This window comes from Acinetobacter sp. 24-47-39, assembly GCF_056783825.1.
Genome location: NZ_JBWYIP010000019.1, coordinates 1 through 47,876 on the forward strand (window position 1 = coordinate 1; position 47,876 = coordinate 47,876).

Genomic DNA, 47,876 nt, shown 5'->3' on the forward strand with positions numbered 1-47,876 from the left:
GTTGTTTTACCATGGTCAACGTGACCGATTGTGCCCACGTTAACGTGTGGCTTATTACGTTCAAACTTAGCCTTAGCCATGAGATCTTCCTTTTTAAACTACTCATGGAGGATCACTCCATGAGCACTTGGTTTTAAACTATGAATTAGTTGGGCTTATAGTAATCGAAAGATTACTCGTCGTCACCTTTTTTACCACCAGCTTGGAACTTAGCAATGATGCCTTCAGCCACGTTACGTGGAGTTTCAGCATATTTAGCAAATTCCATAGAGTAAGTCGCACGACCTTGAGACATAGAACGCATGTGTGTTGCGTAACCGAACATCTCAGAAAGTGGAACTTCAGCACGGATTGCTTTAGTACCGCCAGGTAAATCGTCCATACCTTGAACCATACCACGACGACGGTTTAAGTCACCCATGATATCGCCCATGTAGTCTTCTGGAGTTTCTACTTCAACTTTCATGATAGGTTCAAGAAGAACAGGATCTGCTTTCATGAAACCATCACGGAATGCGTAAGAACCCGCCATTTTGAACGATAATTCGTCAGAGTCGACATCATGGTAAGAACCATCGAACAATGTCGCTTTGATGCCAACAACTGGGTAACCAGCTAGGACACCATTCTTCATACGTTCTTGAATACCTTTGTCTACAGCACCAAAGAATTCTTTAGGTACAACACCACCAACAACTTCTTCAGCGAACTCGTAGTCTTTACCAGCTTCAGGATCCATTGGCTCTAAACGTACATATACGTGACCGAATTTACCTTTACCACCAGTTTGACGAACAAACTTACCTTCTTGCTCAACAGATTTTTTAATCGTTTCGCGGTAAGCAACCATTGGTTTACCAATGTTCGCTTCAACACCGAATTCACGCTTCATACGGTCAACGATGATGTCAAGGTGAAGCTCACCCATACCAGCAATAATAGTCTGACCAGATTCTTCATCAGTACGAACGCGGAATGATGGATCTTCTTTCGCCAAGCGGCCCAAAGCAACTGACATTTTTTCTTGGTCAGCTTTAGTTTTAGGTTCAACTGCAAGTGCAATTACTGGCTCTGGGAATTCCATACGCTCCAATGTGATCACGTTGTTTTCATCACAAAGTGTATCACCTGTAGTCGTATCTTTAAGACCTACACATGCCGCGATATCGCCCGCACGAATTTCTTCGATGTCATGACGGTCATTAGCGTGCATCTGTACAATACGACCAACACGTTCACGTTTAGATTTAACAGGGTTATAAACTGCACTACCAGCTTTTAGAACACCTGAGTAAACACGAACGAATGTCAAGTTACCAACGAATTTGTCGTTCATAATTTTGAACGCAAGCGCAGCAAACGGTGCTTCATCAGACGCTTCACGAGAACCTTCTGTCTCATCTTTGTCGTCTAAGATACCTTTAATTGCTTCAACGTCAGTAGGTGCTGGTAAGAATTCAATAACAGCATCCAACATACGTTGAACACCTTTGTTTTTGAACGCTGAACCACAAAGCATTGGTTGAATTTCATTCAACAATGTACGTGCACGAAGACCACCGATGATTTCTTCTTTAGTCAAATCACCTTCTTCTAGGTACTTATCCATGAGTTCTTCTGATGCTTCTGCAGCAGCTTCAACCATGTTCGTACGCCATTCTTGAGCAAGCTCAACAAGGTCAGCAGGAATTTCACCGTATTCAAACTTCATACCTTGAGATGCTTCATCCCAGATAATCGCTTTCATTTCGATAAGGTCTACTACACCTTGGAAGTTTTCTTCTGCGCCAACAGGAATCACGATTGGCACTGGATTACCACCAAGACGTGTTTTTACTTGTTCAACAGCACGGAAGAAGTTTGCACCAGTACGGTCCATTTTGTTAACGAACGCAATACGAGGTACTTTATATTTATTTGCTTGACGCCATACAGTTTCTGACTGAGGTTGTACACCACCTACAGCACAGTAAACCATGCACGCGCCGTCAAGAACACGCATAGAACGCTCAACTTCGATCGTGAAGTCAACGTGTCCCGGTGTGTCAATTACGTTAATACGGTGTTGTTCGAACTGGTTACCCATACCTTTCCAGAAGCAAGTTACTGCTGCTGAAGTAATAGTAATACCACGTTCTTGCTCTTGTTCCATCCAGTCAGTTGTTGCTGAACCTTCGTGAGTTTCACCTAGTTTGTGGCTCTCACCTGTGTAGAACAAAATACGTTCAGAAGTCGTTGTTTTACCAGCATCAATGTGTGCTGAGATACCAATGTTACGGTAACGAGAAATTGGGGTTTGACGAGCCATGATTTCTTGCATTCCTAAATTTTGTTGTTTAAAACAGGACGCTTTAAGCTGCTGAGCAGCTTAAAGCGATTCGATGACAAATCAGTGAAACCCGACTTACCACCCTCCTGAATAGGGGCTGTTTTATCCGCTTAGAAACGGTAGTGAGAGAAGGCTTTGTTGGCTTCAGCCATACGATGCACATCTTCACGTTTCTTGATCGCTGAACCTTTACCTTCAGCTGCGTCAAGCAACTCACCAGCAAGGCGTAACGCCATAGTTTTTTCAGAACGCTTAGCAGCAGCATCTACTAACCAACGCATCGCTAAAGCAGTACGACGGGATGGGCGTACTTCCATAGGAACTTGGTATGTAGCACCACCAACACGGCGTGCTTTTACTTCGACCATAGGACGAACTTTTTCAAGAGTAGTCTCGAAAAATTCAACTGGGTCTACTTTAGATTTTTCTTGAACGCGGTCTAAAGCACCGTAAACGATACTTTCAGCAATAGATTTTTTACCATCTTGCATTACGTGGTTCATGAACTTAGCGATTGTTTGGCTGCCGAACTTAGGATCCGGAAGGATTTCACGAGCAGCGACTACGCGACGTCTTGGCATTTTAATACTACCTATAAATATGACACTTCAGGTTTATCCAGCAGCAGTACAAAGTGTCATGTACTATTCGCTGGCCTTACTACACGTCGCTTGAATTTCACAAAATTAAATGCAGAAATCAGACAAGCGAGACGATAAAGGATTGCAGTTCTATACGTTTAAGAAAATGATCTAGTTAGATTATTTCTTAGGACGCTTAGTACCGTATTTAGAACGAGACTGGTTACGATCTTTAACACCAGCACAGTCTAAAGAACCACGAACGGTATGGTAACGTACACCTGGTAAGTCTTTAACACGACCACCACGGATAAGAACAACACTGTGCTCTTGTAGGTTATGGCCTTCACCACCGATATAGCTAGATACTTCAAAACCTGAAGTTAAGCGAACACGGCAAACTTTACGCATTGCTGAGTTAGGTTTTTTAGGTGTAGTTGTGTAAACACGTGTACAAACACCACGACGTTGTGGACAAGCCTTCAACGCAGGAACTTTTGATTTTTCAATCAAAGTCGTACGACCCTTACGGATCAACTGATTTGTTGTTGCCATGTGGCAATTCTCCCGTTAATAAAAAGCCCCAAAAAATACTACTTTTTGAGGGCATGCAATTGTAAGCCAAGAAGTAAAAATGGTCAACATTCAACATGACATCAAATATTGACCATTGTGTGCTTACAACGAAATTTTCAGAATGATTTGATCAACCATTCATAACTAAATTTATTGTTTTTTCTGTGAAGTAGGTAGTGAGTTTGCTGCTTCGTCTTTCTTTTTTGAATTACGACGCTTAGGGGGCACTTTTACCTGCACAATAGGTTCGCCTTGAGGCTGGTCTTTATCAGCGTCTTGAACACTTTCATTAGAAGCCGATTCCACATGTTTTTCAGCTAAGGCCTTAAGACCATCCTCAACACTGACCACTTCTTCTTTTTCAGACTCGGTAGATTTTGCTTCAATTTTAATTGCTGAAATTGAATCATTATGAACTGCAGACTCATCAACTTGAATAGACTCTTCTCCTTCAAGTTTTTTTACAAACTCTTCAACCTCAACCACTAACTCATTATTGATTGACACTGCGGAATTCAATGCGAGTGAAGATTGCTTTAATAATTCTGTACCGCGCTCAAAGGCCTCCTGAACAGATACCTGCTCATCTGGATGTTGGAGAATGTACTTCTGTGCTCCTGAAAAAACAGCTCTAGCTTTAGTATGAGCCTCTTCCACCAAACGCCAGCTATATACTGCACCAATACCAGCACCAGCCACAGGTGCTAATTTAGATAAAATTGAAATTTGAGGAATCTGATTCAACCAATTCCATTTATAACCACCTTCAGGATTACTCAGCCAATTTTTTAAAGCCGTGAAGTCGTTACTAGAGCCCAATAGGGTTTGTAGCTGATGAGTATCTTGTGTTTCCAATAAATTTGCGACTGTTCTTAATGCCACTAAAAGTGTTTGCTTTTCCGCAATAACACCTAAATCGACTTGTTTGAATACATACTCAACGATCTCTTGCTCTTGACGATGATTAAGTTCAAAACCGTGCGCGCGCCCTTCTTGGTAAATACTACGCAACGTAAATGCCAACGAGAAAGGAATATCGATGGCCGTACCAACTACGCCTGTCGCACCAGACACTGCCCCCTGAACCGCTGCAATCAACTTATTTTGATTGGCTAATGCTTCACCGATACGATTCGCACGATCAGGGCTTGATTTAAGTTCATCCAAGCTTTTTGCACCAACTTCCTTTAATACATGCTCAACTGAACTTAACTCAGAAACAAAATCATTCAATTTATCAAAAAAATAATCTGCAACTTTGTTGTTTAAGTCCGGAGAGATAAAAGAAGCAACATTATTTAATTTACTGTAATGACGACCAAAAATTTTTTGAGAAACTTGAGGGACATGATCACGAAATAATTGTTGAGGGGTTTCGTACTTTTTTTGTTCAGTCATTTTTCTCTCATCTGAAGTTATGTCAATAATTTTTTGTGGATCAGGTTGTTGCGTCAATTTCGCAATTGATCCTGGTGCAACATGTTGTGCCAGTTCAAATCCAGTAGCACTGAGCTTTTTAGCCACTCCAAATGCTTTTAATACCAGTCCGCTAGATTGCTTATTATTAGAATTTGCCATTTACAACCCTCCTTCGCATTTATCACTTATGTTTAAAATTCTATGCGCAGTCAAGAGTTATCTCAACTTTATCGTGTTTTATTCGGTTGCAATATAGTGAACATATCTGCCAATAAGCGTTTTAACGCTGCGATATTGATTTGCCATAAGAATTTAAAATAGATTCTGATATCATGATACGAATTTTTGACAAGATCTTATGGATTTTTACATCCAATCAAATCATCGATGTGAATTTTTCCATAAAATGACTTCACCATAATAGGGAATTGTAAATGAAACGTGTTGTAATCACTGGTATGGGCATTAACTCATGCATTGGTAATACATTAGAAGATGTAAATCATGCCTTACAAAATGGTATTTCAGGCACACGTTTTAACCCAACTTATGCTGAACTTAATTTTAAAAGTCATGTTAGTGCTGCAGCAGAACAAAATTTTGACGGTATTGACCGTAAACTGAAACGCTTTATGGGTGTATGTGCGATGTATGCCTATAACGCTGCAGTCGCTGCGGTTGAAAATGCGGGTCTAACCGCTGAAGATCTTGCGGGCAATCCTCGTTATGGTATTGCGGGTGGTTCAGGCGGCAACTCTACAGCTTCTGTCGCTGAAATGATTGAACTTCTTGAAGAGAAAGGCGCACGTAAAATTGGCCCTTTCTTTGTTCCACGCAATATGTCAAATACTATTACAGCTAACGTTGGTGTGGCATTCAAATTACAAGGTATCGCTCACTCTATTACAAGTGCTTGTGCAACCTCAGCTGATGCCATTGGTTACGCATACAACCTGATTCAACTTGGCAAACAGGATCTAATGCTCGCTGGTGGTGGTGAAGAAGACCATTGGTCACAAAGTCTATTATTTGATGCAATGGGTGCTTTATGCTCAAAATATAATGACTCACCAGAAACCGCTTCTCGCCCTTACTCTGCTGATCGTGATGGTTTTGTCATTGCTGGCGGCGGTGGTTTCGTGGTACTTGAATCTCTTGAGCATGCTCAAGCGCGCGGTGCAAATATTCTTGCTGAAGTCGTTGCATATGCAGCCAACTCTGATGGTGCTGATATGGTCGCACCATCAGGTGAAGGTGCAACACGTTGCATCTTGATGGCACTTGATGAAGCAAAACAGCATGGTGTTGAAAAAATTGATTATGTAAATACACACGGCACATCTACACCAGCTGGTGATGTGACTGAATTGAAAGCAATGGAACGCGCATTCGGTGAAGGTCAAGTACCACCTTTAAGTTCAACAAAATCTATGACAGGTCATAGCTTAGGCGCTGCAGGTGTACAAGAAGCGATTTACTCTATTCTCATGATGCAGAATGACTTTATTGCACCAAATATCAACGTTACTGAGCTTGATGAAGGTGCAAAACCATTTGATATCGTACTTGAAAAACGCGATACAAAACTGAATACTGTAATGAGTAACAGTTTTGGTTTCGGCGGCGTAAATGCCTGCCTCATTTTCAAGAAATGGGAAGGCTAATTTAATTCCGCCCATAATGGGTGATTAGATGGATGCTCCTTCAGATGCTTTCCTATGGGTAAAAGCATTACATATTATTGCTGTGGTATGTTGGTTCGCTGCTTTGTTCTATCTACCACGGCTTTATGTTTATCATGCGATGAGTGACGATGCCATAAGTCATCAACGCTTTGAAGTCATGGAACGTAAGCTTTATCGTGGCATTATGTGGCCTGCGATGATCGCAACATTGATCACTGCACATTTTTTAGTGGACTGGGGTGATGCAACTCGACATTATCATGAAGCTTTATGGTTTTATTTAAAAGTTGGTTTAGTCGGATTACTGGTCATATACCACCTAGTGTGTGGATATTACCGTAAAAAACTCATTGATAATGCACACTATAAAAGTCATAAGTTCTGGCGCTATTTCAACGAAATGCCCACATTGATCTTATTCGCAGTTGTAATTTTAGTTGTGGTCAAACCTACATTCTAACTAAAGAATATAAAAAAACCTCCATTCGTGGAGGTTTTTTCTTTCTCTAAAAATTAATTATGGTTACGCTTACGCATACGTGGTTTATAAAGAACACGGTATGTTACAGCCAACAGAATTAACCAGATTGGGCTAATCATCAAAGCTTTAAGCGTGTCTGGCTCTAAACTTAAAATGATTAATGCAAATAGCAAAAATGCCAATACAACGTATGACATTGCCACTCCACCCGGCATTTTAAAATTCGACTTTTCATGTAGCTCAGGTCGCAATTTACGGTAGCGTATATAGCACACCATGATAATCGCCCAAATACTAATGAAAAGAATCACACACAGCGAACTTGCTAATGTAAAAGCTTCCATCGTATTTGGCACAAAATACTGAAATGCTGCACCGGCCATAATAAATGTACATGAAAAGATTAATCCCTTAGCAGGTACGGCACGACTTGAAAGTTCTGCTAGCTTTTGAGGGGCTTGGCCGTCACGGGCCAATCCAAATAACATTCGACTGGTAGAAAAGACACCACTGTTCATGGAAGACATCACAGAAGACAAAACCACTAGGTTCATAATCACAGCAGCTGAACCAATACCCGCAAATAAGAATAATGTGACAAATGGACTTTGATCTGCTGGGATATTGATCCAAGGTGTCACAGACATAATCATGATCAACGAAAGCACATAGAAAATAATAATACGTGTCGGAATAGCATTAACCGCTTTTGGTAAATTTTTTTCAGGATCTTTGGTTTCCGCAGCCATCGTCCCGAGTAACTCTACACCAACAAAGGCAAACATTGCGATTTGAAAGCCTGCCAAAAAGCCCATGGATCCTTTCGGGAACATTCCACCATGAGACCAAATGTTACTGAAGCTTGCAACAGCACCACTTGGTGACTGAAAACTCGTAAACACCATGAAGGCACCAACCAAGATCAATCCAATAATGGCTAAAATTTTGATTAATGCAAACCAAAACTCAATTTCACCAAAAAGTTTTACAGTGACTAAGTTAATTGCGAGTATGAATAAGACACATCCTGCACTAATCACTGCTTGACCCATTGGGGTAAACATTTGATCTGGAGGTAACCAAAAACTGAAATAATTGATAATTGCTGCTAAATCAGCAATACCGACCAAAATCCATCCCAGCCAATATGACCAACCAATATAATACCCTGCACCTGGTCCAATGAGATCATGTGCCATATCAATAAATGATTTGTAGTGCAGATTAGATAAAAGAATTTCACCAAGGGCACGCATCAAGAAAAAAAACATAGCACCAATAATCATATAAATGATGATGATTGAAGGTCCTGCAAGTGAAATCGTTTTTCCTGAGCCCATAAACAACCCTGTACCAATCGCTCCACCGATGGCGATGAGTTGTAAATGTCGATTTGAAAGCTTACGCTGTAATTCATTGGGAGATGATTGTTCATCAATATTTGTGGTTGTCATTATTCAACATCCTTTTACACCATCTAATCTAATCGATCAGCCTAAATTCCGCTTCAAACTGAGATTCGAGAGATTTTGTTATTATGAGAGGAGCCATAAATGACTCTTCCTCGTGAAGTCTTACTTATATTCAGTTATTTCAATGCAGCAATCACTGCGATTTCAATTAACCATTCTGGATTAACGAGGTCAGCCTGAATGGTTGCTCGTGATGGTGGTATTGAATCCTCCATCCATTCAATCCAAATTTGATTGACGATTTGAAAATCTTCCAAATTCTTCACAAAAACTTGTGCTGACAATAAACGAGATTTATCTGTGCCTACTTGAGCCAAGAGAGCGTCTATCGTATTAAGCACATCTTTTGTTTGTAAGGCGATATCAGGCGTCGTAATCTTAGGTACTTGACCAGAAAGATAAGCCACTTGATTAAAGACTGTAACTGCACTCATCACGCCATTACTATTGAATTTTTGAATATCCTGATTTTGCATATTAATTCCTTGATTACTCAGTATCGATCCTAGTGTTGATCGTTGAATTTTTAACATTAAATTTCTAGAACAAATGGAACCCGCGTCGTTACGCCACACATTAACTCATATCCCACAGTACTCGCTCCTGCAGCGACCTCATCAATCGGTAACAAACTTCCATACTTTGAGATGCCCCACAGTACGACTTCACTGCCAATTTTTGCATCTTCAATATGCGTGATATCAACAGCTAGCATGTCCATACTTACACGACCAATTAAAGAAGTTTTTTGCCCATTCACAAGCACTGCTGTGCCAGATTGAGTAATCCGTTGATATCCATCTGCATATCCACAAGCGACAATGCCAATTTTCATAGCTTTTTCTGCAAAAAATGTCGATCCATAGCCAATACTTTGCTGCGGATTGACTTCTTGAATTGCAATCAATTCACTTCTTAAAGACATTGTTGGTTTTAAATTCCAATCTTGAATAGTATGGCTTGGATAATCCGGTGAACTCCCATACAACATAATGCCACTGCGTACAATGTTGGAGTGGACATGATTGGCATGTCTAAGGATGGCTGCACTATTACTTACTGAGCAAGGACCACCTAAAGCACTGACGATTTGATTGAATACTGAAATTTGATAGTCAACGCCAACCTGATTCAAGCGCTCGCCATCAGCATCAGAAAAATGTGTCATGTGGGTAATTGATGACACTTGCGGCAATTCAGTTAACAGACTCCAAATTTCAGAGTAACGTTGAGGTTGGAATCCTAGGCGATTCATGCCACTGTTCATTTTCAGAAAAATATTAAAATGAGCATCTAAACCGCACCGCTTAATCCATTCGACTTGAATCTCATTATGAACGGTAAATTGAAGATCCAAATCATGACACAACTGTAAATCCGCTTCTTGAAAGATACCTTCCAAAAGCAAAATTGGGCCTTTCCAACCTAAATCTCGAACTCGTTGTGCTTCACTCAGCTCTAGAAGTGCAATTCCATCTGCATCCACTAAGGCTGAATAAATGCGCTCGATCCCATGACCATAAGCATTAGCTTTAACAACAGCAAAAACTTGTGCATTCGGTACATGTTGCTTAGCAACTTTCAAATTATGCTTGATCGCGTTTAAGTGAATAACAGCCTGTATTGGGCGAGACATATTCCTTGTCCTATTATTTATTTTTTAATAGCAAACCACGCAGCCTTTATGCTGCGTGGTTATAACGTTGAATTGAAAGTCCATCGGTACTAATCTCTGGAGTCCGATTCAGCACTAAATCACTAATCAGCTTTCCAGAACCACATGCCATGGTCCAGCCGAGCGTGCCATGTCCAGTATTTAAAAATAGATTCTTATATTTCGTCGCACCGATAATAGGCGTACTGTCTGGTGTCATCGGTCGTAGTCCCGTCCAGAAACTGGCTTGTGCCATATCTCCACCTGGGAACAAATCACGCGTTACCATCTCCAAAGTACCACGGCGATCCTCATTCAATTCCTTATTGAAACCACTTAACTCAGCCATCCCACCGACACGAATTCGTTGATCAAAACGAGTTATTGCTATCTTGTAAGTTTCATCCAATACGGTTGATTGAGGCGCATATTGCGCATCCACGATAGGTATAGTTAATGAATATCCCTTTACTGGATAAATGGGCAAATCTAGACCTAATGGTTTAATAAAATCTCGTGAATAGCTACCGAAGGCAAGTACATAACGATCTGCTGTAAGTACCTGACCGTCGACAACAACGCCTTTGATTTCGTCACCTTCAACTACGAGTTTTTCAACATTTTGATTAAATTTAAACTCAACACCAATACCTTTTGCATATTCAGCAAGCGCGTTGGTAAAGATATAGCAATCCCCAGTCTCATCATTTGGAAGATGTAAACCACCGACTAATTTGTCTTTAACTTCCGCTAATGCAGGTTCAACTCGACCTAGACCTTCACGATCTAATAACTCAAATTCGACACCTGTTTCTTTTAAAACTTCAATGTCTCGTTGAACTGCGTCTAATTGCGCATCCTTACGAAAAATTTGTAATGTTCCTTTTGAACGATTCTCATAAGATATGCCAATATTTTCGCGTAGTTCTCTTAAACAATCTCGACTGTATTCAGCAACACGTACCATACGCTCTTTATTGATGGCGTAATGTGCCGCATTGCAGTTCTTCAACATTTGAGCCATCCATTTCAGCTGCCACAAGCTTCCATCAACGTTAATTGCTAATGGTGCATGATGTTGAAACATCCATTTAACCGCTTTAAATGGAATTCCTGGTGCAGCCCATGGTGTAGAATATCCAGGAGAAATCTGTCCTGCATTGCCAAAACTCGTTTCTTCGGCAGGACCTGATTGACGATCTAATACAGTGACGCTTGCTCCTTGTTGCGCTAGGTAATACGCACTTGCAACACCAATGACACCACTACCTAATACAATAACGCGCATGAACTATCCCTCAGCACTGTGTAGTTTATTTCACTAGTATATTTTTGCTTTAATAGTTTTTTTCACTCTTTTAAACGTTATAATTTAGGTAATTTAAGGGTTTTATCCTAAAAAAATTAAAAAATAAGGAAATTATTCATGCGGAAATTAGATCGCACTGATCGTATGATTTTAGATATTCTACAAAAGGACGGTCGTATCGCCATTAGTGAACTGGCTGCTAAAGTCAATCTTTCTACAACCCCTTGCTCGGAAAGAGTCAAAAGACTAGAACGAGATGGCATTATTATGGGCTATTACGCCCGCTTAAATCCGGAGTTATTGGAGCGTAATTTACTCGTCTTTCTAGAAATTAAATTATCGGCGAAATCTGGAGATGTTTTTGATCAAGTCGCCAAGAATTTAGTTGAGATACCTGAGGTATTAGAGTGTCATTTAATTTCAGGTGAATTCGATTACTTGGTGAAAGCGAGACTAAAAGAAATGAGTGCTTATCGCCAACTACTGGGTGACCTGCTTAAAATGCTTCCCTCCTCTGCATCCTCCCATAGTTACATCGTGATGGAAGAGGTCAAAGAATCCTTGTATTTGGATCTAAGCTAAGCTACGAAGAGCAATCTCTTGAGAGTTGCTCTTGAGCCCAAATTTCGGCTTAGATTAATCAACGTAATTTAAAATTTGATGGAAAGCTTGAATTCTGGCTTTGGGTGCAGCAGCGGCTAACTCTGCATCACTGCCATAACCGTATTCCACTGCAATCGTTTCAATTCCATTTTTTCGAGCACCGATAATGTCATGCTCTCGGTCCCCTACCATCAAACAGGTTTCTGGCTTAATTTTTTCTTGCTCTAAAATATATGCAATAAGTTCAGCTTTATTGGTGCGGTCACCATTTAACTCACTGCCATAGGCATAATCAAAATACGGTGTGAGATTGAAATGTTCAAGAATTTGCTGAGCATACACTTCAGGCTTCGCAGTAGCTAAAAACAATCTGTAACCTTTATTCTTAAGTGTTGCCAATGTCTCCGCTACATCTTCAAATAATAAATTTTCAAATAAACCTTTTACAGCAAAGCGCTCACGATAACCAAGTAAAGCCTGTTCCGCCAAATCATCATTCACATCAACCTTCAAAATTTTGGCCAACGAGGCTTTTAAAGGTGGTCCAATAATCCAATCAATATTCTCATCCTCCGCGATAAGATGACCTACTTTTTCTAAACCATAGCGTGCAGAAGTCGTAATACCCACTTTAGGATCAGTTAGCGTTCCATCTAAATCAATGAGAATATTTTTAATCATGCTGTACCTTTTTTAGAAATGCTATCGAGACTTCTCAGAAACTTGCCTATACTACTCCAAATTGATCGATGAAGGACATTGTTGTGCGCCCTACTGTATTGTGCTTTTCTGGTTTAGATCCATCTGGTGGTGCTGGCTTACAAGCAGATATTGAAGCAATCGGCCAAAGTGGTGCTCATGCAGCAATCGCATGTACAGCGTTAACCATTCAAAACTCTCAACAAGTTTTTGGATTTGAAGCAACCTCAAAAGATTTACTGCTGGCTCAAGCGAATGCTGTAGTGAACGATCTTCCTATCAAAGTAGTGAAATCTGGCATGCTCGGCACTACCGACAATATCGCCGCTTTGGCAGAATTCCTAAGAGCACATCCTGATTTCCAATACGTACTCGATCCAGTTTTGGTTGCCAATAGTGGTGGCTCATTAGGAAATCAAGCAACATTGGTCAAGGCTTTTGTTGAATTGATTCCTCTTGCTACGATTCTTACACCGAATACCGTTGAACTTCGCGCATTAACAGGCTGTGAAGATTTAGATCAAGCTACACAGAAGTTATTTGAAATGGGTGCTAAAGCTGTATTAGTCAAAGGTGGTCACGAAGACACACCGACTTATATTAGAAATGCACTCTACATCAACGGTGATATGGTCTCTGAAACAAAATGTCCTCGTCTTGAAGGTGAGTATCATGGTTCAGGCTGTTCTCTTGCTAGTTTTATTGCAGGGAGGTTGGCACAAGGTGATCAAATTAAAAATGCAGTTCACCATGCGGAAACATGGCTATTTGGTGTATTAAAACGTGCTGAAATCCCAGTTGAAGGTGGCCAAAGAATTCCAAAACGCTTCTAAATAAAAAGCCCACTGACTGTGGGTTTTTTTTTATTAATCTTTTAGTCTTTCTTTGACTGATCGGATATGTTCTCTATTGGTTTTCCACGATTTTTGAAGCGCTGCTTTTTCAATACGATATTTAATTCTCTGTAGTCTACGATCATCAATCACTTTCATTTGGTAGCTTTTAACTTCTTCAATCCAACTTTTACCCCAATGAACATGTACAGGAATTGGTGTTTTAAACTCACAATTAGGCACGAAAACTATTAACCCATGTATCGACAGATTTGAATCGATTAAATCTTTTAACAATCCCTCTAAAACCTTTATATGCTTGTAGTTTTGGTGCAATGGATTTTGAAATTTATGGCTAGATTTATAAATTTTTTGAGTCCACATTTTTTGATGTGATGAGCCAAAAATCCAACCTTTATAGTTTTTGGTCTCAATCACAAATATTCCATAAGGACTCAATAAAATATGGTCAATCTGTGTGGTCTGATTGTCCTGATCCAAAAATGTTAGATCATTCAGTAAAATATAGTCCTCATTCAAAAATTTTTTTGCATGATATTGGACAATGTATTCACCCAATTTTCCTTTGATATAAGGTACAAACATTTTGAATACAGGGATGATTGCTAGAATGAAGATCAACCACCATAACTGCGATATGAGATTAAAAACAATTGTAATTATAGGATTTTCATTAGACATAATTTTTGTATTTCATATGTTTATGCTGTTATAACATCACCACTTATCATCTTCAAGCTGCAGCAGCTTAAGCTTATTTTCCACACCTCCTGAAAATCCGACCAGCTTGCCATTGACACCTATTACACGATGACAAGGTACAATGATCGCGATAGGATTTTTCCCATTGGCCAAGCCTACCGCTCGAACCGCTTTTACATTCCCAACATCCTCAGCAATTTGCTTATACGTTCTAGACTCTCCAAAAGGAATTTTTAACAGCGCATTCCATACCGAGCGTTGGAATTCTGTCCCATAAAGTTCTATAGGCAAATCAAATACCTGACGTTGTTTTAAAAAATATTCGCGAAGCTGTGTTTCGGCAATGCATAAAATCTCGTGATCATCCCGCTGAATTACGATTTGATTTCGGATAAACTGAGGAAGTGCATTCTCCCAAGCGACAACAATCAATGCTCGATCATGAGCAACCAATTGAAGTTCACCGACAGGTGTCATTATTTTTTTTAAATAAAATTGAGTCATTTTTTAATCGCCTGAAAGTTGAATCATCTAACTATGTTGATGATAACTTCATCAAGACCAAACCCGAAATAATCAATACTGCAGCGATCATTCTCATTGCATTTGCAGGTTCTCCAAGAATAAAAATCCCAACCACAAATGAACCTACAGCGCCTATGCCTGTCCATACGGTATAAGCTGTCCCGAGTGGCAAAGTTTTCATCGCATAGGAAAGTAAAGCAAAACTTGCGATCATGAAAACGATCGTCAAAATACTGGGTGTCAATTTGGTGAATCCATCTGAAACTTTCATAAAATAGGCCCAGACCACTTCCAACAACCCTGCAACAATCAAGACTAACCAAGCCAAAATAAACCCTCTCTCAATTAAAAAAAGCAGCGTATGGATACGCTGCCTTAAATCTTACGCTGAAGCTAATTTCATCATGACTAAACCTGAAATAATCAGAATAGCCGCAATCATCCGCATTGCTGTCGCAGGCTCACCCAGAATAAAAATGCCGACTAAAAAAGACCCTACTGCACCAATCCCCGTCCAAATCGTATAGGCAGTTCCCAGAGGGAATGTTTTCATGGCATGTGCCAACAACCCAAAACTGAGAACCATAAAAAATAGAGTAATTGCAGTCGGTGTGAATTTAGTAAATCCTTCAGACATTTTCATACTATATGCCCAAACGATCTCAAATAAACCCGCGAGAATAAGAATAAACCAAGCCATGATGCCTGCTCCCAATTAAAATAATTTAAGAGTCAGGCCGTCCTGACGATTTTTCTCAGAGAAATGAGGGAGGTCGTTCCTCCAAATGATGGTTGAATTATATCAACACACGCACAAAATAGGCGCAATTTTACAATTTTTGACCCAAAATACACCTACAAAAAATAGGTCATTATCGGACTAGCTTTTCTAGATTATTTCTGCATTTTTAGGCTATTGCATTACAAAGGCGATCGCTATTGGCAGATAGAAGACTAAATCCGCACTAAATTAAAACACTTTACTGCACTATAGAATCACTGGTCTGGGATGTTTAAATTGATTTTTTATCTCGCTCTTTTAAGACTTATTCACGAAGATAAGCCAAATAATGAGCAACGAAAATTTCTCCCCCAAACAATACAACAGAAAAGATAAGAAGATCCATTTTTTGTAAAAAAGGACTCAAATGAGTCCTTTTTATACATTTATTGTCTAATAAACAAACCATTGAACTAAATATGATTATAATCTAATCAAATTATCCAGACTGTTATCAACATAGATATCCACCACGTTATCCATAGACTTATCCACAGATGTGTGTAGTGTTATACATGTTTCGGATCAAACGTTAATTGAACCTACTTTCGCCAACTCTGCACGCATTTCATCAATTACAGCTTTATAATCTGGCTTTCCAAAAATGGCAGAACCAGCTACAAACATATCTGCACCAGCTTCAGCGATTTCACGAATATTTGCTGGACCAACACCACCATCAACTTCTAAGCGAATATCTTTACCAGATGCATCAATAATTTTGCGTGCTTTACGAAGTTTATCTAGCGTCATTGGGATAAATTTTTGTCCACCGAAGCCAGGGTTGACGCTCATTAATAAGACTTGATCCACTTTATCCAGTACATAATCAAGGTAATGTAAAGGCGTTGCAGGGTTAAAAACTAAACCTGCTTTAGCACCACCAGCTTTAATCAGCTGCAATGAACGGTCGATATGGTCTGATGCTTCTGGATGAAAAGTGATGATATCTGCACCCGCATCTAAGAAATCTCCGATCATACGATCGACTGGTTTCACCATAAGATGAACGTCAATTGGGGCCTGAATACCATATTTTTTAAGTGCCTTACATACACCAGCACCAAAAGTTAAATTTGGTACATAATGATTATCCATTACATCGAAATGGACCACATCTGCACCTGCTTCAAGTACGTTTTCGACTTCTTCACCTAAGCGAGCGAAATCAGCAGATAAAATCGATGGAGCAATTAAGAATGGCTTGGACATGTCAGGACCTGGCGGGAAATTAGAATTCAAAAGTTGATTATAGCAAAACTTCGTTTATTCATTCCTTCGAAATTACTGCTATTTAAATTTCAACTCAAAATGCTAATCGTTGATAAAAAAATCTTCAAGGACGGAATATGACTTATGCAAAGCTATGTTGCATATTCGGAACAACCTTATGGTGAGATGAATGTTAAGATACAATAAATTTCAAGCATTACGGTAAATAATGAAAACAACCACAACGATAGACAGCTCCGAAGCATTACGTATCGCTAAACGATTAAGCAATCATTGGAAACATAAATTTGATGTCGCCAATACCGATGACCAATATCAAATTTTTATGCCAAAAGTGACAGTTGAATTATCAATACAACCTGATCAACTTCATGTCAGTATTGTGAATAAAGAAGAAATATCTTTAGAAGAATTAATACGACTAGAAAATGTCGTGCTTGATCATATCAATCGCATGGTTCAAGCTGACTATCAAGTTATATGGTCTAGAGAAAGTTAAAGAAAAACCGACATAAAGTCGGCTTTTCATTATTGTTGCTGTTTAAATTCAGTAACACGGCGAATTCGTTCTTCAGTGGCAGGATGACTTGCAAAGAGATCAAGAATTTTTGATTGATCTTCGTCTTCTCCCATATCATCACTCATACGTTTTAAAAAGTTTGCAAAATGCACTGTATCCATTTCATGTTTATGCATGAGTTCTAGCGCATACTGATCTGATTCTAACTCAAACTTCCGTGAATATCCTGCACCAATCATGGCAACTGGCAAAGTCGCAATTAAATCCGATCCATCACCAGTGATAGCAATATAAAGTACGCTGAATCCTAGGCTCGAAAGACCTTGTTGTAAGCTGTGACGTTTTAATAAATGTGCTTGTTCATGTGCCAAAACGCCGATAATTTCCTGATCATTCTTGGCAAGCTTCACTAATTCATCGGTGAGATAAATTGTATTGTTTGGCAATGCGAGTGCATTGGCTCCAAGCGAGGTACCTTCCCTAAATTTCAACTGAGCGGGACGACCCTCAGCAACATATTTCAGATAATCCGCGAGAATCCGATCCTGTCTTTGCTGTGATAACTGAGAAGGTTTAGTGTATTCGGCTAAATAAACTTCTGCCTGACCACCCAAACGATTCAGCGTATTTTCTGGCAGCTGGAAAGCAACAATGTGCGATGCCGTCGGTATTCCCCATTTAATGACGGAGAAACCAAGTGCGACCACGAAAATAACACTAAAAATAATCAACGATGGTGTACGTTCAAGTTTCCATACTTTTTGATGAAAATTTTTATGCTCAACAGGCAACCATTCAGGAAGCTGACGCTCATGAAATTCAATCCTAGCGTCATGTGTTAACTCTAAAGCTGGATTACGTCGACCAATTTTACCAAGCAATACCATTTCATCTGCATGATAGTAGACTGTTTTCACTTCGCCTTTATCTGTATAACTGACAGCGATACTGTCTTGATTAGCAGGGCGAATCTGTGCTGTAAAAGGCTTAGAAAGAACACCATCATAATATGTCACTGTGAGAGGTTGATTCATTGAATTAACTCCTAAAGTGAAATATCAATATCAAAAATATCACTAATTTCTTCCGCGATGGCACTATGATCACTTTGCGCAATATTCATCATCAGGTTTGGATCATCATTTAATTCTAAGCTCATCGATTCAACTTGGTATCGATAAATGCGAATAGCAGCCCATGCTGACAATAATCCTAAACTTAAGATTCTAGCGATCCAATTACTCGCAACAATCCATGCATAGCGCCATTGATTACAACTGGTCTTAAACTGACTGCTGTTGAGTGTTGTGCTATTCCACGTAGTAATAAAAATTCGTGCCTGTATTAACGGACCAATAAACAACATTCCAATCGCATAAACGGCAAAGATCATCATCAGCATCATATCCATTCCATGACCACTGAGTATTGATAATGTCGAACCACCAAATCCGATGAGCATAAGAATCAATACAAAGAGAATCATGGGAACATATACTGCTCGCATATAACTAGGCCAGTCATTGTTTAATTGAAATTTGAGTTGTCCAACGTACAAATGATTAAGCGTATATTTTTTATAAATCCAAATTGCGACAGGGCTAAATATTCCTAATGTAAAAATGGTGATAGCAAGCGCAATTAAAAATTGTTTATAGGCTTCTTTATTCGTGCCAGAAAAATAAAAACGGCTGTTCCCAAATTTACTGTTGCGCGCATTAAATCGAATTGTGGCTCGTACCAACCATGGAAGAGCAATATAAATAATCAGTCCACCAAATGCTGCTATCGTCATATCCATATATGAGGCAATCGCAAATATTGCCCAAATGCCAATGGCTATCAGTCGACCAATCAAAATTTTAGTCGGTAAACCAGTAAAATCAAAAAAGCGATGAAAAAATTCGGTATTGTTATAAAAATATCTTAAACGACGTACTTTCGCCCATGGCGCATATAGGCTCAATGTCGCAATCGTCAATAAAATATTGACGATCCATATGCCAAAGTACTCCATCGCATTGCCATGAAATTTAAATTTAAATACTTTCCCCATATAAATCGGTCGATTTTCATCTGCATCAGATAATGGAAATGGATCGTTGATGAATGGTAAGGGTGCTTGTTCAGCGGAGTGTTCTGATGAATTCATTATTATTTTCTCTGATTATAAAAATGACATCCCGAGAGATGTCATCATTCAACATGGTTTAAATGTGATATCGCACACATTATAACGAACTTAAGTATGAATATCTTAAAATTCAAATGAGATTAATTTTGCAATTGTAAAGCATGGAATTGCAGATGATCATCAATAAAACTTTGGATAAAGAAGTATCCATGATCATAACCCTCATGCTCCCGCAATGTGAGCTTTTGACCTACGGTTTTACATGATTCAGCAAATAGCGCTGGATTAAGTTGAGCATAAAACTGATCTGCAACCCCCTGATCAATTAAAACTTCGTGATATAGAGCACCCTTTTCTTTCACGAGTTCATTCGCATCATGTGCTTTCCATAACTCACGTTCTTCTCCGAGGTAAGCTGAAAATGCCTTTTCACCCCATGGACAAATTGATGGCGCACAAATCGGTGCAAATGCTGAGACTGACTTAAATAAGTCTGGATACTTCCAAGCAAGCGTGAGTGCACCGTGTCCTCCCATGCTGTGACCAAAAATACCAATCCCCTCATCCTGTACAGGAAACGATGTAAGAACTAGAGAATACAGCTCCTGTATAAGATACGACTCCATCTGATAATGCTCAGCCCAAGGTGCTTGAGTTGCGTTTAAATAGAATCCAGCCCCTTGCCCTATATCCCAAGAATCCCCGACCGCCACGTCGTCACCACGAGGTGATGTATCTGGAGCAATCAATATAATTCCCAATTGTGCAGCTAAACGTTGTGCGTGTGCTTTGATGACAAAAGTTTCTTCAGTACAAGTCAAACCTGCAAGATAGTACAACGCAATACATTTTTGACCTTCGAGTGCCTGTGAAGGTAAAAATACAGAAAATTTAGTCGGATTTTTCAAAAACTTTGAATTGATCTGATAAACACGTTGTTCACCATCAAAACATTTATTCTTTTGAACCAATTCCATTGCACTGCCTCACACATTTAATTTTTAAAACATCATCGCATATTCGTAAACTGAGCACTATCACTCTGGTGTTCACTACTTACGGTTGATAATCCAACCTGAGGAAATAATCTCTTTTCAAGTTGCGGCAACATAATTTCCATATTCTTACCAATGACCCATTGTGGCTCTGATGGCATAAACCCTTGTGCATTTTCCCAATGCGCAATATTGACTGATGCATCTTCAAAGGCTTCACGTAAGCTATTTTTTTCACGCATCGCTAAATCAAAGAAAGCACGTCCAAAATAAGTCGAGTCTGCATCATTTGAACAACCAAAAGACTCTCGATCTGCTGCAGCTGCAGTAATGACTAATGTATCTGGCGATTGCAACGCTGGAATAAAACTACCAGAGAAACATGATGAAATCACAATGACTCTCCACCTGATCCCTGATTTATCAAGCGTTTGGCGCAACCATTTTGGATCTATGTCTTCCAAATCAATTGGCGTATTCTCCATTTGAAATTGGTTACTCAATCCATGGGAAGTCATATAAAGAAACAGGACATCACTTTCACGATTCATCTGAGCGCCAATACGTTGCAATGCCAAATCAATACTGGTCTTTGACGCAATTGGATATTCTTCGCGAGTCGCAGGATTATTAATTAACGCAATTGAACGACCAAAGGTTCCGAAACGCGTATCAAATTGATCTTTAAATCTTTGAATTTCCAATTTGAATACATCTTGATAACTTGCACCAGCTACGCCCATAAAATACCAATGCGAGTTCGCAAACTCTCCAAATTGAATCTGTTCAAGCGCCTGATTTAATAATCTGCTTTGCGCGTAAAATGATTGTTCTGAAATACTTGGAGGCGCCTCATCTACCTTCCAAATTGGTTGACTTTGTGACGAAATCTGCCACACAAAAAGTGTAAAAAATGTGGCGATCATGATGAGCAATCGCTCCCACCAAGGCCATTTTAATTCACGCGAAAAAACCCAAACAACAGCTAAACTTTGCCAAACAAACAATAAAGAAAATATGTGCTGCAAATGATCAACAAGGAAATTAGGTTGATAGTCAAAGTTATTAAAATAATATTGGATAAGACACTGAATCAAAACAATATGTGTGTCTAGTACTAACCAAAGTAATGCTGGCACCAACATCAAACGTGGATTATTAGTACGCTGTGAAAGGAAAATCCCAACAATTAAAGCAATAAATGGCCAGAGCGCATAACTCACTAATCCTTGAGAGTTAAATTCTCCAGCACCATTCGATAACAACCAGCTAAATAAAGAGCTCGCTGAACCTCCAAGAATTCCCCAAAAAATAAGTTGAAGAATTGATGGCCTTACAATCTGTAGTGATTTCCTCGAACCTAAAAATAACCAAATCCCTGCAAGCTGGTTACTTTTTAAATCATGCCAAAAGTTAATTGAAGGTTTAAGGTCTATCATAAGATTACTGTGTAGGTGCTTGGATCAGCTTTTTTAAGTTTATGCTCGGTTAAATAATTATCAATGCTACTTTTAACTATATAACAATTTTTCGATTATTTTTGAGTCATTTACCAAACTACTCAGAAACAATCGTTTGAAAATAGGCATCAAATCGACATGCATCACCTAACCATTGATGATCAGGTTTTTGCGCATTGAGATAAACAGCATGCCTTGGTCGCTTTACAATAACTCGCTTAGCAACGCTTTGAGCCAATGCCAACAATTCTTCACCTAAATCCATCTCTCCATCTTCAGGCAACAGAAGATGTAACAGCTGCATTTGTTTTTTAACTTGCGCTTGTTTTTTATTGGCATTTTGATTTTGGTCGCGCTGTGGAAACATTGGATCTAAATACACCACATCGGCATTGACGAATTGGTTCGCACATTGCTTAAGATAATCAGCGGAATCTGAAAAAACTAGCTGAATACGCGCAACAACACTCTTTAAAAATGGGTCAAAACTCGCTTGTTGATGAGTAGATTCTAACAAAGTATATAAAATTGGATGTCGTTCAACTAATGTAACATTTGCCCCTAAATGTGCCATCAGTAAACTGTCATGTCCAAGCCCTGCGGTGGCATCAATGAGCTGGGGTTTTTCAGATAACTGGCATGCCCTTGCAATCATTTCAGATTTCAAGCTAGCACGTTTTAAGCGACCGACTTCGGCTTTCCAATCAGGTTGCATACGCATGCCCTGTGCGCACAGCCACAACCCATCTTGATCAACACAAAGCGCAAGTTCAGGATGATGTCTGAAAAATCGAGCATTCAATTTTTCAACCTCTTCGATTGTTGACTGTACCCCACGAGAAGAAAGCACAGCATTAAAATGCTGTGCTTTCTCAAGAAAATCTCGTTCAGCAAATAAGCGTATTTCGCTTACCATAATTTCCAACCTGTAAATGCAAAGAGAAGGATCACTAAACCTGAAGCAATTCGATACCAAGCAAAAATCATAAAATCACGTTTTGCGACATAGGCAACCAAAGCTCGAATGAGTAATAAAGCTGAGACAAATGAAACAATCAACCCAGTTGTCAACACTGCCCAATCTTCAGCAGTCTGGAATACATCATAGCTTTGATATAAATCTAATAATCCAGCACCAATAATGACTGGAATTCCAAGAAAGAATGAAAATTCGGTCGCTGCTTTGCGGGAAACGCCTAAAAACATTGCCCCGATGATCGTAGCACCAGAACGTGATGTACCTGGGATCAAAGAGAGCACTTGAATTAAACCAATCCAAATTGCATCTTTATAACTGAGCTCTTCAACTTCTTTGACACGTATTCTTGGGGGATTTTTTTCTACCCAAATGATAATTAAACCACCGACAATCAGGCCAATTGCAATCGCGTAGTTATTAAATAATAGCTCTTTTACTGTTTGCCCAAAGGTCAACCCTATTGCAACAATTGGGATTGAAGCCAAGATTAAACCAAATCCGAGTCTTCTTCCTTTTGCTTCGCCAGTGACCATACCCGTTGCAGCACCCCATAAGCGCGACCAATATTCATAAATAACCGCTGCGATTGCCCCCATTTGAATGGCAATCACAAAGACATCACTTTTTTCCTTGGTCCAGAAATTCATGAGTTCAGCGGCTAAAATTAAATGGCCTGTACTAGAAATGGGTAAAAACTCAGTAATACCTTCAACGATACCCATAATTGCCGCTTTAAGCAACAGTAAAAGATCCATAGAAATTCCTAATTATGCTTTGCCTTGTTCTGGAATTTTTTTCCACGCATTGTCACGTAAATAAACGGGTAGTGCGAGATCGGCACTTAGCCATTGTTCTTTTAAAGCATGTTCACGTGCAATAGTCGCTATATCCTCAGCAGTTGCTTGGACATTTGAATAATCATTTAATTCGGGATGAATACATTTTGTTCCCGAACCAATCATTTGAAACTTTTGATAGGCTGCAGCATTTTCATAATTTAATAATTGCTCTTCATCCACCAACTGCATTAAACCTTGAGCATTTAACTGAAAACTTGCGATGTAGACCTCATTCATTCTTGCATCAAGTACAGCCGTAACTTCTGTCAGTTGATACATTCGATAAGCAGCCTGTGCCAGAGCTTGAAGGGATGAAACAGGAATCACAGGCACGTCATGTGACCATGCAAGCGCCTGAGTGACCGCTGCATTAATACGCACACCGCTGAATGAGCCAGGACCACGACTAAAAGCGATCGCATCCAAATCTGAAACGTGTACTTCAGCTTGCTGAAAAGCTGCTTCAATCATTGGGAGGATAGATTGGGTCTGCGCTTTTGCACGATCATCTAGTTGATAAAAAAGTACTTGATTCTCATCAATTAACGAAACTGAGCACTGCTCATTGGCAGTTTCTAATGCAAGCAATTTCATGCATGCCCCTATAAATCGTTAAAAATGGTGCTAATCATACTCCACTCGAATTATTCCTGCGAGAGCAGATCTGTTCAGATTTAGTGATTATTGAACGCTCGTATCAATCTCAACACTTATATTTAAAATTCAAATTTTTCAAGCTGAGTGAAATTTTTGAAATGATGCGCATAATGCATCGCACTCATTTTGAGTTTAGCTTCTGCAAACTCATCTAATGTTTTAATTACTTTGCCAGGAGAGCCCATCACCAATGAATTATCTGGGATGATTTTACCTTCTGGAATCAACGCATTCGCGCCAATAATGCAATTTTTACCGATTACAGCATTATTTAATATGACGGCGTTGATACCAATCAAACTATTATCTCCAATCGTACAACCATGTAACATTGCTTGATGACCAATGGTGACATATTGCCCAACATTCAATTCAATGCCCGGATCCGTGTGTAAGACGGCATTTTCTTGAATATTACTGAAATCACCAATACGAATTTTGCAGTTATCCCCGCGTATTACCGCACCAAACCAAACACTCACCTCTTGTCCAAGTTCAACATCGCCAATCACAGTGGCATTTTCTGCAATCCATCCATTCCATGGTTGAATCGTCGTTGAAGGGGTTTTGTCTTGAAATTTGTACATCATATGCAGCAATCCTATGCATTTAATATTTTAATGTTGTTTGAAAATTGAAGATTTAAAACTTGGGGAATTGAGCAAAAAGGGCCAGTTTTTTTTATAATTTAAGCCATACTGAAACAACGAAATCAGGATCCTTGCTGTAAGACCCCATATCACCTCATTCTCAACTCTTAAACTAGGAAAATAGATTGATTGCTTAGCCAATCGAACTTCATAAGGTGTTGGGCGAGCATCCATCATTTCACGTATTGAAGCAAAAAAAATACGATCGATTTCTGTAGGTTGTGGGACAAGCTTCACATTAGGCGGTATCAATCCAACAACAGGTTTTACTAAAACACCCGCTTTTGAGCGCTCTGAAGGCAGATCACCTAGCAACTTTACATCGAACGGATTCAAAGCCGTTTCTTCCCATGCTTCTCGGAGTGCAACGACAATATTACTGGTGTCGTTCGGATCTCTTTTTCCTCCTGGGAATGACACTTCACCCGCATGATTATTCATATAAATAGAGCGACGCGTCAGCAGAATTTTAGGATCATCTTCATTGGTGATTGCAAGTAATACTGCAGCATCAGCTTTTTGAATGCGTTTAGAAAACCTAAGGTGTTGTTGCAGTTGCAATGTTAATGAATGATCCATCATCTTGAATAGCTCGATCTCTCTTTTTTATTCTCATCCCATCATATATGAAATTTTGTGCATAAGGCTATAAATGATGCGAAAGTTATTTTTTTGGGGTATGCTGAATCATCTCATTTTTACTTGACAGCATATGCCTTTTTGCACGGCCTGTGGGCAACCGACGACCGAACAGATTCCTTTAGGTGATCATAAAGTACGCCAAGTCTGTACGCATTGTAAGACCATTCACTATGTGAATCCAAAGGTCATTTGTGGAGCCTTAGCGATTTGGGAAGATAAAGTACTCTTATGTCGTAGAGCGATTGAGCCGCGCTATGGTCTTTGGACGCTACCAGCAGGATATATGGAACTCTTCGAGACAATGGAGCAAGGTGCAGCTCGTGAAACTCGTGAAGAAGCTGAAGCTGAAGTGGAAATTGAGCAATTGTACTGTATGTACAATATCCCTCGTATTGGTCAAATTTACGTATTATTTAAATCTCACCTTGTTGAAGGTAAATTTGGAGCTGGTGAAGAAACCATCGAAAGTCGTTTATTTGAAGAACACGAGATTCCATGGGATAGTTTAGCTTTCCCAAGTGTTGAACGAACGCTTCGTCATTATTTTGAAGACCGAAAATCGAATCATTTTCCTACACACTTAGAGACCTTAGGTACTCGACTTGATCAAACAGGTTAAAAAAAACTCCATCTCATAAGATGGAGTTTTTTTTTGATTAAGCTTTTCGACCTATTTGATAACAAGGTGTTAAAGCAATTTCAATTGTTCCTGTTCTAAGCTTTGCTAGATTAAGTTGTTCAGTCGTTGGTTTATTCTCTGGAATCGAATTATACGTGTGTTGGTATGTCGCATGCGTATTCACCCATTCAGCTGCGGCTGTAGAGCCCTTAGTATCCCAACTCGTGATATTAATACCCGCTCTTATGTCATTATTTACGATTAAGTTTTGTAAATTTAAACGTACACCTCCAGATGACACAAGTTCACTATTAGAATCGACTCCAAAGTCTGGTCTGTTATTTAGTCCAGCTCTGACCCCATTTAGGTTCCCAAAAATTGGATTCGCTAGAATCATACGTATTGTCAGAGATTTATCATTTGCAGTTGAATATGTTGTGCCTGTCGTACCAATAATGAATTGTTGAACATCCAATTCATCTGTCATGGTTGAAGTATTCTTAATGCTTGGACAAGTGGTAGATTTTAAACTCGATGCAGCACGATTGGTTCGTATATCTCCATTTTCATCAATGACGATACTCACTGTTTGTGATGGAATCGTTTTATCATTAAAGTTAAACACTAAATCTGCGTATAATGGGAAAATAATTTGATCCCCAGCTTCAACATTTTTACGTGTTTTGAACACTTTACGATCTAAATAGCTCACTGGACTGTATTTTAGAATATCAAGCTTACCTGTATAGCGCTCAGAATTGACATCTTGACGCCACTCCCCATATACCTCAGTGCTTGTAGGTGTATCCTTGCTGCCTAAGAATCCTTGATAAGCATACTGATTACCAGGAATAATGGATTGACCAAACAGAGTTCCTTTATAGATTTCTAATTTGTCATTTGAAGATTCAATACTTTTAAAAACTAAAGGTTTTTGTATTTTTTGTGAGATATTATTCAACCAATCTTTTGAATTAGAAACGACATCTAATTTTTCAGGTGGTACTTGATTGATTAATAATACTCGTGCTAACTCTTCTGAAGTATTACTACCCGTAACAATTGGTTTCCCTCTCCACTGTGAGAGATAACCACTCGCATAACCTTCGCGCGTAGTAATTACGCTCATATCAGCAATTGCTTGATTATTGTTTAGGCTTGAGCCGTGAAACCCTGCGAAATTAGTGTTTTGTCCAATAAAGAGTAAGTGATTGGCCTGATAAATACCCACACTTCTCATTCTGATGATCTGTTGTGCTACTTTTTCTGCATCATCAATTGATACCTTATCGACATCTAACCATGGTTTCAGGATCTGAACATAACTGCCATTTTTGAACTCATTGGCCGTTATATTTTGGCTGATCACTTGAAGACCATCCAAGTTGTCTTTTGACAGCACAACTTGCTGTATATCACCAGATACATTACTGATTTGATCTACACCTAATGTTTGCAAAATTCGTATAATTCCGACCATTGCGTTATAGGTAGGATCGGACATATTAAAATTTTCAATTGGCTTACCAGTTAGCCCTTGAGCCATATCTTGTACACCAATCTGAATATAAACATCGCTCATTTTCTTAGGCACAATTGAACCTAGATCGACCGTCCCTAACTCAATTTTTCGAGCACTGGCTTCACCCTGAATATAAAATGTAACTTTGTCTCCCACTTGGCATGAACCAGTTGCAACATTAGGATCGAGTTCAGTTCGATAGTGATTCAGTTTGTCAGTACTACAATCGAACTTTAGTCCCTCTACAGGATAGTCCAAGACAAATCCAAGACAATTAGCATCATTTGAGGTTAAACAACCATTAGAGGTTGTAACGGAACCACGGTTAGGATCTTCATTTATTTTAGCACTCTCTCCACCACATCCAGTCAGTGCTAAAAAAAGCGTGGAAAACGTGAATGGGATAATATTAGACTTTTTCATTCTAGTTCTCTTTTATTTGATGGCCTTAAGCTTTAGCTGACCAGTATTCACGAGTTTTTGATTTTGAATATCAATTGATTCGACTAAAGGGGTTAGTAATAAATATCGTGTTTGAGGTGGTTTTTTTAATATACCTTCGAGTGCAGAGTATGTCGTGACGTTGGCTTGAGTATCTGTACTTTTAAAACCAGTCGCTCCCTCTAAAATGCAACCTTGCTGATCCAAAAATACTGCAATCGGCCAATAAAAAGTTGGGTTATTTTGAGATGAAGCAAATGATTGAATTTGAATCTGATCAATTGATTCATCTAACTCCACCACCTCGTAAGCAAAACGTTCTTTCAATGGCGCAACTGGCCATAAACCAATTTCACCTTGAGCACCCTTCAAACGCTTAGCTTTCTGAATTTTTTTATCTTGAAAACATGTATGTTCCAAAGATTCTGCAAGATCTTTTGCTTCAATACGCATGTACGTACTCGATAAAGCCATTGCTTCTTTCGCTGTAGGCTCTGTCGGCTGTAGGAACTGAGATAAAACGGCTTTGGTAATCCCTTTTTGTCGCTCAATTGTTTCAAAACGAGCTGCACCTACACCCTGCGTATCAGGAACTACATAAAACCGTTTTCTTCCTTCCAGATTAAACTCACGATCTTCAAGATATTCATGATCAATGTATTCAACACCATCAATTACAGTTACAGGACTTCCTGTTTCAGCTTTCAGTGAACCACCTGCGTTTTTGCTATCTGAAATCTGCTCAACACGTTGAACGCTTTCTTTAGAATTTTGATCTTGTGTAGATTTATGTTCTGTTAATGCCTGCTCATGCTTCGTATTGACTTTAGTCTGTGTAAGATCAATTTTCTTCATTTGATCCTGAGTCTTTTTTTCAGCAGTTACAGTTGATTGTTCAACATTATTAGTTAGACCATGCTCAACTGATTTGCTCGCTGTAGGAGCTTTAATACTCGGCTGAACGATTTCAACTTGTATTTTTTTAGGCTCGTCTGCTGGTTTTTTTTGAATGTTTTTTGGCTGAACATTTTCTCTTTGAATTGATTTTTGATCTTTAATAGATTTGTTTTTTTGAGCATTAGATGCAGCTCTTTCGATGACAATCGGTCTGCCATCTGGACCTATAATTGTGTAAAAGTCTTGGGCATACAATGTAGGACTTACTAAAAAAGAACCTGCACATATAACACAACCGAGAGACTGGCTCACTCTTGTTTTTATTTGTTTAAATTGCTCAAGATTTAAGTCCATTACCATCTCGTTCTATAATTAATACCTAAAATCGTAACTTTGGTATTTGTCGATACATTTAAGCCTGCATATGGATTAAGTAATAAATTATCCACGGCGTCTAGATTGGCTAGGCTACTTGATCCCGCTGGAATTCTATCGCGGCTACGAAGGAACCCGACTGATAAATCAATATCTGTATCTTCATCAAAACGGTAACCAATACCCAATCCAAACAATTGTGCATTATTGATCGGTACCATTGTATTCCGCTTTCCATCTGGGATCGCACTTGTTCTAGGTTCATAACCAGCACGGAATTTCAAACGGTCATTGGCAGAATATTCAACGCCAACGCCCCAACTCCATGGAGATTGAAAACCTAGAGGCAGAGATAAAGAAGAGTCTGTTACATCATTAGATAACAGTTTTGCAATCTTCAGAGCAGAAATTTGACGATCGAACTCAAATTTAAACTTATCCCAAGCCGCATAGTCAGTCCATCCCACATCGAAATTTACTTGTAAGTCCGGGAATACTTTGTACTTAATCCCCGCTTGGAAATGTGCTGGATATTCTAAATCCATAGACATTAGACCAGTTTCAATCGCAGGTACATAGTTTGGAAAACCAAGTATGGTTGCCAAAACTTGCCCCGTAGGTGAGGAGTTTAGTCCTTTGATTAATTCTCGGGATGCGTTTCCATTTTCTACAATATATTTACCCTTCAAGCGCATTTTAGCACCGCTTTGGTAAACCAGCCCTAAACCAAACTCTTCAGTGGGTTCCCACAAGACACCTAAGTTGTAGCTTGGTGATAAACTCTGCTCCATTTCAACATTGATTTTCCCGAAAGTTGAAAATGGATTCATGCCCTCATTGGTATTACATAAGCCGAATAACAAAATATTCGTGACAATATTGTCATTCCCTCCACGGAAAGGGGCACAGACAGACTCATCCACCATCCGAAGAAGACCAATCATTTCATTTGGAAAACGTAAATCTGTTTTCATGGCAATGGCTTGATAAGACATGCCCACTGAAGCACCAATTGAAAGTTCATCATTTACTTGATATGCAATCGATGGTGATAAATATGTAATACGCTCCATGGCAACTTGCTGCCCCATGAAGTTACCCGGATTACCATCTTCTGCACCGAAACCTGCAACCATTGGTGCATATACTGCTGTAGCGAAAGTAAACTTAGATCCTGGTGGGTTGTAGGAGATTCCTCCAGTTGGAGCTGCTACTGGCCATCCCTCTCCTAAATCCACCATTTTTTTTAATATAGGAATATATAAGGATGCGTACTCGACATCACCTCTCACAGAATCCTTAAAATCAGTACAGAGGTTTGATGGATTATCAAGCGCATCATTACAGATTAATGGATCATCAGAATATCCAAAGACGTCATAACCTGATGGCGCGGAAAATTCACGCTGAATATCAAAATTAGCAACTAAGCCTTGAACGTCGGTTTGTAACCCTTTGAGTTTGGTTAAACCCGCAGGGTTAAAGTGAATTGCACTAATCCCGGGTGGATCTGCAGTGACAGCATTACCCATTGATAATGAGCGTACATCTACAGATAAATTCTGCCCAAGGTGTGCAAAGACTTGCGTACTACATCCACTCAGAACAATTGCTGTAACTAAAGGATGCAAACGGAATTGACTCATTTCCGAACTCCTTTAGCTTGCTTTTTTCTTACCGAAGCCAAGTATATCTAATGGGAACGATAGGCCGAGAGAAACATCTGGAGAGTCTTCAGTTAAACCGATACCTATCGTTCCATTGACAATCGTCTTCGGACTAACACGTACACCGAGTGCCACCGCAAACATAGAGCTGGTCTGAGTCGCAGGCTCGTAATATTCACCTGTATCATATGTAAATTTGGTACCCATGTTCATCGATTGCTGATAAGACATGGTCAAGGAGACATCATAGTTAAATGAATATGCAAACCCGAACGAGAATCCAGCCGTAACTCCAGGTTCAAAAGTATCTAAAACACGGTTACGCCCGGTTAAACCTTCACCTTGAGTATTTCCTCCCCCTCGGATTTGATTTAAGCCAGATTCTTTAAAACCATAATTTGTTGATACTGACGCAAACAATACAACTGGATCAATATATTTTCTTGTACTTGCACCAACACCAACTGAATAATACCCCTTACCTGTTGAGAGATCCGTCAAAGGATTAATTTCATAGGGGCTATCACCTGTTTTTGTCGATAGATTACCAAACAAAATAAGTGGCAAACGACCTTCTTTCAGTGGAAATGGCTCCCAACGCGCCCCTAAACTAATATCACCCAAACCAGCAGTGGTCGTATCTTTGACACTATCAGACTTTGCAACCAATGGAATTGAAGCGTTTAGCGTGATGTTATCTCTTAAACCATATTGCGCTGTGATGGTATTGGTAATCGTATGATTTGCATCTTCATCAATACGAAGTTGATACAATTGTCCTTCATCGATCGAAGCATTTATTTGTGAATCCCGATAGTACGAATAATCAAGATCATAGAACGTTGAAAACTCACCACGCTTAATCAGTGAATATTGTCGCTCATTAGAGGAAAAAACTTCCTGCAAGTTAGTCTCTTGCGTCGCATCACCTTCTTTTTGTTGGAGTGCATTTGCAGCCTGCCCTTCAACACCTGGCTTAAGAGAAGGTGTTGCATCAACATTTTCAGTAGATTGTGCCGTATAACTTGATTGTGCTTGTTCAAGCTCGGTCGCCGAACTATTTTCAGTATTATTTTGAGTATCTTGAGAAATATTCTCTTCTGATGGAGCTTCAACTGTTTCGGGTGCTGCATAGACGCCTGTGACAATCATTTGAATACTGATTGCGAGTAGCGTTCTTTTCGTCCATTGATTATTCATTTTACTTCCTACCACAATTCTTCATTATTTGGATTTTGTTTCAATTCAATTTAGTTGCATTTAAATTACTTACGTTTATAGTAAAGCCGCATATATGTTGTAATGGGTTGATTATACGTTGGAGATTTGGGATCAAGATCTAATACTTTACGCATAGTTGAGGCTTTATCTGCGATTTTATTCATATAATCTGACGAAAATTGTGCATCAACTAAGGCGTAACGGTTAATTGTTGCATCATCGACATGTCTTAAATCTGTTTCTTGTAATGCCAATAGATCTTTCTGTTGAGATTCAGGAACGTTCACTAAAAATAAGGTATTGTTTTCCCAAATTTCTTTAAATCGTGCTTCATCAAAACTGATATTTCCTAATGCAGGGTCAGCAACATAAACCCTTCCATCTTTATATGCTTTGTATACAACAAAGTGCTTAAAACCTGCATAGTGAATTGGAACAATAGCAGGTTGTGTCTGTTTAATCAGGTCTTTGAATTCACCACGGTACCCCCCACTTTCATAACCTAAAGCAGTGACGAAACGCTTCATATCCAATAATGAAAAGCTTCTACGCTCAATGATTCGATCATACTCGCCAAATCGCAACAATCCCTCCATGGTTTGTTGTTCTGTCAAATTTAGACCAGCGTGACCATTAAGAACTGTCGTCAACGCCGCAGAACCACAACTATAGTCATACGCTTGACGAACTATTCCTCTAAACTGATTTTCGATAGCCGGCTTGATAGCTACAGGTTCACGGTGATTTTTTGTATAAGATAGATGTCGTGAGTCTGCAATCTCACTGTAATAAACTGCTTCGCGTGGTTTTTCTTTAATTTCGAGAGCATGACTCGCAAAAAAATACATAATTGCAGAGCCTAAAGTAATTTCTATCATAATGTTAACTGTTCTAGTTCGGCGTACTTGCCTTTATGATTCTGTAGTTGGAGTTTGCACTCACATTTATTCTTATATTCAGAATACCTTTTTCATCCTAAAAATACAGTACTTTTACTTTTTAATTTCAAATTCGCAAAATTTAAAAAACGCGTGATCAACACGCGTTTTTTGTATAAAAACTTAGTGACCAGAAATTTTGATTGAAGTGCTACCCAAATTCAAACCTTGAACTTCGATTGAACCGATACTCTTATTAGCTTCACCTAAAGAAACTTTTTGGATGTAAGCATTCAATGGTGATTGAGCTGGGCTGATATATAATCCATCTTTTGTTACACCAATTTTGGCGTCAGCATTCAGGTTTTTACTGCCTGAACTTGTAACTTTCAAGCCCTCGATTCCAATGCTACCACCACCCGATGTAGATGTATCATTAATAGTTAAGCTTGTAGATAAACCACCAGTGATTTCAGAATCAACGACAATCATAGCGCCTTGAGGTGCATTACCTAATTGAACGTTTGCTTTCGTTGCACCCAATGATAATGTTAAACCTGTAATAATTTGTTTTTCAGAACCTTCAACAACACCACGAACATTGTCATCAGAACTGTAAGTGCCAGAGCTTGCAACCCCAATAGAACCAACATTGATGTCTAAAGCACCAGTTTCAGCAAGAACATTAAGTACCGCTTGACCACCAACATCTGCGGCATCAACTTTCAACGTTGCTAAGTTTTGAGTATTTCCAGTACCCTTTGAAATCGTTAAACCGTTAACCGTGATTGCACCAGCACCAATTGTTGGATCAGCAGTGCCAGCTGTATTAATGGTCGTATCACCGAATGTCAAAGCGCTATTTGTAAAACCATCATTATCATGAATATATAACTTATCGATTTCGATACCAGCAGTTGTATCAATGGCAATAGTAATACCATCTTGACCAGTCGTTGCGCTGAGTGATGCATCATCCATTGCCTGCATCGCCATAGCATTCACGCTCACCGCCATTGAAGAAACTAAAGCCAATTTTGTGAATAATTTCATTATGTACTCTCCCAAGAGCATTTTTTTCATTTTTTTGACTGCTCTCCGTGTTTCTGAAGTTTTTATAATTTAACGACTGAAACTTCATCCTTGAGCAGTTCGCTTTGCAGTATTAAGTTAACCTTATGTTATCTTATGATCAATATCTGTTAAGAAAATTCGACCTATTCCCGATAAATGGCATAAGTGTGAACTAGTATTAAATGGGTGATGCAAATTTTCTGAAAAGAGTGTAACAAGTCACAAATGGTAAGTGCTTCATTTTTTAAACAAAACTTAAAAATTTCAGGACTAAGTAAAGCTGATTTTTTGCAAAAAATTGGTTCATTGACAGGATTGGTATATCTTGAAAATCAGGATTTACCGATTATCGGATTTTTGCCAAAAAAATATTGCGTTTATATAAACGGCGGATTCAGTCAATTTGTGCGTTGCTCTGATTTTAATTATCAGTATGAAAGTCAAATTTCTTCACTCAAAGATTTTGTTCAGTGTAGTGAAAATCCACTTTCTGACTCTGCACGCCATTATTTCAGAGGTGGTTACATTGGATACTATGATTATAATTTTGCAGCAAATTTTCAAATCAACACCAAGGTAAAAAAACAACCACAATTGTTTTTTGGCTTGTATGAAAGCTATTTGATTTATGAAAATAATGATTGGGTTTTCTATAGCACTGAACATAATGCCAAGCACCTTTATACACGATTATTAGACTGTATTCAGCAATCTAGTCCATCATCATTTCAACTCAGTTCACCCATCCAAGCACGTTGGACTAAACAACAATATCGAACTGCATTTCAACGAGTACAAGATTACATTGTTGCTGGGGATTGTTACCAAATTAACCTAACTCAAGAATTTGTAGCACAAGCTGAAGGTGAGCTACTGAGTATAGCTAAACCTTTTTGGGCACTCACAAATGCTCCTTATGCTGCTTATCTTAAAATTGATAACCTTGAACTTTTGAGCTGTTCACCTGAGTTATTTATCGAGTTTAGACCCAATAAAAAAATGATCACTAAACCGATCAAAGGCACCATGCCACGCTTTAAAGATTCTCAAAAAGACCAAGAATCCAAACAAACACTCATCAACTCTGAGAAAGATAAGGCCGAAAATCTGATGATTGTTGACCTTCTCAGAAATGATTTAAGCATTTATGCAGAAACTGGCACTGTCAAGACACCAAAATTATTTAACATTGAAAGCTTTAATCAAGTCCACCACATGGTCAGTGAAATTGAAGCGACGTTAAAATCCGATGTTCATCAATTAGATGTTTTACACGCAGCGCTCCCCGGCGGTTCAATAACGGGGGCACCCAAAATTCGAGCGATGGAAATTATTGAAGAACTTGAAGAGTCCCCACGCGGTGCATACTGTGGCTCTATTGGTTATTTTAATTTTGATGGTACTGGTTCTTGGAATATTTTGATTCGAACAATTCAAAAATATCAGCAAGATGTGTCTATTTGGGCTGGTGGTGGTGTCACAATCAGTTCAGATTGCGATGCAGAATATCAAGAATGTTTTGATAAGGTTGATGCCATGCTAAAACTGATGAATCAATGGTACGAATCATAAAAAAGCGACCTATCTGGTCGCTTTTTCCACAACAAAAATTTGCAGCAATCACACTTTTAAAATGTCATTCTTCAAGGTGTCTACTAAACGTTGATTTTGCTCATCGGTACCAATGGTGATACGCAAATATTGATTAATACGTGGTTTATTAAAATATCTTACGATAATGCCACGCTCTCGCAATTCATTTGCAAGCTGACCTGCATCTTTGCTTGGTAAAGTTGCAAATATAAAATTTGCGGCAGAAGGCAACACATCAAATCCTAAAGATTGCAGTTGCTCAACTAACTTTATACGACTGGCAATCACTTTGGCATTTTGCGCTTCGAAATAGGCTTGATCCTCGAAAGACGCCACTGCAGCGGCAATCGCAAAACGATCCATTGGATATGAATTGAAGCTATTTTTTACCGCTTCTAACGCTGCAATTAAATGCGGCTGTGCAATCGCAAACCCGACCCGTAATCCCGCAAGCGAACGTGATTTCGAAGTTGTTTGACAGACCACCAAGTTGTCATATTTTTCTACGAGAGCCACTGCAGATTCAGCACCAAAGTCTACATATGCTTCATCAATCACAACCACTGAATTTGGGTTCGATTGAAGTACTTCCTCAATTGCAGACAAACCAAGTGCAATACTGGTAGGGGCATTTGGATTGGTGATAATGATGCCGCCATTTGGTTGCTTATAGTCATCCACAACAATTTCAAATTTTTCGTTTAAAGGCAAAATTTGAGTTTTCACACCAAAAAATTGGCTATAAACAGGATAGAAACTGTAGGTAATATCTGGATAAAGAATTGGCAAATCTTGAACAAAAAATGCCTTAAAAATATGAGCTAAAACCTCATCAGAACCATTACCAACAAACACGTGTCCCACTGGAACATGTTGCTGTTTCGCAATTGCTTGCTTTAATTCCGATGCGTCAGGGTCAGGATACAAACGTAAAACATCCGCGCCATTTGCTAAAACTTGTTGTACCGCTTCTACAACTTTTGGAGATGGTGGATACGGGTTCTCGTTGGTATTCAATTTTAAAAGATTTTGGATTTTGGGTTGTTCACCAGGCACATATGGCTCTAGTTCACGTACTTCTGGACTCCAAAAACGCATTTGTTCTACTGTAATATTCATTTTTAAATTCTCTAAATTCCCCTCACTGACTAAGGAGGTTAGGGAGAGATTTTTTAATTACCCTCACCCAACCCCACTTGCATTTCGATTTCAAGCAATGCTTAAAAACAGATTTAGAGAGGAATATTCATACCAAATTTATGGTTTAAATTACTGATAACGATATCGCGCTGAACGAGCGTGAGCATCTAAGTTTTCTTGCTGTGCAAGAATATCTGCTGTTTTCGCTAAAGTTTTCACGCCATCTTCTGAACACATGATTAAGCTTGAACGCTTTTGGAAATCATACACCCCGAGTGGTGATGAAAAACGTGCCGTACCCGAGGTTGGCAATACATGGTTCGGACCTGCACAGTAATCACCAATTGCTTCAGGCGTATAACGCCCCATGAAGATAGCACCTGCATGGCGAATACCTTCAGCCATTTCTTGTGCTTCATCTAAACATAGCATCAAGTGTTCAGGGGCAACTTGGTTAATCAATTCCACACCTTCGGCACGGTCTTTAACTAAAACGAGTGCACCACGATTAGCAATAGAAGTTCGCGCGATTTCTGCTTTAGGAAGTGCTTTTAAGTGCTCTTCAATTGCAATCGCGACATCATGAAGCAGTTGCTCGTCTGGCGTAATAAATACAGCTTGAGCAACAGTATCATGCTCTGCTTGAGACAGAAGATCCATTGCAAGCCATTCTGCATTATTTTCCCCTTCAGCATACACTAAAATTTCTGAAGGACCTGCAATCATATCAATACCTACCTGACCAAATACGGCGCGTTTTGCTGCTGCAACAAAACGATTGCCCGGTCCAGTGATCTTGTCTACTGCTGGAATAGTTTCAGTACCATAGGCCAATGCTGCAACCGCTTGTGCACCACCAATCGTAAAAACTCGAGTGACGCCTGCCAAATACGCAGCTGCCAACACCAATGGATTTAAATCACCATTTGGTGCAGGCACAACCATAATAATTTCAGGTACTCCTGCGACGTGAGCAGGAACCGCATTCATGAGTACTGATGATGGGTATGAAGCCAAACCACCTGGCACATAAATTCCAACACGGTCAAGCGGCGTTACTTTTTGACCTAAGGTGTTACCCAAAGCATCAATATAGGTCCAACCATCTTGTTTTTGTGCCTGATGGAATTCACGGACACGATTTGCAGCTAACTCTAAAGCTTCTCGAACTTCAGTCGTTAAATGATCAAATGCAGCTTTAAGTTGCTCTTGTGTCAGTTCTAAATCTGAAAATTGATGCGCTGGATGTCGATCGAACTGTTGTGTGAGTTTGAGAACATGAGCATCACCATGTTGACGAACATCGGCAATGATTTGGTCTACTGTTTTTAAAAGTTCTGGGTCACTCACGGTTTCAAAAGCGAGCAAGTCAGCAAAGTCTTGCTTAAAATTTTGATCTTGAGTCGATAAACGTCGCATCAATTTATCCACAATGAAATTAAAGGGAAGCTTTAGTTTACCTGTTTTCTGTTGATTTGTGGGCATCTTCATTCAAGCAACCCAGATAGAAATGATTGAAAATAACTTTTGATTAAATTGAATTTTCTATTGAGCTCTGTTCTTATCATAATTTGATTTTATTCGGGGGGATTTTAGATGAAAGAAATAGAAAAATATGTCGGTTACTATTTAGGTATTTATGTCGTTGTTTTAACTATTTGTGGATTTTTTCAATACTTTTATTACTGTCAGGGACAGTCTTTGATGTGTGCCGTTACTAAACAAGGAATCCAAGATATAGTAACTTTAACCGCATATGTACTGACGCCAATAGTTGCAATTATTGGTTTCTTAAATTGGAAGATTGAAAAACAATATGATTTAGAAAAATCACAAGCTGAGAAACTAATAAGTCTTTTAATTGAAGTGAATTTTAAAATTGACAAAAAATACAAATTAATTGAATCACTTAATTCTGTTAAAGAAAGCATTGTAATCATCCAAGCCTTGAGCATGAAAGAGTAAGCTTGTCTCAAATTAATGAGATCGAATTAATTCAACAAGGCTTAGAACTATTAAACAAAATCTTAAACAACCAAGATCGTATTAATGAACAGCTCTACAAGAAGTTCTATATGCATTTTCATTTTTTCGATCAATCTATAACTTATATTGAAGAAAGTTATTTAAATAATTATTACAGACACATCAATGACGCATTTAAGGTGACCCCAAATACTCAGATCATTGATCTACATAATTTTGGTACGAATTTCGAAAATTCACCACCTATAATCGGAAATGCTGCTCGAAGAGAATTCAGCGATCAATTATATGAAATGATAACTACAAAAAATATTAAAGTTACTATCACCGATCCATTATCAAAAGAAATAAACGAATCAGATAAAACTTTTGCAGAGCACAAAAAAGATTACGATCAATCTTTTAATGATTTAGTTCAAGAACTAGTTAAAATTATTAAACCGCATAAAAAAACCGCCTAATAAGGCGGTTTTTTTTTTAACTAGCTTAAGCTTTTTTCGCTTCTCTTTCTTCCACCGCTTTTTCAAGCTGTGCAAGAATCGGATTAAGTAAGGCTTGCTTACGCTTAAAGCTCGCTTTGTTCACGATTAAACGAGAAGACACTTTGCAAATTTCTTCAAGAGGCTCTAAGCCATTCGCGCGAAGTGTATTACCTGTGTCCACGACGTCGACGATGTAATCACCCAAACCAACCAATGGTGCAAGCTCCATCGAACCGTAAAGCTTAATCACATCTACTTGCTCGCCTAAGCTCGCATAGTATTGACGCGTCAAATTCACGTACTTGGTCGCGATCTTCAAACGACCTTTCGGACGCTCCATACCCACTTTGCCCGCTGTCATTAACTTACAGTTTGCAATTTTAAGATCTAATGGTTCATAGACATTTTGTGCACCATGTTCCATCAGTACATCTTTACCTGCAACACCAATATCAGCCGCACCATTTTCTACATAAGTTGGTACATCAGATGCACGTAAAATTAAAATTCGAACATGTTTATGCGTCGTAGGAAAAATTAATTTACGCGATTTATCTGGGTCTTCTAAAAGATTGATGCCTGCTGTCTCTAGCAATGGCAAAGTCTCTTTTAAAATACGACCTTTACTTAATGCTAAGGTTAAACCATGATCAAAATTGCCCATTACGTCAAAATTAGGATCATCGTTTCTCATATCGCTCATTAACTTACTCGCTCACTCGCTTAATTTGGGCACCTAAACCTTGTAATTTTGCTTCAACATCTTCATAACCGCGATCAATGTGATAAATACGGTCAATTAAAGTCTCTCCTTCAGCAGCTAAAGCAGCCAAAACTAAAGAAAATGAAGCACGCAAATCTGTTGCCATAACAGGTGCAGCTGAAAGTTTTTCAACTCCTGTTACAACTGCATCATTACCTTCAACCTGAATATTAGCGCCCATACGTGACAATTCAGGTACATGCATAAAACGGTTTTCAAAAATCGTTTCTGAAATTGTTGCAAACCCACGACCGATTGCATTGACCGCCATCAATTGTGCTTGCATATCTGTTGGAAAATCTGGATGAGGCAATGTACGGAAACTAACAGCCTTAGGACGCTTACCCATCATATCGAGTTCGATCCAATCATCACCGCGCGTAACTTCTGCACCCATTTCTTCAAATTTATCCAACACTGATTCCATCAGCAATGGATCTGTATGTGTCGTTTTAACTCGTCCACCCGTAATAGCAGCAGCCGCTAAATAAGATCCTGTTTCAATACGGTCAGCAACAACTGAATACTCACAACCATGCAAACTTTCTACACCAGTGACGATTAATGTATCCGTATCTAAACCTTCAATCTTCGCACCCATCTTAATGAGCATTTGTGCAAGATCAGTGATTTCAGGTTCACGAGCCGCATTACGGATGGTAGTAACACCTTCTGCTAAAACAGCAGCCATGAGGATGTTTTCTGTCCCGCCTACAGTGACCATATCGAAAACAACTTCACCGCCTTTTAAGCGACCATCAACTTTTGCATTGACATAGCCTGCTTCGACTTCAATTTCCGCACCTAAAGCTTCTAATGCTTTTAAATGCTGGTCAACAGGACGTGAGCCAATAGCACAACCACCAGGTAAAGATACTTTTGCACTACCATAGCGCGCCAGCAATGGGCCAAGCACCAAAATAGACGCTCGCATAGTCTTTACGAGTTCATATGGTGCAAATTGATTATCAAGGGTTGAAGTATCAGCGACAACAGTGTCACTTTCATACTTCATAGTAATCCCAAGACCTGCAATTAATTTTACAAGCGTATGAACATCTTTAAGCTTGGGTACATTTCTGAGCGTAATTGGTGTTTCAGCAAGAATCATTGCTGCTAAAAGTGGCAATGCAGCATTTTTTGCACCAGAGATGCGAACTTCGCCTTCTAGTCTTTTACCACCAGTGATTAGAAATTTATCCATTTATTCCTTAAGCTCCGAAAAGACTAGCTTTGCGCCATTCTTCTTTTGTCATTGCGCGTATGGTTACAGCGTGAACTGCGCCACTTTTAATATATTCGTTAAGAGGAGCATAAACTGCTTGTTGACGAGCAACTGTTCTTTTACCTTCAAACAGATCATCTACAATACGGAGGTCAAATTTCCCACCTTGTCCACTTACAGCAACATCAGCAGAAGGGAAAGCAGCTTTTAAGATTTCAGTGAGCTGTTCACTATTCATTGCAAAGACCTCTCATGGGACGATCGATTGTGTAAAAACGGATTATTTTACTATAACTCATTCAATGAATTCATCTGCTATACAATTTATCTATAAAAAAAAGAGGCAATATACCTCTTTTTTTATTTTCAGCTACATACCGTCATATAGGCAGCGGCTGAAAAGCCATTTGCATTTTACGATATCTCATTAACTGTCTTTTTATTTTCTCAGTCAATTTTTTAATTGATGCATACATATCATCGCCAGATGCCTGAGCAAATAATTCGACGCCTGGTAAACGCACGATTGCTTCAGCGATATGATTCGAACTTCCTTTTTTCGAACGCTTATCGACTTGGTGATCCTTTGTGAGTTTCACCTGCATACTATTGACCTGATCAAGGTGCTTGGTCATTTCGGCGAATTTACAACGAATATTCTCTTCTATTGCAGGAGTAATACTTAAATGATGTCCACGAATTGTTATTTGCATAATCCTATCCCTCTCCTTCTAAAGGATTTGATTGAGTTAAGCCATGTGATTGCATGACAGAACATTCAACATAGAATTATTCTGCAAATTTAAGTCATGAAATCATGCTGGCTAAACCTCGTGTAACTAAAAAAAAGAGATTCATTATTTCGTCATAATGAACCTCTAGAATAATCACACTTCAAATTTCAGATCAAGACTTTTCGATCGGATGATGCAGGAATATGTAACGATTCACGATATTTTGCGACTGTACGACGTGCAACATCGATACCATCCTCATTTAACAACTTAGCTAAACTATTATCAGATAATGGTTTTCTTGGGTTCTCTTCAGCAATCAACTTTTTAATTTTTGCTCGGATCGCAGTTGAAGACGCTTCACCACCTGACGTTGTTCCAACATGGCTTGAGAAAAAATATTTAAGTTCAAACAACCCTCTCGGAGTAAGCAAATATTTATTGGTCGTTACACGAGATACTGTTGATTCATGTAACTCAACCTCCTCCGCCACATCTCTCAACACCAAAGGTTTCATTCCTTCAGCACCCAACTCTAAAAAATCTCGTTGATGCTGAACAATACATGTCGCTACTTTTAAAAGCGTTTTATGGCGCTCATCTACACTTTTAATAAAATTTTTAGCATCAAGCATTTGATTGCGTAAGTATTGATTATCTGCACTTTGATCAGCTCGACGAATCATATTTGCGTAATAAGGGTTGATACGTAATTTTGGCAAAATATCTGGATTTAAGTGCACATGCCAACTGTCATTTTTCTTTGCCACCACAACATCAGGCACTTGATATTCAGATTCTTTATTTTCAAACATTAACCCTGGATAGGGTTGTAATGATTTTAAAAGTTGTATCGCTGCTTTTAACTGTTCAAGTTTAAAACCTGTTTGCTTCAGTAATTTATTTAGGTCATTGGCAATCAATAATTCATAATGCTGCAATAACAATAACGCGTCATTACGGCATGGTAAGGTATTAGGCAAAACTTGAAGCTGAACATATAAGCATTCCACAAGATTGCGTGAACCAACGCCAATCGGCTCTAGTCTTTGAATATGTTTCAACACCACTAAAATTTCATCAATCTCAACATCTTCTTCAATATCCATCTGTGCGAGTAAAGTCAGCACTGCGTGGTGAATTTCTTCAACGCTCTCATCTAAAAAGCCTTTTTCATCCAAACCATCTACGATGCAATAAGCGATCAAAAGATCAGTTTGGGAGAAATTTAGAAGATTAACTTGCTGTAAAATATGATCTTTCAGTGTATTTTGAATTGATCGATTATCCTCACGTTCTTCATATTCTGGTAATTCCATTGATGATGATTGATGGGTATATACATCATCCCATTCCGTATCTACAGGTAAATCATTTGGCAAATGATCTGCATTTAATTCTCGAGTAAGATCACTAGCAGAATTTTCCTGATTCAAGTCCTCCAAACTTTGCATTGGAGAATCATCATCCACCTTTTCAAGTAAGGGGTTACTATCCAACTGCAATTGAACTTCTTGCTCCAACTCTAAGCTGGATAATTGTAAAAGTCGGATCGCTTGTTGGAGCTGGGGTGTCAAAGACAAAGAATTGGATACTTTTAGTCCTAACGCTAATTTCATAAATCATTACCCCCTAACATCGTTATTATTCAAGCAATAATCATGCCTACAATTCTTATAACATAAGTTTCAAGTGTTAGGTTAATCAATTAGTCTTAATTGTTAATAAAAAAATAAGGATAAAATACATTATAATTCAATCACTTTTTTTTAATTAATATTCAAAAAATATGAGCACTCAAGTTTAAATTAAAAAAAATAATTTTTTAGTTTTATCTGCAGTTATGGTTGATTAAAAATAAACCACTTACTCATGATCAAGGTTTTATAAGCTCATGATTTATTTCGCGTTGATCAAAAAATCTAAATTCATTTGAATTTCGAGTATTTTTTATTCTTTACTTATTCTCATAGACAGTATAAAAATAATTAATAGTTTATTTTGAATAGATTTCAACCAAATTTGAGAACTGTCAAAATTATAAGAACGATGCACTACAAGACATGGAGATTTCTTGATGAAAAGTCTATCTGGTAAAGTCCTTCTCAGCGCATTAGGCTTCATCATCGCTGGCGGAACAATGAGTCAAGCCAATGCCACTGACACCATTGCGAAAATCAAAAAAAATGGAAAAGTGATCATCGGGTATCGTGAATCTTCTGATCCAATCTCATATATCGTTGGTGGTAAACCTATGGGATATGCCATCGATATCTGTAATAACGTAGCTAACGAATTAAAAAAAGACTTAAAACTCCCCAACTTAAAAGTTGAATATAAAGCGGTTACTTCTTCCACGCGAATTCCTGAAATGCTCGCTGGAAACATTGATATGGAATGCGGGACGACAACCAACTCTGTCCAGCGACAACAGCAAGTCAACTTCTCTACAAATTACTTTGCCACTGAAGTACGTATGGCAGTCAAAGCTTCAGCGCCTTTCAAAGATTTAGGGGATTTAAATGGTAAAGCCGTTGCCACAACGCAAGGAACAACCTCGGATAAATATATCAAAATGGGTGCACGAGGAGAAAAAATAAAGGTTACCAATGTCTATGGTAAAGATCATGCTGATTCTTTTGCAATGGTCGCTTCGGGACGTGCAGCTGCATTTGTTATGGATGACAATATTCTTGCAGGGCTCATTGCCAAATCATCAAAACCTCAAGATTTTAAAATTGTAGGTCCAGTCCTTTCGTCAGAACCTTACGGAATTATGCTGCCTAAAGGCGATGCCAAGTTTAAAGCGATTGCAGATCGTGTGGTAACTGGAATGTGGAAAAATGGTCAAATGGATACCCTTTATAAAAAATGGTTCTTATCACCTATTCCACCACGCAATATCAATCTAAACATGCCTATGAGTAGCTCATTTAAAAAATTAAAAGCATCTCCGAATGATGCAGGGATTAAATAACAAAAATTATGAGGGCTTAAATAGAAACACTTAAGCCCTTTTTTCTCATAACCATTGCAGGGAATTTCAATGGCTGTTGGTTCTTTAAATTGGACGTCATTTTGCTTGGCATCCAACGAATATGGCGTTGATAAAAAAGATTGGGCTGAATCTATCTGTAGTGCGATTGGAGGTTCAAGTTATTCAGCTGTTGCTGATGCACCGACTTGGTTACAGATACTTGGATCAGGTATTTGGACCATGATCTGGACTGCTGTCATTGCCTTTTTCATCGCATTTATACTTGGTTCACTTATTGGCATTATGCGTACATTACCCAATAAATTACTGTCATTCATTGGGACTTGTTATGTAGAGTTATTCAGAAATATACCCTTAATTGTTCAATTATTTTTCTGGGCATTCGTTTTCCCTCAACTTCTACCATTGAGTATGAGTACTGGAAGTGGTGAAATGGTTTCTGGCGGATGGTGGCAAAATATTTTAAATAATAATCCAGCAATTATTGGTGTATTTGCGCTGGGCCTATATACCGCTGCAAGGATTGCTGAGCAGGTTCGAGCAGGTATTAATACCGTTTCACAAGGTCAAAAAAATGCAGCTTATGCGATCGGTTTAAATTTAAACCAAAGTTATCGTTATGTCATTCTGCCAGTGGCTTATCGAATCGTTTGGCCAACACTAACATCAGAAGCAATGAATGTATTTAAAAATTCAGCCGTGCTTTTTGCCTTAAGTGTTTTGAATTTTTTTGCATATACCAAAACAATGCGAGAAGAAACCTCTCAAGACGTGGTCATTTTAATTCTTTCAACACCTGTTTACCTCATCATCACTTATTCAATTAAATACCTGATGGCATGGATTGAGAAACGAATGGCTGTACCAGGTCTAGGTTCGGGAGGTAAATAAAATGGACTTTAGTGTTCTAACTCATCCCGATGTCGTTGCAAGTTTGATCGCTGGTTTTAAATTTACAGTTACAGTAACCATTCTTTCGATTATTGGTGGGATTCTTCTTGGTACACCAATCGCGATGATGCGTCTATCGAATAATAAAATTGCCAGTGGATTTGCAAAATTTTATGTCGACTTTTTTCGAGGTGTTCCCCTCATTCAAGTTATTTTTATCTTTTACTTTTTACTTCCTAAGTTTTTCGATTTCCAATATCACACCTATTGGGGACCTTTATTTTCAAGTGTAGTAACCTTCGCCATTTTTGAGGCTGCTTTTTTTTCAGAAATTGTCCGTTCTGGCATTCAATCAGTTTCTAAAGGACAAGTGAATGCAGGTTACGCCTTGGGTTTTAATTATCGCCAGACAATGTCATACGTAGTTTTACCCCAAGCTTTTAGAAATATGTTACCCGTGATATTGACGCAATCCATTGTTCTTTTTCAAGATGTATCTTTGGTTTATGTCATCAGTGCACCAGATTTCCTAGGCAATGCAAATACTTTAGCTAGTACCTATGGTTCGGAAACCAAAGCCGTTTTTTATCTAGTTGTTGCTGTCGTCTATTTTGTCATTTCATTTGCACTTTCACGACTAGTTAAACGCTTACATCAAAAAATAGCCATTATTCGATAAGGAGAATCAAAATGCCAATGATTGAAATTCAAGATGTATCCAAATGGTATGGAGATTTTCAGGTACTTAGCGAATGCTCAACCACTATCAACAAAGGTGAAGTTGTCGTTGTATGCGGTCCATCTGGCTCAGGTAAATCTACACTTATTAAGACAGTGAATGCTTTAGAACCTTTTCAACAAGGAAATATTATCGTTGATGGTACCGCTTTAAAAGACTCTAAAACGAATCTAGCAAAATTCAGATCTAGAGTAGGTATGGTATTTCAACATTTTGAACTATTTCCTCATATGACTGTGTTAGAGAACCTAACAATAGGACAAATCAAAGTACTTAATCGCTCAACTGAAGAAGCTAAAATAAAGGCCTTACAATATTTGGATCGAGTGGGTTTGACAGCACACAAAGATAAATTTCCAGGACAATTATCAGGTGGTCAACAACAACGTGTCGCGATTGCACGTGGTCTTTGTATGGACCCAGTCTGTATGCTTTTTGATGAACCCACTTCCGCATTAGATCCTGAAATGGTCGGTGAAGTGCTTGAAGTCATGAGCCAACTTGCAAAAGAAGGCATGACGATGATGTGTGTTACGCATGAAATGGGATTTGCAAAAAAAGTTTCAGATCGAGTGATATTTATGGATCAAGGCAAAATTCTAGAAGATTGCCCGACTGATGACTTCTTTAATAAGCCACAAGAGCGACATGAAAGAACAAAGTATTTTTTAGAGAAAATTTCAGCAGTACATTAAATATTAGATTAAATCCGAAAATTTCGCGATAACTACTTAAATTATTTTGAAATTCAATTTTTATATATAAAAAAACACCCCCTTCTATTGAAGGGGGTGTTTAGAATAATGAGCTGGCGATGACTTACTCTCACATGGGTAACCCCACACTACCATC

At 38.7% G+C, this 47,876-nt stretch carries 49 protein-coding genes and 1 pseudogene; 13 read left to right on the top strand and 37 right to left on the bottom strand.

The genetic code is table 11. The features are described 5' to 3' along the window. From AC1M9C_RS14005 to AC1M9C_RS14025, 5 genes and pseudogenes are all read right to left on the bottom strand, one after another. Positions 1-80, bottom strand: a pseudogene (locus AC1M9C_RS14005) (hypothetical protein); the annotation flags it as partial. 92 nt (positions 81-172) lie between these two features. Further along, positions 173-2,308, bottom strand: a complete 2,136-nt coding sequence (gene fusA / locus AC1M9C_RS14010; RefSeq protein WP_035268315.1) for an elongation factor G — start codon at positions 2,306-2,308, stop codon at positions 173-175. A gap of 131 nt (positions 2,309-2,439) precedes the next feature. Then, a complete protein-coding gene (gene rpsG, locus AC1M9C_RS14015; RefSeq protein ID WP_004648014.1) occupies positions 2,440-2,910 on the bottom strand; it encodes a 30S ribosomal protein S7 in 471 nt (156 codons plus the stop codon). A gap of 180 nt (positions 2,911-3,090) precedes the next feature. Then, positions 3,091-3,465: a 30S ribosomal protein S12 gene (gene rpsL, locus AC1M9C_RS14020; protein WP_004648013.1), complete on the bottom strand. Its 375-nt coding sequence runs from the start codon at positions 3,463-3,465 to the stop codon at positions 3,091-3,093. Positions 3,466-3,636: 171 nt separating this feature from the next. Then, a complete protein-coding gene (locus tag AC1M9C_RS14025) occupies positions 3,637-5,064 on the bottom strand; it encodes an EcsC family protein (protein WP_481588044.1) in 1,428 nt (475 codons plus the stop codon). A gap of 275 nt (positions 5,065-5,339) precedes the next feature. On the opposite strand from AC1M9C_RS14025, the gene AC1M9C_RS14030 reads away from it, so the two are divergent. Further along, complete coding sequence (locus AC1M9C_RS14030; protein WP_035268310.1) at positions 5,340-6,569, top strand: beta-ketoacyl synthase N-terminal-like domain-containing protein; 1,230 nt, start codon at positions 5,340-5,342, stop codon at positions 6,567-6,569. Between the two features lie 28 nt (positions 6,570-6,597). Then, on the top strand, positions 6,598-7,050 hold the full coding sequence (locus AC1M9C_RS14035) for a CopD family protein (protein WP_481588043.1): 453 nt from the start codon (positions 6,598-6,600) through the stop codon (positions 7,048-7,050). Positions 7,051-7,103: 53 nt separating this feature from the next. On the opposite strand, the gene AC1M9C_RS14040 is transcribed toward AC1M9C_RS14035, so the two are convergent. The 4 genes from AC1M9C_RS14040 to AC1M9C_RS14055 form a co-directional block, all read right to left on the bottom strand. After that, positions 7,104-8,525 (bottom strand): amino acid permease, encoded by a 1,422-nt coding sequence (locus AC1M9C_RS14040; protein ID WP_481953924.1) that lies wholly within the window; start codon positions 8,523-8,525, stop codon positions 7,104-7,106. 134 nt (positions 8,526-8,659) lie between these two features. After that, complete coding sequence (locus tag AC1M9C_RS14045) at positions 8,660-9,019, bottom strand: RidA family protein (RefSeq protein ID WP_481953925.1); 360 nt, start codon at positions 9,017-9,019, stop codon at positions 8,660-8,662. Between the two features lie 56 nt (positions 9,020-9,075). Next, entirely contained in the window at positions 9,076-10,179 is a 1,104-nt protein-coding gene (gene alr / locus AC1M9C_RS14050) for an alanine racemase (protein WP_481953926.1), read from the bottom strand. A 46-nt stretch (positions 10,180-10,225) separates the two neighbouring features. Next, on the bottom strand, positions 10,226-11,485 hold the full coding sequence (locus tag AC1M9C_RS14055; protein ID WP_481592386.1) for a D-amino acid dehydrogenase: 1,260 nt from the start codon (positions 11,483-11,485) through the stop codon (positions 10,226-10,228). A gap of 138 nt (positions 11,486-11,623) precedes the next feature. On the opposite strand from AC1M9C_RS14055, the gene AC1M9C_RS14060 reads away from it, so the two are divergent. Beyond that, the gene (locus AC1M9C_RS14060; protein WP_092768640.1) at positions 11,624-12,088 is read left to right on the top strand and encodes a winged helix-turn-helix transcriptional regulator; all 465 of its coding nucleotides are present in this window, start codon (positions 11,624-11,626) and stop codon (positions 12,086-12,088) included. A 54-nt stretch (positions 12,089-12,142) separates the two neighbouring features. On the opposite strand, the gene AC1M9C_RS14065 is transcribed toward AC1M9C_RS14060, so the two are convergent. After that, positions 12,143-12,790, bottom strand: a complete 648-nt coding sequence (locus AC1M9C_RS14065; RefSeq protein WP_180000196.1) for an HAD-IA family hydrolase — start codon at positions 12,788-12,790, stop codon at positions 12,143-12,145. An 83-nt stretch (positions 12,791-12,873) separates the two neighbouring features. Here AC1M9C_RS14065 and AC1M9C_RS14070 point away from each other — a divergent pair, with 83 nt between their 5' ends. After that, positions 12,874-13,641 (top strand): hydroxymethylpyrimidine/phosphomethylpyrimidine kinase, encoded by a 768-nt coding sequence (locus AC1M9C_RS14070; RefSeq protein WP_035268321.1) that lies wholly within the window; start codon positions 12,874-12,876, stop codon positions 13,639-13,641. 33 nt (positions 13,642-13,674) lie between these two features. Here AC1M9C_RS14070 and AC1M9C_RS14075 read toward each other — a convergent pair whose 3' ends face one another. The 5 genes from AC1M9C_RS14075 to rpe all read right to left on the bottom strand — a co-directional run bounded on the left by AC1M9C_RS14075 (position 13,675) and on the right by rpe (position 16,882). Further along, entirely contained in the window at positions 13,675-14,343 is a 669-nt protein-coding gene (locus tag AC1M9C_RS14075) for a nuclease-related domain-containing protein (protein ID WP_481953927.1), read from the bottom strand. A gap of 36 nt (positions 14,344-14,379) precedes the next feature. Next, positions 14,380-14,868: a methylated-DNA--[protein]-cysteine S-methyltransferase gene (locus AC1M9C_RS14080; protein WP_180028722.1), complete on the bottom strand. Its 489-nt coding sequence runs from the start codon at positions 14,866-14,868 to the stop codon at positions 14,380-14,382. A gap of 31 nt (positions 14,869-14,899) precedes the next feature. After that, positions 14,900-15,217, bottom strand: a complete 318-nt coding sequence (gene sugE / locus AC1M9C_RS14085; RefSeq protein WP_481588039.1) for a quaternary ammonium compound efflux SMR transporter SugE — start codon at positions 15,215-15,217, stop codon at positions 14,900-14,902. Between the two features lie 54 nt (positions 15,218-15,271). Beyond that, positions 15,272-15,589, bottom strand: a complete 318-nt coding sequence (locus AC1M9C_RS14090) for a DMT family transporter (RefSeq protein WP_481588038.1) — start codon at positions 15,587-15,589, stop codon at positions 15,272-15,274. A gap of 606 nt (positions 15,590-16,195) precedes the next feature. Then, positions 16,196-16,882 carry a ribulose-phosphate 3-epimerase gene (rpe, locus tag AC1M9C_RS14095; RefSeq protein WP_481588037.1) on the bottom strand — a complete coding sequence of 229 codons (687 nt, stop codon included), beginning with the start codon at positions 16,880-16,882 and terminating at the stop codon, positions 16,196-16,198. A 229-nt stretch (positions 16,883-17,111) separates the two neighbouring features. Here rpe and AC1M9C_RS14100 point away from each other — a divergent pair, with 229 nt between their 5' ends. Continuing rightward, positions 17,112-17,402 (top strand): DUF2218 domain-containing protein, encoded by a 291-nt coding sequence (locus AC1M9C_RS14100; RefSeq protein ID WP_481588036.1) that lies wholly within the window; start codon positions 17,112-17,114, stop codon positions 17,400-17,402. Positions 17,403-17,431: 29 nt separating this feature from the next. Here AC1M9C_RS14100 and AC1M9C_RS14105 read toward each other — a convergent pair whose 3' ends face one another. From AC1M9C_RS14105 to AC1M9C_RS14145, 9 genes are all read right to left on the bottom strand, one after another. Continuing rightward, the gene (locus AC1M9C_RS14105; RefSeq protein ID WP_481588035.1) at positions 17,432-18,457 is read right to left on the bottom strand and encodes a M48 family metallopeptidase; all 1,026 of its coding nucleotides are present in this window, start codon (positions 18,455-18,457) and stop codon (positions 17,432-17,434) included. An 11-nt stretch (positions 18,458-18,468) separates the two neighbouring features. Continuing rightward, positions 18,469-19,479 carry a YjgN family protein gene (locus AC1M9C_RS14110; RefSeq protein WP_257219954.1) on the bottom strand — a complete coding sequence of 337 codons (1,011 nt, stop codon included), beginning with the start codon at positions 19,477-19,479 and terminating at the stop codon, positions 18,469-18,471. Positions 19,480-19,697: 218 nt separating this feature from the next. Beyond that, positions 19,698-20,534, bottom strand: coding sequence for an S-formylglutathione hydrolase (gene fghA / locus AC1M9C_RS14115; protein WP_481588034.1), 837 nt, complete (start codon positions 20,532-20,534; stop codon positions 19,698-19,700). A 32-nt stretch (positions 20,535-20,566) separates the two neighbouring features. Further along, a complete protein-coding gene (locus AC1M9C_RS14120; protein ID WP_180028728.1) occupies positions 20,567-21,991 on the bottom strand; it encodes a C13 family peptidase in 1,425 nt (474 codons plus the stop codon). 118 nt (positions 21,992-22,109) lie between these two features. Next, on the bottom strand, positions 22,110-22,928 hold the full coding sequence (locus AC1M9C_RS14125; RefSeq protein WP_481588032.1) for a class I SAM-dependent methyltransferase: 819 nt from the start codon (positions 22,926-22,928) through the stop codon (positions 22,110-22,112). Beyond that, a complete protein-coding gene (locus AC1M9C_RS14130) occupies positions 22,922-23,746 on the bottom strand; it encodes an undecaprenyl-diphosphate phosphatase (RefSeq protein ID WP_481953928.1) in 825 nt (274 codons plus the stop codon). The genes AC1M9C_RS14125 and AC1M9C_RS14130 overlap by 7 nt, the downstream gene beginning before the upstream one ends. 12 nt (positions 23,747-23,758) lie before the next feature. Next, the gene (gene tsaB, locus AC1M9C_RS14135) at positions 23,759-24,424 is read right to left on the bottom strand and encodes a tRNA (adenosine(37)-N6)-threonylcarbamoyltransferase complex dimerization subunit type 1 TsaB (protein WP_481588031.1); all 666 of its coding nucleotides are present in this window, start codon (positions 24,422-24,424) and stop codon (positions 23,759-23,761) included. Between the two features lie 122 nt (positions 24,425-24,546). After that, a complete protein-coding gene (locus tag AC1M9C_RS14140) occupies positions 24,547-25,077 on the bottom strand; it encodes a gamma carbonic anhydrase family protein (RefSeq protein ID WP_035268256.1) in 531 nt (176 codons plus the stop codon). 27 nt (positions 25,078-25,104) lie between these two features. Further along, on the bottom strand, positions 25,105-25,719 hold the full coding sequence (locus AC1M9C_RS14145) for a CoA pyrophosphatase (protein ID WP_035268255.1): 615 nt from the start codon (positions 25,717-25,719) through the stop codon (positions 25,105-25,107). Between the two features lie 130 nt (positions 25,720-25,849). On the opposite strand from AC1M9C_RS14145, the gene AC1M9C_RS14150 reads away from it, so the two are divergent. Beyond that, complete coding sequence (locus AC1M9C_RS14150) at positions 25,850-26,398, top strand: NUDIX hydrolase (protein ID WP_035268253.1); 549 nt, start codon at positions 25,850-25,852, stop codon at positions 26,396-26,398. Between the two features lie 37 nt (positions 26,399-26,435). On the opposite strand, the gene filF is transcribed toward AC1M9C_RS14150, so the two are convergent. From filF to filA, 6 genes are all read right to left on the bottom strand, one after another. Continuing rightward, on the bottom strand, positions 26,436-28,343 hold the full coding sequence (filF, locus tag AC1M9C_RS14155; protein WP_481953929.1) for a putative pilus system protein FilF: 1,908 nt from the start codon (positions 28,341-28,343) through the stop codon (positions 26,436-26,438). 12 nt (positions 28,344-28,355) lie between these two features. Then, on the bottom strand, positions 28,356-29,612 hold the full coding sequence (gene filE / locus AC1M9C_RS14160) for a putative pilus assembly protein FilE (protein WP_481588029.1): 1,257 nt from the start codon (positions 29,610-29,612) through the stop codon (positions 28,356-28,358). Then, positions 29,612-31,279, bottom strand: coding sequence for a putative pilus system OmpP1/FadL family transporter FilD (gene filD / locus AC1M9C_RS14165; RefSeq protein WP_180000164.1), 1,668 nt, complete (start codon positions 31,277-31,279; stop codon positions 29,612-29,614). The genes filE and filD overlap by 1 nt, the downstream gene beginning before the upstream one ends. A 12-nt stretch (positions 31,280-31,291) precedes the next feature. Beyond that, positions 31,292-32,500, bottom strand: a complete 1,209-nt coding sequence (filC, locus tag AC1M9C_RS14170) for a putative pilus system protein FilC (RefSeq protein ID WP_481588028.1) — start codon at positions 32,498-32,500, stop codon at positions 31,292-31,294. A gap of 65 nt (positions 32,501-32,565) precedes the next feature. Continuing rightward, positions 32,566-33,399: a putative pilus system C39 family peptidase FilB gene (gene filB, locus AC1M9C_RS14175; RefSeq protein ID WP_481588027.1), complete on the bottom strand. Its 834-nt coding sequence runs from the start codon at positions 33,397-33,399 to the stop codon at positions 32,566-32,568. Positions 33,400-33,582: 183 nt separating this feature from the next. After that, the gene (gene filA, locus AC1M9C_RS14180) at positions 33,583-34,452 is read right to left on the bottom strand and encodes a putative pilus system protein FilA (RefSeq protein ID WP_092768589.1); all 870 of its coding nucleotides are present in this window, start codon (positions 34,450-34,452) and stop codon (positions 33,583-33,585) included. 246 nt (positions 34,453-34,698) lie between these two features. Between filA and pabB the strand changes: the two genes are divergently transcribed. After that, positions 34,699-36,045, top strand: a complete 1,347-nt coding sequence (gene pabB, locus AC1M9C_RS14185; RefSeq protein ID WP_481588026.1) for an aminodeoxychorismate synthase component I — start codon at positions 34,699-34,701, stop codon at positions 36,043-36,045. Positions 36,046-36,093: 48 nt separating this feature from the next. On the opposite strand, the gene hisC is transcribed toward pabB, so the two are convergent. Together hisC and hisD are read right to left on the bottom strand one after the other, a co-directional pair. Further along, complete coding sequence (gene hisC / locus AC1M9C_RS14190) at positions 36,094-37,185, bottom strand: histidinol-phosphate transaminase (protein WP_481588025.1); 1,092 nt, start codon at positions 37,183-37,185, stop codon at positions 36,094-36,096. A 150-nt stretch (positions 37,186-37,335) separates the two neighbouring features. Further along, on the bottom strand, positions 37,336-38,637 hold the full coding sequence (gene hisD / locus AC1M9C_RS14195) for a histidinol dehydrogenase (protein ID WP_481588045.1): 1,302 nt from the start codon (positions 38,635-38,637) through the stop codon (positions 37,336-37,338). Positions 38,638-38,802: 165 nt separating this feature from the next. On the opposite strand from hisD, the gene AC1M9C_RS14200 reads away from it, so the two are divergent. Further along, positions 38,803-39,171, top strand: a complete 369-nt coding sequence (locus AC1M9C_RS14200) for a hypothetical protein (RefSeq protein ID WP_481953930.1) — start codon at positions 38,803-38,805, stop codon at positions 39,169-39,171. A 2-nt stretch (positions 39,172-39,173) separates the two neighbouring features. Next, positions 39,174-39,653: a hypothetical protein gene (locus tag AC1M9C_RS14205; protein ID WP_481588023.1), complete on the top strand. Its 480-nt coding sequence runs from the start codon at positions 39,174-39,176 to the stop codon at positions 39,651-39,653. A 25-nt stretch (positions 39,654-39,678) separates the two neighbouring features. Here AC1M9C_RS14205 and hisG read toward each other — a convergent pair whose 3' ends face one another. From hisG to AC1M9C_RS14230, 5 genes are all read right to left on the bottom strand, one after another. Beyond that, positions 39,679-40,377, bottom strand: a complete 699-nt coding sequence (gene hisG / locus AC1M9C_RS14210) for an ATP phosphoribosyltransferase (protein WP_180000150.1) — start codon at positions 40,375-40,377, stop codon at positions 39,679-39,681. Between the two features lie 4 nt (positions 40,378-40,381). Beyond that, positions 40,382-41,641 (bottom strand): UDP-N-acetylglucosamine 1-carboxyvinyltransferase, encoded by a 1,260-nt coding sequence (murA, locus tag AC1M9C_RS14215; RefSeq protein ID WP_481588022.1) that lies wholly within the window; start codon positions 41,639-41,641, stop codon positions 40,382-40,384. A 7-nt stretch (positions 41,642-41,648) separates the two neighbouring features. Continuing rightward, positions 41,649-41,900 (bottom strand): BolA family iron metabolism protein IbaG, encoded by a 252-nt coding sequence (gene ibaG, locus AC1M9C_RS14220; protein WP_180000146.1) that lies wholly within the window; start codon positions 41,898-41,900, stop codon positions 41,649-41,651. 142 nt (positions 41,901-42,042) lie between these two features. Beyond that, complete coding sequence (gene hpf / locus AC1M9C_RS14225; RefSeq protein WP_035268921.1) at positions 42,043-42,375, bottom strand: ribosome hibernation-promoting factor, HPF/YfiA family; 333 nt, start codon at positions 42,373-42,375, stop codon at positions 42,043-42,045. 188 nt (positions 42,376-42,563) lie between these two features. Beyond that, complete coding sequence (locus tag AC1M9C_RS14230) at positions 42,564-44,015, bottom strand: RNA polymerase factor sigma-54 (RefSeq protein ID WP_180028738.1); 1,452 nt, start codon at positions 44,013-44,015, stop codon at positions 42,564-42,566. A gap of 458 nt (positions 44,016-44,473) precedes the next feature. Between AC1M9C_RS14230 and AC1M9C_RS14235 the strand changes: the two genes are divergently transcribed. The 4 genes from AC1M9C_RS14235 to AC1M9C_RS14250 all read left to right on the top strand — a co-directional run bounded on the left by AC1M9C_RS14235 (position 44,474) and on the right by AC1M9C_RS14250 (position 47,719). Continuing rightward, complete coding sequence (locus tag AC1M9C_RS14235) at positions 44,474-45,373, top strand: amino acid ABC transporter substrate-binding protein (protein WP_180028739.1); 900 nt, start codon at positions 44,474-44,476, stop codon at positions 45,371-45,373. 69 nt (positions 45,374-45,442) lie between these two features. After that, positions 45,443-46,285, top strand: coding sequence for an amino acid ABC transporter permease (locus AC1M9C_RS14240; RefSeq protein WP_481592365.1), 843 nt, complete (start codon positions 45,443-45,445; stop codon positions 46,283-46,285). 1 nt (position 46,286) lies between these two features. Further along, positions 46,287-46,964: an amino acid ABC transporter permease gene (locus AC1M9C_RS14245; RefSeq protein WP_481953931.1), complete on the top strand. Its 678-nt coding sequence runs from the start codon at positions 46,287-46,289 to the stop codon at positions 46,962-46,964. An 11-nt stretch (positions 46,965-46,975) separates the two neighbouring features. Beyond that, positions 46,976-47,719 carry an amino acid ABC transporter ATP-binding protein gene (locus AC1M9C_RS14250; protein ID WP_481592363.1) on the top strand — a complete coding sequence of 248 codons (744 nt, stop codon included), beginning with the start codon at positions 46,976-46,978 and terminating at the stop codon, positions 47,717-47,719. Positions 47,720-47,876 lie beyond the last annotated feature (157 nt).

Bases quoted from the DNA above. Each gene is read 5' to 3' on its own strand.
- fusA (WP_035268315.1), bottom strand. From the start codon at position 2,308: ATGGCTCGTCAAACCCCAATTTCTCGTTACCGTAACATTGGTATCTCA.
- rpsG (WP_004648014.1), bottom strand. From the start codon at position 2,910: ATGCCAAGACGTCGCGTAGTCGCTGCTCGTGAAATCCTTCCGGATCCT.
- rpsL (WP_004648013.1), bottom strand. From the start codon at position 3,465: ATGGCAACAACAAATCAGTTGATCCGTAAGGGTCGTACGACTTTGATT.
- AC1M9C_RS14025 (WP_481588044.1), bottom strand. From the start codon at position 5,064: ATGGCAAATTCTAATAATAAGCAATCTAGCGGACTGGTATTAAAAGCA.
- AC1M9C_RS14030 (WP_035268310.1), top strand. From the start codon at position 5,340: ATGAAACGTGTTGTAATCACTGGTATGGGCATTAACTCATGCATTGGT.
- AC1M9C_RS14035 (WP_481588043.1), top strand. From the start codon at position 6,598: ATGGATGCTCCTTCAGATGCTTTCCTATGGGTAAAAGCATTACATATT.
- AC1M9C_RS14040 (WP_481953924.1), bottom strand. From the start codon at position 8,525: ATGACAACCACAAATATTGATGAACAATCATCTCCCAATGAATTACAG.
- AC1M9C_RS14045 (WP_481953925.1), bottom strand. From the start codon at position 9,019: ATGCAAAATCAGGATATTCAAAAATTCAATAGTAATGGCGTGATGAGT.
- alr (WP_481953926.1), bottom strand. From the start codon at position 10,179: ATGTCTCGCCCAATACAGGCTGTTATTCACTTAAACGCGATCAAGCAT.
- AC1M9C_RS14055 (WP_481592386.1), bottom strand. From the start codon at position 11,485: ATGCGCGTTATTGTATTAGGTAGTGGTGTCATTGGTGTTGCAAGTGCG.
- AC1M9C_RS14060 (WP_092768640.1), top strand. From the start codon at position 11,624: ATGCGGAAATTAGATCGCACTGATCGTATGATTTTAGATATTCTACAA.
- AC1M9C_RS14065 (WP_180000196.1), bottom strand. From the start codon at position 12,790: ATGATTAAAAATATTCTCATTGATTTAGATGGAACGCTAACTGATCCT.
- AC1M9C_RS14075 (WP_481953927.1), bottom strand. From the start codon at position 14,343: ATGTCTAATGAAAATCCTATAATTACAATTGTTTTTAATCTCATATCG.
- AC1M9C_RS14080 (WP_180028722.1), bottom strand. From the start codon at position 14,868: ATGACTCAATTTTATTTAAAAAAAATAATGACACCTGTCGGTGAACTT.
- AC1M9C_RS14090 (WP_481588038.1), bottom strand. From the start codon at position 15,589: ATGGCTTGGTTTATTCTTATTCTCGCGGGTTTATTTGAGATCGTTTGG.
- rpe (WP_481588037.1), bottom strand. From the start codon at position 16,882: ATGTCCAAGCCATTCTTAATTGCTCCATCGATTTTATCTGCTGATTTC.
- AC1M9C_RS14100 (WP_481588036.1), top strand. From the start codon at position 17,112: ATGAAAACAACCACAACGATAGACAGCTCCGAAGCATTACGTATCGCT.
- AC1M9C_RS14105 (WP_481588035.1), bottom strand. From the start codon at position 18,457: ATGAATCAACCTCTCACAGTGACATATTATGATGGTGTTCTTTCTAAG.
- AC1M9C_RS14110 (WP_257219954.1), bottom strand. From the start codon at position 19,479: ATGGGGAAAGTATTTAAATTTAAATTTCATGGCAATGCGATGGAGTAC.
- fghA (WP_481588034.1), bottom strand. From the start codon at position 20,534: ATGGAATTGGTTCAAAAGAATAAATGTTTTGATGGTGAACAACGTGTT.
- AC1M9C_RS14120 (WP_180028728.1), bottom strand. From the start codon at position 21,991: ATGATAGACCTTAAACCTTCAATTAACTTTTGGCATGATTTAAAAAGT.
- AC1M9C_RS14125 (WP_481588032.1), bottom strand. From the start codon at position 22,928: ATGGTAAGCGAAATACGCTTATTTGCTGAACGAGATTTTCTTGAGAAA.
- AC1M9C_RS14130 (WP_481953928.1), bottom strand. From the start codon at position 23,746: ATGGATCTTTTACTGTTGCTTAAAGCGGCAATTATGGGTATCGTTGAA.
- tsaB (WP_481588031.1), bottom strand. From the start codon at position 24,424: ATGAAATTGCTTGCATTAGAAACTGCCAATGAGCAGTGCTCAGTTTCG.
- AC1M9C_RS14140 (WP_035268256.1), bottom strand. From the start codon at position 25,077: ATGATGTACAAATTTCAAGACAAAACCCCTTCAACGACGATTCAACCA.
- AC1M9C_RS14145 (WP_035268255.1), bottom strand. From the start codon at position 25,719: ATGATGGATCATTCATTAACATTGCAACTGCAACAACACCTTAGGTTT.
- AC1M9C_RS14150 (WP_035268253.1), top strand. From the start codon at position 25,850: ATGCCTTTTTGCACGGCCTGTGGGCAACCGACGACCGAACAGATTCCT.
- filF (WP_481953929.1), bottom strand. From the start codon at position 28,343: ATGAAAAAGTCTAATATTATCCCATTCACGTTTTCCACGCTTTTTTTA.
- filE (WP_481588029.1), bottom strand. From the start codon at position 29,612: ATGGACTTAAATCTTGAGCAATTTAAACAAATAAAAACAAGAGTGAGC.
- filD (WP_180000164.1), bottom strand. From the start codon at position 31,279: ATGAGTCAATTCCGTTTGCATCCTTTAGTTACAGCAATTGTTCTGAGT.
- filC (WP_481588028.1), bottom strand. From the start codon at position 32,500: ATGAATAATCAATGGACGAAAAGAACGCTACTCGCAATCAGTATTCAA.
- filB (WP_481588027.1), bottom strand. From the start codon at position 33,399: ATGATAGAAATTACTTTAGGCTCTGCAATTATGTATTTTTTTGCGAGT.
- filA (WP_092768589.1), bottom strand. From the start codon at position 34,452: ATGAAATTATTCACAAAATTGGCTTTAGTTTCTTCAATGGCGGTGAGC.
- pabB (WP_481588026.1), top strand. From the start codon at position 34,699: ATGGTAAGTGCTTCATTTTTTAAACAAAACTTAAAAATTTCAGGACTA.
- hisC (WP_481588025.1), bottom strand. From the start codon at position 37,185: ATGAATATTACAGTAGAACAAATGCGTTTTTGGAGTCCAGAAGTACGT.
- AC1M9C_RS14200 (WP_481953930.1), top strand. From the start codon at position 38,803: ATGAAAGAAATAGAAAAATATGTCGGTTACTATTTAGGTATTTATGTC.
- hisG (WP_180000150.1), bottom strand. From the start codon at position 40,377: ATGAGCGATATGAGAAACGATGATCCTAATTTTGACGTAATGGGCAAT.
- murA (WP_481588022.1), bottom strand. From the start codon at position 41,641: ATGGATAAATTTCTAATCACTGGTGGTAAAAGACTAGAAGGCGAAGTT.
- ibaG (WP_180000146.1), bottom strand. From the start codon at position 41,900: ATGAATAGTGAACAGCTCACTGAAATCTTAAAAGCTGCTTTCCCTTCT.
- hpf (WP_035268921.1), bottom strand. From the start codon at position 42,375: ATGCAAATAACAATTCGTGGACATCATTTAAGTATTACTCCTGCAATA.
- AC1M9C_RS14230 (WP_180028738.1), bottom strand. From the start codon at position 44,015: ATGAAATTAGCGTTAGGACTAAAAGTATCCAATTCTTTGTCTTTGACA.
- AC1M9C_RS14235 (WP_180028739.1), top strand. From the start codon at position 44,474: ATGAAAAGTCTATCTGGTAAAGTCCTTCTCAGCGCATTAGGCTTCATC.
- AC1M9C_RS14240 (WP_481592365.1), top strand. From the start codon at position 45,443: ATGGCTGTTGGTTCTTTAAATTGGACGTCATTTTGCTTGGCATCCAAC.
- AC1M9C_RS14245 (WP_481953931.1), top strand. From the start codon at position 46,287: ATGGACTTTAGTGTTCTAACTCATCCCGATGTCGTTGCAAGTTTGATC.
- AC1M9C_RS14250 (WP_481592363.1), top strand. From the start codon at position 46,976: ATGCCAATGATTGAAATTCAAGATGTATCCAAATGGTATGGAGATTTT.